Origin of the sequence: Prevotella pallens (assembly GCF_900454935.1) — a bacterium.
GTDB classification, from domain to species: Bacteria; Bacteroidota; Bacteroidia; order Bacteroidales; family Bacteroidaceae; genus Prevotella; species Prevotella pallens.
Window position 1 is genome coordinate 634388 of the sequence record NZ_UGTP01000001.1, and the last position, 57671, is coordinate 692058.

Genomic DNA, 57671 nt, shown 5'->3' on the forward strand with positions numbered 1-57671 from the left:
ATAGAGGTAAAGGCATCCCTGGTATTTATAATCGCTTAAAAACTGGGTATATAAGCAATTTAGTATTAATCTCCAATGACTCGATGGGTAAACCCAACGAGGATAAATATGAAATACTTGACAATAAATTAAATGGAACTTTCGTTTATATAGAAATAGATGCACAATGTAAGAATCTACCCTTAGCAGTATAAATTATGAAATATTCTATAGCAACACAATTTTCTAGAGTACCATCTGCTCGCAATGAAGGAGAGGGGAAGTACTCTGGTATCAGTTTAAGAAAGATAATATATCCTTTATTAAAAGAGTGTATTCGTAATCAGGAAAAGTTTATAATAGATTTAGATGGTACAGCTGGTTATGGGACATCTTTCCTTGAAGAAGTTTTTGGGGGGTTAATTAGAGAAGAAAAATTAGACTATGGTGCGGTGTGTAACACTTTAGTGATAATCTCAGATGAAGAACCAGAATTGAAAGAAGAATGTTGGGAATATATAAAAGATGCATATGAAAAAAGTTAATATACTTATTATTTTTTCATTAGGTTGGATAGTCGGACTAATACTTTCAGACTTAAATTTCTTCTTCTACGATAACAAATTTAATATATTCGAGCTACTGTATTTTATCTGCAATGCATTGCTAACAATATACATAGCTTACATTATCAGCCAAAGTATCGAATCAAAAAAAGGTGAAAAAGGTATTATTATAGAAAAGGCTAATGAAATTGACGAATTATTAAAAGACTTACAGAACAAGTTTGTAGAGCGTAATGGTAAATATACCATAAACAACCTCACTATTGTTGGTCAATCTAAAGTTATCAACATGATAATAAATCAAACAAGAAAAAGTGTAAAAAAATATTATAAAGATATAGAAGATTCAGACGATTTTAAACAAATAAATATACGTAAACTGGTGAGAATATGTACTAATAGCCAACCCGGAAAAGAAGATGTTATAAAATGCGAAAATGACATATGGACATATTCTCCAGATAAATACGTTGAAATAATCAATGAATTACAAAGACTTAGAGAGCTTTGTTACCTTAACAAATTAGTATTAAACAAAGCTTAAATGTGCTTAGTTTTATGCTTTGACGATAACATACAAGATGTTTTCTAATCAATACTACTCAAATTAAGGAAACATTTTTGTACCACGCAAATGTAAGTCATTGATTATCAGTATAGGATAAGTTTGAGGAAGTGAAGTAAATTTTTAAAACGAAAATAATTGCAGCAGTCCGGTAATGGGTTGCTGCAATTTGTTTTATATAATACTATGGAATTAGGTGGGGTAAAGGGTTAAAGTGTTCATAAAAAGAAGTATCTTTGTGCTATGATAGAATCACTCAGAGTAGACTTGTAGAGATTTTTGTTACATATAAACTCAATTTTAGCAATGTTAGGTAATCAAGAAAAGGACATCGTACAATGTGCTGCCGTATTAGCTTGCGAGCTACACAAAGGGCAAGTGGACAAGGCTGGGATTGATTATTTCACTGACCATCTTACGACTGTTGCCAAAATGGGAAGTACTTGGAAAGAGCAGGTTGTGGGTTATCTACACGATGCAAGTGAAGATACTCCACATTCTGTTGAAGAAGTACTTAACTTGTTAGATGCGAAATTAGGAACTCCCTTATCAGATACTGATAGACTTGAACTTGCCGATGCTTTACATTTGCTTAATCATCACCTTGCGCCTGATAGGGAAACATATATTCAGCGAATTAAAAGCAATGCCCTTGCAACTGCCGTAAAGATGCACGATCTTACTCACAATATGGACCTTACTCGTATTCCTAATCCAGCAAAGAAGGATTATGAACGTATTGAACGATACAAGAAGGAATATGATTATTTGAGTGGACTTTGATAATAGATTATTAGGTCTCTTGAAGAATACAACCAATCTTCCCACGATTACGCACACTGTGCTGGCACTCACCATGAAAGAGCCAGCCAATGTCTGTATTATAACCTACATGAAGCTTGATATAGATATGAAAAATCTTATTTACTCTTTTCAGTAAATTTCTTATCTACTGCACTAAGTTTGAAAACTGGTTGCTGTCATTTTTAACATTTGTGGTATTTAATTGATTTATAAAGTGTTATAAGTCGTAAGAGGGTGATGGGAGTGACAGCAAAATAAAAATAATTCGTGAAAAACTTGACAAGGGGTATCTCTGTTTTGTATCTTTGCAAGCGAAAATAAGGAAGAGCTATGATATGCTTAGTATGATTTCCTACAAACTAACGGCATCTTCTTTTTTGAATTTGTTTTCTTAAATCTTTTATTCATGTGTACATATTTTTTTAATATGCCCACAAATAGGGCAGTGCGTTATGCGCAATTTCATTTTTATATGAGAAATGACAAACGGATTGGGCAGGAAAAGACATAGCAACAGTTTTGCTTATTTCCTTTCTCACAAATAATTTATCTATTCATCAACTTAAAACAATCATTTATGAAAAGTAAGAACCTTAAAAACATTAAAGCTGAAAATCAGCGGAACAGACAGTCGGAAAGACTTAAAAACGACATTACTCGTCGGTTGCTCAACTATCTTGAGCGGAAGTATGAAATGAGATTTAATACCGCCTTAGGGTGTACAGAAGCTCGCAAGGCTGGAAGTAACGAACCTTTTGTGGCTGTAGATGAACGAATGCGCAATACTATTGCTATTAAGGCGCGTCTTGATGGGATTGATGCGTGGGACAAAGATATCCGACGATATATGGAGTCGGATTTTGTTAAGGCTTTTAATCCTGTGGATATTTTCCTCGAAAGATTGCGAGGACGATGGAACGGAAAGAATCATATTGAAATGCTGGCAGACTGTGTACCTAATGACAACACACGGTGGGCAGAATGGTTTCACACGTGGTTTCTTGCAATGGTGGCACAATGGTTAGGGCTGAATATCTCACATGGTAACAGTGTGGCACCGTTGCTCATCTCCCGACAAGGCTATCGGAAGTCTACTTTCTGTAAACGTCTTCTACCAGAGGCGTTGCAATGGGGATATAACGATAATCTTATCATTAGTGAGAAGCAGAATACATTGCGCGCAATGACACAGTCGTTACTGATTAATATTGATGAATTCAATACGCTGTCAGCAAAGACGCAAGACGGATTTTTAAAGAATGTTATGCAGCTTGCAAACATTAAAATCCGTCAGCCTTATTGCCAGCAACAAGTTACATTGCCACGCATTGCCTCTTTCATTGCCACGGCAAACGTTTCAGATGTTTTTAGCGATCCCAGTGGTTGCCGCCGTTTTATTGCAGTTACACTAACAGGTCCTATTCGTTTGCCCGAACACATAGACTATGAACAGCTCTACGCACAGGCTGTTGCCGAACTTGTGGCTGGTAGACGCTATTGGTTTGATGAGGCTGATACCCAGGATATTATGGAGAATAACGTGCAATATCAACAACGTACCCCTGCCGAAGCTCTCTTTTTAGATAGTTTCTCTATTCCTAAAGACTTGACCAAGGGGGCTTATATGACTGCAGCTTCCATTTTTAGCCTACTTCGTCAGCGGTATGGCAGTCAGCTGAACCTAACAAGTCTTTCTCATTTCGGTCGTGTTCTTGCAAATATCCCGAATCTCCATAGTAAGCATTCTTCGCATGGTACAGAGTATTTGGTTGCAGTACGTAGCAACGCAGTACAGTCTGGTCAGTCCAGCTTGAGATGTTAGTTGCTATCTGAATGAGTTTTCAAAGTTGCTGTCACTACTGTCACTCGCATATACACCATAAGTAGTTTATAATCTGTTGTTTATGCGAAATGTTAAAAGTGACAGCAACTTAAAAACAAAACAAAGTTATATATAAATGCTATTAATCCAATAAAGTATAATAAAAAAAATCTTGGTTTATATATAAAATTTTTTTATTTATTCCTTAATTTCGCAGTATTTTTTCTTGTGAGAAAATTTTATATGTTGAGATGTCTTTTGGGGGGCTCTATATGTTGATATGAGGTGCTTCAGTGTTTCTTGGGTCTTTTCTAAGCATGAAATCCCCCACCCAAACCAATGGGGAAGTATGAAAAGCCACAAAGAAATGATGTAAATTCCACCGAAGGAAGTGATATTCTCGATTTTAATAGCTACCTTTGTCCTGTCAGTTTTTTGCTTACTTGTTATGTTTGCAGTATCAAGATAGGTGAAATTTTTGACATATTCAAGTGTTTTGAGAACTTTGTTTCTCAGACACATGGAGTTCTCACAAAAATTTATGCTGCGGAATTAAGGTAAAACTAAAACAGGTGAATTATGGGAAGAAAGTTAAACTATATCCATCTACTATTCTTTAGCACTATTATTGTAATCCTGCTGATGTCGGCTGGTTGCGAAAGAAAAGCAACTATGGTTTCAAGAGCGAACGGAAGAGGTCGTTCCATCATTGATGGAAAATCGGATTCTTTTGTGGATGCCAAGTCTAAAATGACCATCGAACTTGATACCATAGTGAGGGATTGGCATATGCTATTACAAACTGCAGACAATGGCATTAAGATAAAAAATGAGAACTTCTACGATAAAACGCTTTTTGTGACAATTGTCAAAAATGGCAAAACACTTTTCCATCAAAAGGCTGTAACTACGCCATGGCTATTAGGGAGTCCAGATAATGAACGACAACTATATGCCGGACCCCTCATTGCTGTTTCTAATACGACAGTCTATCTATTTGTAGGTTCATACCTACCTGAAACAGACGATGGATACACTTACATTTTAGCATTCTCTAAAGACGGTAACGTCAACAAATACCAGATGCCACAGAGTTTAGACGAATCAGATTTGGTGACCGAATTTTATTTGTTATATTCCCATGAATGTCTTTACAAACCTTTTGATGCAGAATCTTTACAGCAAATCATCAAGGAATATTGCACCGATGAATTGTTATGGAAAATCAAACAACAAGGCAAATTTGCTATCTTTCCCCCAAAAATAAGCGACAGACATTTTCTCAAGTATGATGTTGCAAGTGAAATGATAGACATAGATACAACTAAAATGCTATTATATAGTAGAATTTATTTCTACAAACGTCACTGTTATCAACCTCTCGACTCCATGAAAGTTGTGCTGAAAGGGCGTAGGAACGAATATAATGGTGTGAGCTATGATAAGATATTGTCCATTAATCATTGATTTGGAAACGATTAATTGTTATTCTCTTCAACAAGTTCCTTTCTGAAAAAGTTGCGAATATAAAAATGAGGGTGTGTCAAAATGTACACATCCTCTTTTTTATGCACAAAGCCCCGACTTTCTCAAGCCAGGGCTTTGCTATTTCCTAAAGTTTTTGTACCTTTAGGCATTAAAAAAATCTCATTATGGCAAAGATACACTTTCGTTCTTACATACACAAGAAAATGATTCTTTTTCCTCAAAGAATCGATAAGGATATCGCAGAAGACGACCCTGTTCGTCTTGTCCATCTTTAGTAAGTTACAGAAATAGCTATTTGCACATACACTTATGGTTTTTGGGTGGGCGTGGAAGAGAACGAGTGCTTTTGTAGAAATGTTTCGTATTGGTTACGGTATCCATTGAAAACATTTATATCTACATCGCCGTGAATACCTCTTACTTTTCCATCGGGCGAGAGTTGCCAGTAGGTAAGCTTTAATTCTGGTTTATATTCTCCATAGCGAGCAATCCAAACAGAGTATTCGCCTTGTATGTCGATAGCCATTGGCAGATAGCGTTTGGTAAACATTTGACTGATGTAAAGAATAGGACGTATCTTAGTTGCGCTATAAACCGTTTTGAGCCAATTGCGAATATGTTGAAACATTACTGCAGGTCTGCCCATTTTTGCAATTTGTTCGTCGGAAGGTTCTACATCGAGCACTGCAGGCAAGTCTCCTTTTGTAAAAAGGCTATGTTGCAAAAAATATTGAGCTTGTTCTGTGCCTGACGATGTTGTAGAAAAGAAATGATAGGTTCCAACACGTATGCCGTGTTTGTGTGCCTGCAGATAGTCGTTTCTGTAGTAAGGGTTTAGTACTGTGCGTCCTTCAGTAGACTTAATGTATACGAAAGCAATAGGATAGTTTACTTGTCCTGTTATTTGTTTTGTACTTATTTTCCCTAAATCCGTAATTCTGAGTTTTGCCCATTCTATGTTATAGTGTTTTGTTCCTTTTTCGTGTTGATGTTTAGACAGGTCTATGCCGTAAATACGTTCGCTATTATGGTTCATACGTTCGCCTTTAAACATTCCATCTTTCCATTCTCCCACTTGTAAATATTCGTGCGGAGCAATGTAGAAACCAAATCCATCGGGTTTACCATTAAGCCAATGTCCATCGTAGAAGCTACCATTATTACCGTGGTGTTGCCCATATCCATTAGGAACAGAGTTTTTAGTTTCGCCCACATAATAGCCTTGTTTGTAGGGCATACCTTTTTGCAGTGGTTGGTTGATAGAAGTGTTGGACCAATGCAACAATTTTGTTTTAGCCGTTTCAACCGATAGCACAGCCGATTCGTTATGTGGTGTAGATTTTGTTTGCGTTTGCAGCAATAAACTGGAGTCGGCGGCATAAATAGCAATTCTATTACACATTATACGTTTGCTATTGTGTTTACCATAGAGCGCTATATATCTATTGATTTGTTTTACACGTAGATGAGCTTTGCGTGGAATGTTTTCTAAAGCATTGATTACTGTTTGTAACGAATCGCGTTGTCGCTGAATGTGCCAATGGTAAGCAGCCACTGTATTGTAGCCATAATCTTGAACGTTGTGCACACGCATATAGTAGGAAAGTTCGTTATATTGTGTTTGTAAATCGGCTAATTCATCGTCGGTTCTTTTTAGTTCGTTCGCTATTAACTGGTGTAAAGCAAAACTACTGAAACTTAATATTGTAGAAGGGCGATTACTCCATTTTGTAACCACACGTCCAAAGCAAGTAAAGGGGAGCGATAAACTATTTACCCAATAAGCGTGTGTGCGTGTTTTTCGTGGTCGTACAGAGTCGGCTTGCATTGCCCCACCTATCAATTTCGTGGGAGTGTAGTTGGTGAAAAAGAATGTAGGTTTGCCATTTATTTCCAGTTGGTAATAAGCTTGTTGTTCTACCACTAATGCCGATTGGTTTATAGCTTTTGTTGTAGGAGGCAACAAAAGATAGATTATAAAAGCTGAGAGCACAAGCAACAGTGCAAATATAATAATGCGTTTTTTAGTTTGTAGAATATGAAGATATAACATAGTGTGTTTCTGTTTATATAGCTTACAATGAGAAAAGGTGAAAAGAGGTATCAGAATAAAATATGATATAGAATACAAGCTCCGCTATATAGTTTTGCTGTGCAACGAGAAGTAGTAGCGAAGGTTTCGATATACATAATAAATAAAAATACTAATGCTACAATGGTTGTTAGAAATATGGTTATGGTGTGCATATTGCGTTGTTGTTAAAATAGGAACAATACAGTTTGTTCATATTGTCTTTAGAAAAATATATATATTGATTGCATCAAAGTTTTATAAGGACAACAGTTTTTTTATTTTGAAATAATAAAACGAAAGCGATAGAACAGAAAAGCGGAAACCCACTAATGGGAATCCGCCTATATCTTTAACTATCTAAGAATATTAGTCAAGGTTAGCCAACTTGTTGTCGGAACCAAGTACATCTTTAATCTTTTCAGTGTAAAGTTCAATCATGTACTCACGAGCCTTACCACAGTACTGACGTGGGTCGAAGTATTCTGGGTGCAAAGCAAATGTTTCGCGAACACCAGCAGTGAATGCAAGACGAGAGTCAGAGTCGATATTAATTTTACATACAGCACTCTTTGTAGCTTTACGGAGTTGTTCTTCAGGAATACCAACAGCGTTAGGCAGAGCACCACCATACTTGTTAATAATATCAACATACTTCTGAGGAACTGAAGAAGAACCGTGAAGTACGATTGGGAAACCAGGAAGTTGCTTCTCTACTGCCTGTAATACATCGAATGCCAATGGAGGAGGAAGTAAACGACCAGTCTTCGGATCGCGTGTACATTGTTCTGGTTTAAACTTATAAGCACCGTGAGAAGTACCAATAGAAATAGCCAACGAGTCGCAACCAGTACGTGTTGCAAAATCAACCACTTCTTCTGGACGTGTGTAATGAGACTCTTCAGCCACAACATCGTCTTCTACACCAGCTAATACGCCAAGCTCACCTTCTACAGTTACATCGAACTGATGTGCATACTCTACAACCTTTTTAGTTAATGCAATGTTCTCTTCGTAAGGAAGTGAAGAACCATCAATCATTACAGAAGAGAAACCTGTATCTACACAGCTCTTACACAATTCAAAGCTATCACCGTGGTCAAGATGAAGTACAATTTCTGGGTGGTGGCAACCTAACTCTTTTGCATACTCAACAGCACCTTCTGCCAAGTAACGAAGCAAAGTTTGGTTAGCATACTTGCGTGCTCCCTTTGATACCTGAATAATAACAGGAGACTTTGTTTCTGAGCAAGCTGTAATAATAGCCTGAAGTTGCTCCAAGTTGTTAAAGTTAAATGCGGGCACAGCCCAACCACCATTAATGGCTCTCTTGAACATCTCGCGTGTGTTCACGAGACCTAAGTCTTTATAATTTACTGCCATAATATTGTTGTGTATTAAAATATGAATACTGAATACTAATAACTGATTGCAAATATAAACCTTTATTTTGTGAAAACCAAACCTTATACAAAGATAATTGGTAAAACAGCTAATTTCTACTTATTTCTTGACTATAAACAACAGTTGTTCTGTGAAAGCAACAATAAATGTGGCATTGGTTTGATATATATTGCGAGCTTTCTTCTTGTTTTGTTGCCCTAATAGAACAAGTATATTAAGTACAGATAGTTCGTTATAGTGTACACCATTATATATACAACTTGATATAATCATATATACAACTTGATATAGTTTGCTATACCAATGTTTTGAATTTTATTAATCTGTTAAACAATAAAGTAAAATATACCGAGCCGCTAATAGCTAATTTATACTCAATTGGGTTTATAAACTAAATACGCATTAATATAAGGTGTAATTATCTTGTTAGAATAAAATAAATATTTAACTTTGCAGGTGTAACTATTAACAATTAGAGAGACGAAACTCTCTTAAAATGAAACAATTAATCATTAGCGTATGTAGTGATGAACTTAGTAAGAAAAAAGCTACAACATAGCCTCCATAACAAACAATGTTTTATAGCTACATTGTTTTGTTTCTACGACTACAATGCAGCTACTACTGCTGACGTTCGTATTGTGTACATTACTAATTTACTTAATTCTTACGTTGCTGAAATGTTTGGCTTATACATTATATGTTATTAATAAGAAAATAAAAGTAGAAATGGAAATGAAGAGAATTTATGTAAAACCACATGTGGAGCAACACAGTGTTTTAATAGAGAAACTTTTAACTGAGACCAGCGACCAGGGCGACCACGGAGAATCTAAACCGCATGACAATACATTGTGGGAACAAGATGAAGAATGGACAAATAAATTTGAAATAAGTCTAAGCGAGGAAAGAATATTAAATAGCTAATTACTTTTACCTTACGGTATTGCTACACCGTTTAAACTACATTTATATAATGTTGAAATGGTGTTTCGTAAGTGTAAATTCCGTGTACGTATATATCTACGAACGATGAAAGCGAGTAGTGAGAAAATTATAGTGCACTTGTATTTCTATGTTTTGTTTGGCTCTTTATAGATTACAATTTACGAAGAGCTACGATGCCTACAAAGCATTAGCATTAGGGGCTGATGCTGTATCGGTGGGCAGAGGAATTTTGACACCTTTGTTACAGCAAGGTGCAACAGGAGTTAAGGAGAAAATAACGAAAATGAACGAACAACTATCTGAACTGATGCTATATACTGGTGCGAAAGACACTAAATCTTTCGATGCGTCTGTACTATATTTGTAATTCTAAGTATAGCAAAATATAAACCAGTTGTTAGAGTGTAGCATTATTACATATAGGTTGTATAATTGCTTCTTATTAGCTTTCGTTTTATTGTTGGCAGTTTAATAGCTTTTCTAACTTGTTGTGGCTTGCAATGCCTACATTATAGAGGAAAATAATCTGCTAACAATAAAACAAAAGTTATCAATTCGCTAATAAATCAATTTTGGTATAGGAGTCTCCATAGAAAAGAGTATAATTGTAATGTGTTTCATTACAATATACTTAAATCTGAAATGGCATATTGTTCCTAAGACACTTATACTAATGCCTAAATTGGAATATTATAGTGTGAAACGAATAATATTCCTCATCTGAATAAATATTATTCGACTATTATAACACAGCATCATAAAGGAGCCAATTTGCTATGATATCTAAAACGCAACTGACAGATATCTGAAACGATCGCGACAGATATCTGAAACGATTGCGACAGATATCTAAGACAAAAGCATTTAAAAGCTGATGGGTTTCTCTATGCTTTTCGATATTCTATTTTTACAAGTGCGTACCAGTAAATACTGCTAATAATAGCCTTATCTATTTTTTACTGAACCAATATACGCACTTGTAAAACTGCATCATATTTTGTTTGATGTATTCTAACTACAGTGCTTCGTTATTGTTTTATCACTTTCTTACCATTAACAATATATATGCCTTTCGATAGCTTTTCGTATTCGTTCGTAAGCTTAATACCATTTATAGCGTATACGTTTTGTGCTGCAACAGTGTGAATAGAAGACGTTGCAATAGCAGTTGGGTCTTTCGTAATAATAACCTTGCTGTTTACCATCTCTCCGTTGAGTGCTACACAATGTAGCGACGAATCGAATGTTGCTCCCACAGGTTGAGTAATGTTACAGCCTATTAATACAAGTTCGGCAAGGTCTCTAATAGAACCTCCTTCGTTACCTTCAGCTGTTACAGACGAGTTTTTTATAATTAATTTTTCAGACGTTCCATCGCCTCCCGCAATACCGTATGCTTTACTTTTGGCGTTTATGGTACAATTGTCTATAGTGAGTTCGGTATTAAAAACAAATATGGCACAATCCTTTTCGCTCTCTGCGTTAAGTGTTCCTCCGCCTGTAATGGTTGTAGGAGTCATAAGTGTAATAGCCGCTTTTTGTGCTTTCAGGTTGTTAGTACCAATTATTTTTATAGTAATACCATCAATTTTAGAGTATATAGCGTTAATGTTTCCACCAGTGTTTATAGTGGCATCTTGCAGCGTAAGCACTTTGTTAGTAGGGTCGTAGCAAACTTTTCCACTTACACCATCGAGTATTGAAAGGTCGTTGCAGTTAGCAGAAGTAACTTTATTGCCAGCAATAGCAAGACCGTATGCCACAATTTCTGCATATCCTTTTAAAGGTAAAAACATAGCAATAAACGCTGTTAGAACTGCAATAGTGTTTTTTTTCTTCCATAAAATAGTCTTCATTGTGTTTAGACCTCCCCTTTAAACCCATATTGTTGGTAATGCCGTGTCGGAGGTGTGGGCATTTGGTTTTATAAACGTACTATGATTCTTATGTCATAGTAGATGTTGGATATATGCTTTCGCAAAAATAACATCTTTGAATTATAAATACAAATGTACCGTAATGTTTTTCATAATCTTAAGATATATTCTTTAAACATTACAGAGATATTACAATACATTATGATTGTATTTATCGGTTAATAGTAGAGATTAAAAAAAATCACGTTGCAGAAAAATGAAGCAACGTGATTTTAGCGGAGTATATTTAAAATGTAATTTCAGCCGAACCGAAGCAACGGTTGTGATCTTTATCGTAGATAACACAGAACTGTCCAGGTGCAACACCATGTATTTTGTCTTCAGAGTGTACAATAGCTTCTGTTGGTTCGCCCTCGTTGTTAGTAGAAAGCAATTCCAAATATCCCTTGTGGAACTCAGGCGTATGCCTAATTTTGAAACAAATGGATATCTGTTCGGTAGCATCAACATTATTGTTACCAACTTCTGAGCAAGGTGTTTCTGTGAGCCAATGCAAGCCGTGCACCCTAAAGTCTTTTTTGTATGCCGTTTCGGGGTCGTAGCCATGACTAACAAACAACACATTGGTGGTTACATCTTTCTTCACAACAAACCATGGTCCACCACCAAAGCCCAACCCTTTGCGTTGTCCAATGGTATGAAACCACAACCCTTTGTGCTGTCCTATTATCTTTCCAGTTTCTAATTCAACAACATCGCCCACCTGTTCACCAAGATAGCGACGCACATATTCGTTATAGTCTATATTTCCTAAGAAACAAATGCCTTGCGAATCTTTCCGTTTAGCGTTAATAAGATGTTCGCGTTCGGCAATCTCGCGCACCTCATTCTTTTCGTAATGTCCTATAGGAAATAAAGCTTTACGTAATTGCCAATCGTATATTTGTGCTAAGAAGTCAGTCTGATCTTTTACTGGGTCAGGACTTGTACAGAGCCATTTCTTTCCGTTAATCCATTTGGTTTGTGCGTAATGTCCAGTGGCAATAAGGTCGTAGTTGTGTCCACACTTCTCATCGAATGCACCAAACTTTATAAGCCGATTGCACATAACATCAGGATTAGGCGTAAAACCAGCACGCACTTTCTCCATAGTATATTTAGTTACTTGTCCCCAATACTCCTTATGACAGTCTATAACATTGAACTTACAACCAAAACGTTGTGCCACAGCTGTAGCCATTTCTACGTCTTCCTCTGAATTGCAATCCCATTCTTCCTTCTCTTCAGGACCAATGCGAATGTAGAAGCAGTCGGGAGTTAGTCCTAACCGTGCAAATTCGTAAACAACAACCGAACTATCGACACCACCCGAAAGCAGTACTGCAATGTGTTTATTCTTTATTTCATCATAATTCATAATACTGCAAAGTTATTGCTTTTCATTATCATTAACAGCATAGCTGGCAATCTTTTTACGACTACCTACTTTCATTTTATCAAATCCAACGCCATAAACACCGTTTACAGCACTCTGCGATACAAATGCTTCAGGATCTATCTCGTCGATAACACTGAATATATCGTGTGTTTCAGAGCGTCGTGCAAGAACGAAAAGCATACCCAACTCTCTACCAGTGTAGAAACCACGAGCATCAATAAGTGTACAGCCACGTTCCACTTTACTATTTATGGCATTACCAATCTCTTCCCATTTGTCGGAAACAACAAAAAATTGAACAGAACCACGCATACCATTAACAACATAATCTACAACAGCAGACATAATGAAAAGTGTGATATAGCCATATATAATATTCTCCCAATTGTGCAGTACTAAGTAGCCAGATGTTATTATAATAAGGTCGCAAGCTAATATTATCTTACCCAATGATACATCGTGATGTTTGTTTATCATTGCCGCAACAACATCAGAACCACCAGTACTAGCATTATATTGTAAAGCTATTCCTGTGCCTAAACCCAACAAAGCGCCACCAATTACACTAGCAAGGAATGGATCGTTAGGGAAAAGAACACTGTTATCAGTCATTAAATGTTGGAAAATGCTACTACTAATAGTGAAAACTATGACAGAGAAAATTGTCCGAATACAAAATCGCCAACCAAGTACTTTTAATGCAACCAACAACAACGAAATGTTCAAAATGAAGTAAGTAACCTGTATAGGAATACCAGTACCCCAATAAAGCACAGACGAAAGACCAGCAATTCCACCAATAGGGACTTTATGGGTTAATACAAATGCACACCAGCCAAAACTTCCTATAGATACAGCGATGGCTATTATTAAGAAATTCCTAATCTCTTTAAAAATCTGTTTTTGTGTAATCTCGCTCATTTTTATAATCTTTTTTTATTAAATTGCGATTTAAAAAACTAATGAATTGTTTCGCTTAACAAACACTATGTGGTTTTATTTTTATCCTGATATAACCCTAACACTATCTGTTGGATTATGCTTCGTATTCTGTAGGGTCGGTTAATCCTGCTTCTTGGAAAGCCTCTTTACGCTCAATGCAAGTGCCACATTTACCACAATGGCATTTGCCTCCTTTGTAGCAGCTCCATGTTTCTGCATAGTTTATACCAAGTTTGTTTCCTATACGAACAATGTCAGCCTTTGTAATATTGGTAAATGCTGCTTCCACACGAGTATTGTTGAATGTTCCAGCTTGAGTTGCAGCTGTCATAGCATTAATAAACTCAGGGCGACAGTCGGGATAGATGGTGTGATCACCTCCATGATTGGCAATGTAAATACGATTGAGATTGTGGCTTTCGGCTATTCCTGCAGCTATTGCAAGCATAATACCGTTACGAAATGGCACAACAGTAGACTTCATATTCTCTTCCTCGTAATGCCCCTCAGGTATATTCTCTGCTCCGTCCAAGAGCGAACTTTTGAAATATTGCTGCATAAACTGCAACGGAATAACAATGTGTTGTATACCTAAACGCTTACAATGCAAAGCAGCAAATGGCAACTCACGACTTGCGTGATTCTGTCCATAGTCGAATGAAACAGCTAAAGCAATAGTTGCAGCTTTGTCGTAGAGAAGTGTAATGGAATCGAGCCCACCACTAACAATAATAATCGAATCTTTCATTTATATTTGTTTATTGGTGCAAAATTACAAAAAAGATTGCTTATAGTTTTCCTGATAAGATATTTTTTCGTATTTTTGCCATAGGAACGTATTCATTATAATAATATAAATATCAATCAAATGAAGATTAATGATTTCAACTTCGCAGGACATAAAGCTATTGTTCGCGTTGATTTTAATGTGCCATTGGACAAGAATGGCAATGTAACAGACGACACACGTATTCGTGGCGCTTTACCGACGCTGAAGAAGGTGCTTGCTGATGGTGGCGCACTCATTATGATGAGTCACATGGGAAAGCCTAAAGGTAAAGTGAAACCAGAACTTTCGTTAAGCCAAATTGTTAAGAATGTAAGCGATGCTTTGGGTGTTCCTGTGAAGTTTGCTAAAGATGCTGCTAATGCAGAGGCAGACGTTGCAGCACTGAAACCTGGCGAAGCTCTGTTGTTAGAAAACCTTCGCTTCTATGCAGAGGAAGAAGGTAAGCCAGTAGGCGTAGAAAAAGGTACACCAGAATATGATGCTGCTAAGAAAGAAATGAAAACACGTCAGGCTGAGTTCGCAAAGAAGTTGGCTTCATACGCTGATGTTTACGTGAACGATGCTTTCGGTACAGCTCACCGTAAGCACGCTTCAACTGCTGTTATTGCCGACTACTTCGATGCCGACCACAAGATGTTAGGTTTCTTAATGGAGAAGGAAGTAACAGCTATTAATAATGTTTTAAAGAACGCTCAACACCCATTTACAGCAATTATTGGTGGTTCGAAAGTTAGTTCAAAACTTGGCGTCATTAAGAACCTGCTTGATAAGGTAGATAACCTTATTATTGGTGGTGGTATGGGCTTCACCTTCATTAAGGCACAAGGTGGGAAGATTGGCGATTCGCTACACGAAGACGACCTAATGCCTGAAGCTTTAAATGTAATAAAGGCGGCAAAGGAAAAAGGTGTAAAACTTTCGCTCTCTACTGCAACCATCTGTGCACAACAGTTCTCTAACGATGCAGAACGTAAAGAGTTCCCTATTGACCAAATTCCTGACGGCTGGGAAGGCATGGACGCTGCTCCTGAAAGTCTTGAAGAATGGAAAAAGATTATTCTTAGCTCAAAAACAATTTTATGGAACGGACCTGTTGGCGTATTCGAATTCGACAACTTTGCTCACGGTACTGGCGAAATTGCGAAATATGTTGCCGAAGCTACACAGAAGAATGGTGCTTTCTCTCTTGTAGGTGGTGGCGACTCGGTAGCTGCTGTAAACAAGTTTGGCTTGGCAGACAAGGTTTCTTATGTTTCAACAGGTGGCGGGGCAATGCTCGAAGCTATCGAAGGTAAAGTGTTACCTGGCGTTGCTGCTATTGAAAAATAAAATTCAGAATTAAGTAAAGCAGAATATTTGCAGAAGCAAAGTAAATAAGAAACATAATATAGTCTCAATGGTAGAAATACTGTTGAGACTTTTTTATTAATTAAATACTATGAAATACAACAAATAATATTTGGTTGTCTGTTTATATTTATAACCTCAAAATATATTAAACACAATTGGCTATATACCATAATATTACCATATATGATTGTTGATACTGATGCATTCTATCATCTGTTGCATTCTTGACTAATATCTTGCTTGTCTTTTTAACTTGTTGTAGCGCCTGATAATTTTATTATAAAACGCACATTTTATTGACCATTTTTAATGTATAATGTTATTTTGCAACGGACGCTCTGTTAAGAGTAGGGGAGCGATTAATTGTGATATCGTCTCTACAACTCATTGAAATGATATTGCATATATTTACTGTAGGTGGCGTAAATAATAAAGGTTGTAGTTTTTTGTGATATCTAAACCGTAACTGATAGATATCTGAGACGAGCGTTACAGATATCTGAAACAAACGTTACAGATATCTGAAACAAAAGACCAATATTTCACGAACTTTTTCTAAACATTTAAGATATTCCATTCAATTGGCAAATAACTTGTGAACGGTGTTTACAAAATCTTCGTCTATATTCTACAAAATCGGAAAAACTACACGCAAATACTATTCGTTAAGGCGGTTAAAAGCCTTTGGCAGATAGTTGATTATATCGCTTGCAACAAGGCTCTCCTTTCCTAAATCGTTTGCAGCAAGGTCGCCAGCTAATCCATGCAGATACATTCCTACAGCACATGCATCTGCATTCTGATAGCCACGAGCCAATAAGGCAGTTATAATTCCAGAAAGCACATCACCACTACCAGCCGTTGCCATTCCACTATTCCCTGTAGAGTTAAAAAGAATATTTCCATTTGGCAGACAAAGCGCACTATAATGCCCTTTTAGTAATATAAAGGCATCAAGATTTTGAGCCAATTGTTGTGCTTGTTCCAATCGTTCATATTCACCAATAGAAGGCGTACCGTTCAGTCTGTCAAACTCTGCCGCATGTGGTGTCATTATTATTTTCTTTGGCAACTGTTGTAACCATGCTCTATGAGAAGCCAACATATTTAGTGCATCGGCATCTACCACAATAGGGCATTGTGTTCTACGTATTTGTGAAATCATAGCAATGGCAGTAATTTCCACTTGTCCTAATCCAGGACCAATGCCCAAGGCGTCGAAATCTTCTACGCTTACAGGTTCAGAGAAGTAGGCATCTTCGTGGTCTATTTGCATTACAGCCTCTGGAACAGCAGTTTGCATAATATCGTAGTTCCGTTTAGGAGTGTGTACCACCACCTTTCCAACGCCAGAACGTAGACAAGCACGAGTGGCAAGCACTGCCGCCCCAGCCATACCATAGCTTCCTGCTATTATCAGTGCTTTACCCATAGTTCCTTTATGGGCAAAATCGCCACGCGAAAGCAACTTTGCACGTATGTCGTCTTCTTCCAGAATGGTATATTGCGCACCTGTCTTAGAAATAAATTCTCTACTTAATCGTATATCGAGCACTTTCACACGACCCAGAAACTGTTGTGATTCGCTAAACAAGAACGACAATTTCTTTTGATGTAGTGTAAGTGTTAAGTCGGCTTTAATAATATTTGCGTTTACGTTTTGCGAGTTGTCTTCCGCTAAAAGTCCTGATGGAATATCTATACTCACAACTTTTGATGGGCTCTGGTTTATATATTTTACTAGCGATGCAAACCCACCAGCGAGAGGTTTATTCTGTCCAATGCCAAACAAACCATCAATAACCAGCGTTTCGGCATTAAGTTCGGGAGGGTCGAACGATACAGTTACTTCAGTAAAATCCTTGAAATGCTTTAAGTCTAATAGCCTATCTTTATTTAGAGTACAATTCTCTGATAGTTTATTAGATATATTAAACAAAATAACTTTCACCTGATAGCCTTCGTTATAAAGCAAACGAGCAACCGCCAATGCATCGCCACCATTGTTTCCTGGTCCAGCAAAAACAACCATAGGAGTATTATTACTCCATTCTTCCATTATAGAATGAGTTATAGCTTTGGCAGCCCTTTCCATCAAATCAATCGATCTTATGGGCTCGTGTTCTATTGTATATTGGTCAAGCTCACGTATCTGAGCACTCGTAAATATCTTCATAATAGTGGCAAATTTACAAAATAAATGCTAATCATATAAGATAGTTCGGTTTAAATTTAGTAATTTTGCGCTTAAATAACAGATTTATTACAATGAGTCGTGTAACAATTAAAGATAAAACATTTGAGATATCAATTCCAGAAACAACCATTCTCGAGAAAGTAAAAAGCGTAGCCGATAGAATAAATAAAGATATGGCTGGCAAGAATCCCCTATTTCTAGCGGTTCTCAATGGTTCGTTTATGTATGCTGCAGATTTGATGAAGTTTATTGATATTCCTTGTGAAATAAGTTTTGTAAAGGTAGCTTCTTATACAGGTACAGAATCGTCGGGGAAGATTACCGAAGTTATTGGTTTGAACGAAGATATTACAGGGCGCGAAGTAGTAATAGTAGAAGATATAGTAGACACTGGTAAAACTATGGAACGTATGTTGAAAGTACTTTGGGAGAAATCACCTGCAAACATTCATATCAGTACATTGCTGTTGAAACCAGGCAAGCTACAAGTGGCATTAAATATAAAGTATGCAGCAATGGAGATACCAAACGACTTTATTGTAGGGTATGGTTTAGACTACGACCAACAAGGGCGAAATTTAAGAGACATATATACTTTAGCACAAGAATAATGAAGAATATTGTAATTTTCGGTGCTCCCGGTGCAGGAAAAGGCACACAGAGCGACAAAATGATAGAGAAATACGGCTTTGAACATATTTCTACGGGCGATGTATTGCGCGCTGAAATTAAGAAAGGAACAGAGCTAGGTAAAATCGCAAAAGGGTATATCGACAATGGTCAGCTTATACCAGACGAACTAATGGTAGACATATTAGCTCATGTTTACGATAGTTTTGGCAAAGAACATAAAGGCGTTATTTTCGATGGCTTCCCTCGTACCATTCCACAAGCAGATGCATTGAAGGCTATGTTGGCTAAACGCGGACACAAAATAGCTGCTATGATAGAACTATTTGTACCAGAAGAAGAACTTATGAAGCGTCTTGTTCTGCGTGGGCAGCAAAGTGGACGTTCTGACGACAACGAAGAAACTATTAAGAAACGTCTAAATGTGTATCACACACAAACATCTCCACTGATTGATTGGTATAAGAAAGAAGACATTCACCACCATGTAGAAGGTCTTGGAACTATAGACGATATATTCGGTCGCATTGCTACTGTAATAGAAGAACTATAATATAAAAACGATGATAGGCTGTAAAGAGTATAGTTGTAAACACACTTTTACTCGCCGCCTATCATCGTTTTCATTTTATGAAATGTGTTATTGATTGGCATTCCAATCAACATTTATTTTAAAGACCACCCATCAAGCTACATTTAAATCCATATAAAAGCTATGGCAGAAACAAACTTTGTTGATTACGTTAAGATATATTGCCGCTCTGGAAAAGGCGGTAAAGGCTCTATGCACTTGCGCCACGTAAAATATAATCCCAATGGTGGCCCTGACGGAGGCGATGGTGGAAAGGGCGGAAGCATTATCCTTAGAGGTAATCACAATTATTGGACGTTACTTCACTTGCGCTATCAACGCCACATTTTTGCTGAACATGGAGGAAATGGAGGAAGAGACAAGTGTCACGGAAGCGATGGTAAGGATATCTACATAGATGTTCCTTGCGGCACAGTGGTGTATAACGCAGAAACAGGAAAATTTGTTTGCGATATATCTTACGATGGGCAAGAAGTTGTGTTATTAAAAGGTGGACGTGGCGGATTAGGTAATTTCCAATTTCGTACAGCTACTAATCAGGCACCGCGCTATGCTCAACCTGGCGAACCGCTACAAGAAATGACAATCATTCTTGAACTTAAGCTTTTAGCAGACGTGGGGTTGGTTGGCTTTCCTAATGCAGGTAAGTCTACATTATTGTCGGCTTTATCGAGCGCAAAGCCTAAGATAGCTAACTATCCCTTCACAACAATGGAACCTTCGCTGGGAATTGTGAGTTATCGCAACCACCAAAGCTTCGTTATGGCAGACATTCCTGGTATTATTGAAGGTGCAAGCGAAGGTAAAGGATTGGGCTTACGTTTCCTCAGACACATAGAGCGTAACTCGCTTTTGCTGTTTATGGTGCCAGGAGATACAGATGATATAAAAAAGGAATATGAGATATTATTGAACGAACTCCGCCAGTTTAATCCCGAGATGCTTAGTAAGCATAGAGTGTTAGCTGTTACAAAGAGCGATCTTTTAGACGACGAGTTAATAGAAATGCTCCGAGATACATTACCAACCGATTTGCCTGTGGTGTTTATTTCTGCTGTTACTGGTAGCGGAATAGAGGAATTAAAAGATTTGTTGTGGAAAGAGCTTAATGCAGAGAGCAACAAACTAAGCAACATTGTAACCGAAGACACGCTTGTACATCGCGATAAAGATATAGTGCGCCTTGAGGAGGAAATGCATGAAGAGGGGGCTGATGTAGTTGATATAGAGTCGTACAGCGAAGACGAAATAGACGATATAGATGAACTTAACGACTTTGAATACATTGATGAATAAGCCTGAATTACACTTTTATGAACTTGCCAATAATGTTGTTGCCTTCTCATCTACACGCCACGGTGGTGTGAGCAAAGGCAATTATGCTGCTTTTAACATTAATAGATATTGTGGTGATTCACCAGACGCCATAGAGCAAAACCGCAAAAGCTTAGCCAACTGTTTAGAGATAGATGTAAACAAGCTTATAGTTCCACACCAAATACACAGTGATAGTTCGCGAATAATTGCCAACGAATATTTTAAGCTGCCTGCAAATATTCGTGAACAGATTATAGAAGGTGTTGATGCTGTGATGACAAATGAACTAAATGTTTGTATCGGAGTATCTACTGCTGATTGTATTCCTATTCTTTTATACGATACCAAGCACCACGCTGCAGCTGCAATACATGCTGGTTGGCGTGGAACGGTGAAGCATATAGTGCAGAAAACTATTAAAGAAATGGGCATTGTTTACCAAACCAAACCACAAGAATTGCAAGCAGTGATAGGTCCAGGCATATCTTTGCAGAACTTCGAAGTAGGCGATGAAGTGTACGAACAGTTTGTTAATGCTTGTTTCGATATGGAACGAATAGCCAAACGCTATCGTGTTATACAACCTAAAGAGGGGGAACTTCCTTTGAAATGGCACTTAGACTTGAAGCTTTCTAATCGTATAGATATGGAAACAATGGGTGTTCTGCCACAAAATATAATAGATGAAGAAATCTGTACCTACGATAATACAAACGATTATTTCTCTGCTCGTAAACTTGGAGTAGACTCTGGACGTATCTATAACGGAATTATATTGAAGTAAGACGATATCTCTTTTCTCATTTATACTATTGGTCTATTAAGACAGTAAAACTCTTCTTAGTTTGTAGACCACAACTTAATAACCTGAACTCGGGATAAGAATAATACTCAAAAAAGTTGGTAATCTCGTTATATTTTTGTAACTTTATAGTTGAAAATCAATAACTTACAATTAATATAGCGATGATTACCAAAGACAAAATTACCGAAATCTTTTGTATTGCAGATGACTTTTGCAAAGAATTTGAGTCAGAAATTGATAAAATAGGGCTTCCTAATGATACCAAGTGTAAGCATCGCCTTCGTAAATGGCGTATGAGCAAGTCAGAAATCATAACCATAATGATCTGTTTTCATTTTAATTCTTATCGTAACTTTCAACATTATTATATGTTCTTTATCAAGGAGCATCTTGCAGATATGTTTCCTCATCTGTTATCCTATAATCGTTTTTTGGAGCTTGAAGCTAGAGTTTCGGTAGAAATGATGATGTTCTTGCAAATATGTTGTTTTGGCAGATGTACTGGTATTAGCTTTATTGACTCTACCTGTATCCCAGTCTGCCATAATAAACGTATTTACCGCAATAAGGTTTTTAAGGATTATGCTACCAGAGGCAAAAGCACAATGGGTTGGTATTTTGGATTTAAACTGCACCTTATATGCAATGAACGAGGGGAAATTCTCAACTTTATGCTTACCAAAGCCAATGTAGATGATAGAGATGAGAATGTCTTTAATAGGCTGACTGATAATGTTTTTGGAAAATTATTTGCCGATAAAGGATACATCTCTAAGGGACTATTTGAAAAATTATTCAATGATGGCATTAACTTGGTAACAGGTATAAGAAGTAATATGAAAAACAAGTTAATCCCAATATATGATAGACTGCTTTTAAGAAAAAGATCTGTAATTGAAACTATCAATGACGAACTGAAAAATGTAGCACAATTGGTCCACTCTAGACATAGAAGTGTACTTAATTTTGCTATGAATGTATTATCAGCAATGGCTGCATATAGCTTCTTTGAAAAGAAACCTGAAGTCAATTTAGATTTCTGCATAGAACAACACAACGGTCAACTTTCTTTGTTCTAAAAAAACAGTTTGTTTTTGATAAAAAGGAGTAGCCTCAATCTAAGACGATTGAGGCTAAATGGGTTTTAGGATAAATAAATTAGAGTAATAAAAAGAAACTTATCCCGAGTTCAGGTTAATAGAAAAAAGATAGAGAGTGTTATAATTAGAGTCTATTATTTACTCACAAATCAAATAGAAATATCTCAGATATCTGTCGTTCACGTCTTAGACGTCTGTCATACTTGTTTCAGACGTCTGAAACGCGCGTGATAGACGTCTGTTAGTTGCAGATTAGATATCATAGCAAATTGGCTCCTTTATAATGCAGTGTTATAATAGGCGTAAAGTATTTATTCAGGTGATGATTGTGCTGTTCTTTATTCTGCAATGTTTCGATTCAGATTCTATTATAAGCACCTGAACAGCAATATATTATTCTTCGTTTAGTTATATTTGAGAGAGATTAATTATGCTTGTCCTCTTTTCTATCAAGCTTACACTGTTTCTATTATATGTCAAAAGTTTCGTTAGTATATATATAATATATATAAGGTGTAAGCAATAACTACACTAAGCTACTGAGTTGAGCTTTCAGTTCTTTTAATTGGTCGCGCACCGATATCAAACTCTCAAGCACTTTCTGACTTTTATCAGCTCCACTACGATTTTCTTGCAACATTTTACGTGCCGCAGCAATCTTAAAGCCACGTACCTTCACTAAATTGTAGATAATCTTTATCTGTTCAATATCCTTATCAGTATATTGACGAACACGATTTCCAGTGGTTTTCGGACGTAGATGTGGAAACTCAGTTTCCCAATAGCGAAGTAAACTTTCTGACACACCAATCATCTGTGCCACTTCTTTTATAGAGTAATATAGTTTACGCAAATTATCTGTCATAGTTCAATCATTCATCAATTCGTTTGCAAAAATAGTGAAAAGTCAGTATCTTTGCAATACTTTTATATGAATTTTAGAAAATAAGTAGATGAAAATGATGACAGCGAATGAGATCCGCGACTCTTACAAGAAGTTCTTTGAGTCAAAAGGACACGTCATTGTACCGTCCGCACCAATGGTTATTAAGGACGATCCAACACTAATGTTTACTAACGCTGGTATGAACCAGTGGAAAGATATAATACTTGGGACGAAAGATCCAGAACCACGCCGCCGTACAGACTCACAAAAATGCTTACGCGTAAGTGGCAAACACAACGATTTAGAAGAAGTTGGACACGACACTTACCATCACACTATGTTTGAAATGCTCGGCAATTGGAGCTTTGGCGATTACTTTAAAGAAAAAGCAATCGACTATGCGTGGGAATATTTGGTAGATGTTTTGAAGTTAAATCCAGCCGATTTGTATGTTACTGTGTTCGAAGGTAGTCCTGAAGACGGTATTCCTCGCGATGAAGAAGCTGCCAAATATTGGGCTAAACACCTACCAACAGACCACATTATTGATGGAAACAAGCACGACAACTTCTGGGAAATGGGAGAGACAGGTCCGTGTGGTCCGTGTTCGGAGATACACGTAGATTCTCGCAGCAACGAAGAGAAAGCACAAATACCTGGACGTGAGCTTGTAAACAAAGATAATCCACAGGTAATTGAGATTTGGAACATTGTTTTTATGCAGTTCCAACGCAAGTCTGATGGTTCGCTCTCACCCCTTTCAATGCACGTTATTGATACAGGAATGGGCTTCGAACGCCTTGTACGTATGTTGCAAGGAAAGAACTCTAACTACGATACCGATATATTCCAACCAACCATTAAGGAGATAGAACGCTTGAGTGGAAAGAAGTATGGCTTTACTACACCATCGGGCGAAAACGGAGAAGCGACGACTGAACAAGAGAAGATAGACATTGCAATGCGTGTTATTGCCGACCACATGCGTGCGGTTGCTTTCTCTATTGCCGACAGTCAGTTGCCTGGCAATGCAAAAGCAGGCTACGTTATTCGTCGTATCTTACGTCGTGCAGTGCGCTACGCCTATACATTCTTAGATCAAAAAGAGGCATTCATATATAAGTTGCTCAACACATTTATTCACGAGATGGGTGGCGCTTATCCAGAACTGACGGCTCAACGCGAACTTATAGCTCGTGTTATGAAGGAAGAAGAAGACTCTTTCTTGCGTACGTTAGAAAAAGGAATAAACCTTCTGACTACCGAAATGGACGAACTGAAAGCACAAGGCAAGACCGAACTAAGTGGAAAGGAGGCTTTCAGACTATTCGATACTTACGGTTTTCCGCTTGATTTAACAGAATTGATTTGTCGGGAACACGGTTTCAGTGTAGACGAGAAACAGTTTGAGGAAGAAATGGCACAACAAAAGGCACGTGCTCGCAATGCTGCAGCTGTAGAAAACAGCGACTGGGTAGTATTGCGCGAGGGCGAACAAGAGTTTGTTGGCTACGACTACACTGAATACGAATGCCACATTTTGCGTTACAGAAAGGTTACTCAGAAGAAAAATACTTTCTTTGAACTGGTGTTAGACCACACGCCTTTCTATGGCGAAATGGGTGGACAGGTTGGCGATCAAGGTGTATTGGTAACCGAAGACGAAACCATTGATATTGTGGACACGAAGCGAGAGAACAATCAAAGCATTCATATAGTAAAGCAATTGCCCAAGAACGTAGAGGCAGACTTTATGGCGTGTGTTGATACCGACAAGCGTGATGCTTCGGCTGCTAACCATACAGCAACCCACTTGTTAGACTATGCGTTGAAACAAGTATTGGGAGAGCATTGCGAACAGAAAGGTTCGTATGTTAGCCCAGACACTTTGCGCTTCGATTTCTCACACTTCCAGAAGGTAACCGATGACGAATTGCGTCAGGTTGAACGTCTTGTTAACGATATGATACGTCAAGACTTCCCATGTGGTGAGTATCGCGACACACCATTGGAGGAGGCGAAAGAAATGGGAGCAGTGGCATTGTTTGGCGAAAAATATGGCGACAAGGTACGTGTCATTAAATTTGGTCCATCGTGCGAGTTCTGTGGTGGTATTCACGCAACGTCTACAGGTCGTATAGGTTTCTTCAAGATAATTAGCGAAAGCAGCGTGGCTGCAGGCGTCCGCCGTATCGAGGCGCTTACAGGTAAACGATGCGAGGAGACAATATACCTGCTCGAAGATACTGTACGCGATTTGAAGGCGATGTTTAACAATGCGAAAGATTTGCGAGGTGTTGTTGAGAAATATATTCAGGAGCACGATGTTATGAAGAAACAGATGGAGAACTTCCGCCAGCAAACCGTATCTCGTCTTGCAAACAGTTTGATAGAGAGTGCTCAAACTGTGAATGGAGTGAAAGTGGTGAAAGCTGTGCTCCCAGTAGAACCAGCTTCGGCAAAAGACATTGTTTTTAAAGTGCGTGCTGCAATCCCTGAAAAGCTCCTCTGTGTATTGGGATCAACTTACGAGAACAAACCCTTACTCTCTATTATGTTGAGCGACGATATGGTGAAAGATTACGAATTGAATGCAGGTAAGATTATTCGCGAAGCTGCAAAACTTATTAAAGGTGGTGGCGGTGGACAACCTCACTATGCACAAGCTGGTGGAAAAGACGTTGAAGGCGTAACAGCAGCTGTAGACAAAGCCATAGAATTAGCTAATCTACATTAATTTTCCATATATAATTATTTCAGAGTCTCGTTGTTTATGAATGAACAGCGAGACTTTTTTGTATCTATGCCTAAACCAGTTTTCATACCACTTTAGCCTACCACAATTCTACAAAATGATGTTCACTGCAAAGTGTTTTAATGGTTTAATGGGAGAGAGATAGCGAAATTATAAGCAACACCTATTGGTTGTTTATCTGTTGAATAGAATACTTTATATATGTAGAAAAGGTAGTAAAATATAGTTCTTTTGTTTCAGACATCTGTAACGTTCGTCTCAGACGTCTGTAACGTTCGTCTCAGACATCTGTAACGCTCGTTTTAGATATCTATCAGGTGTGGTTTAGATATCATAAAAAACTGCAACCTTTATGATGTTATATTATAATGCCTAAAAGATGTTTATTCAGATGGCGAATATAATTTTTCTTATTCTGTAATATCCTGATTTATATGTTGCTATGAGCTTCTAAATAATAATATGTTCTTCAGAATTTTGTTATATAAGTATGGAAGTTGTTACAAGCTTTCTTTTTTACAAAGACCCCCTCACTTCTTTTCTATTGAGCCGTTCTAATATAAATTGGACATTAGCGACTCAGCTCTAATGCCCAATTGAAATTTATATAGTTCTTATCTACTATTAAATGAATATTCTGGTGTGTACTCCACACATTATAGGTATGTTTGTTTCTCTCTACGACTTGTTTTGTGGAGCAAGATTACTTTATTAATACAATGCGAAAGCCTGCATCGTCTAATCTACTATTGTGTTCGCTTCCTCCACGATAGGCACTGCGACACTGCATTGCGCGACTTGTCCAACTTCCTCCACGCAGTATGCGGTAGGTTCCGTTGTCAGGACCTTTGGGGTCAGTCTGTTCGCCTTGTGGATAGTCATCGTACCAGTCGGCACACCATTCTTGTACATTTCCGTGCATATCGTAGAGACCCCAGCTGTTCGGTTCGCCTACAGTTCCAACAGCAACGGTTTTCTTTCTATACTCTCCTTGATCGTTGTTGTTGTATGGATAGTTGCCATCGTAGTTAGCATCGTTTGTGGTTATATTGTTTCCAGTATAAAATGGTGTGGTTGTTCCAGCCTTACAAGCATATTCCCATTCTGCTTCTGTAGGCAGACGGCAGCCTATCCATTGACAGAAAGCTGTAGCATCGTCCCAACTTACATCGATAACGGGCCTATTTTCGCGTCCCCATGTATAGTCGCTTGGCTTCTGACGTCCTGTTGCTTCGCAAAACTTGTCGTATTGTTCGAAAGTAATGGGGTATTTACTCATATAGAAATCTTTGGTTATTGTAACCTTGTGCTGTATTTCTCCTGATTCGCGTTGAGGTTCATCGTTCGGACTTCCCATTAAGAATGACCCCGCAGGAATCTTTACGAACTCAATGCCTAAATCTTTTGGTGTAACTGGTTGTGTGCTTGTTTTAAAGAAGGTTACGTCTTTTACCTTTTCTACAGCAATTGTGTCGAATGTTCCGTCGCTGTGTGCCACAACCATTTTCCAATTTTGAGCACAAACATTTGCGGCAAGCATAAAAGCTGCCATAGTGCAAAATAGAAGTTTCTTTTTCATAGTTCAAATGCTTTTAATTTTTATCTAGCGATAAAATAAGTGCATATCTTACCATCTACGATAAAATGTTGTTAATGTAATATTGTGATATAGCTGAATGGTGGTTGTACTAATTCTACCTTTGTTAAAGCAGAAAAGACCATTGTTTTTGTTTGTTTTGCCTTTATAGCAATTGTCTGTTAGTTGTTGTTATAGCTTTTAGTATTTTGTGTTTTGGCATTATTGCAGAAGAACCGTTTTGGGCGATATGTAGAAACAGAAGAATCCGATTCTTTGGAGTCTGTATTGACTTACCAAAGAATCGTTGTTCGTATTTATTTCTTCAACCATTTAAACGATTGTTTCCCCGTATTTACAATGTAAACCCCAGCAGGTTTGTTGCGCATATCTAGCTGAGCAGTTCCATCTTTGCCTATTTCTACAACGGCAACTCGGCGACCTTCGAGGGTAAACACTGTAATGCGACTTCCCACAGGATACTGTGTGAAATTAGCAATACCTTGTGTAAAGTCTGTTTGACCTTGCTTTGTGCTACTATTCTCTGTCTGTTTAATTCCTGCAGGATTGCGTTCTTCAAAGTGGTAATCCTTAATATCTTTCAACGCAAAGTTTAGTTGTTGATTTTTGTAAATCACAGCTAAGCTATCAGCGAAGTTCATTAGTTTCGGACTTTCTCCTAAGAAGAATATATTCTCGCCTCCATCTTGCAGTTTAACAACAATGCAAGTGGCTTGGTTCGCATCGTTTTGCAATGCCTGTTGTTTTTTTGTTGCGTAAGCAGAAGTAAATATGCTTCCCAACAACACGACAACTAAAGTAAGTAAAAGTTTTGTTTTGAGTTTCATATTGTTATATGTTTGTTATGATATGATGAATAGATGATAATAATAATCAAATTCTCTGTTCTTTGCAAAAATAAAGATTATAATCTGAATAGGCAAACTAATAGTTCTATTTTATTGTTTTTAACTAATATATTTAGTGTACACATACACTATACATAATGTATAAAGGGTTCTACCGCTATAGAAAATAAGTGTAGCGATTTTGAGAAAGAGGGCTACTGTTATGATTCTTAATTTTATATAATAGTGGCTTAAGCAACCCATTTCTGTTCAGTAACTTATTATATTTATAAGCGAAACATTGTAGCATAAAAGAACACCTAATCTTCATCTGAAAGAATATCTTTCAAGCATTATAATATGACCTTATAAAGGCTGTAGTTTTCTATTATATCTAAATAGAAAATAATAGATATCTAAGACGCAACTGACAGATATCTGAAACAAACGTTACAGATATCTGAGACAAACGTAATAGATATCTGAAACAAAAGTAGCTAATATTTGGTATGTTTTATAAACATTTTAGCAGTTCTATTCACTTGGTTTGTAAACAATGGTTGCTACTAATAATTTCTATACTTATATCCTACTGAATCAGTTTCTTTATTATACTCATTAGCCACAACTCTTCTCATATCTTCAGACTTTGTAATGCAACATTTTAATCGCAACATAATGTAACATAGCACGTCGTTTTGTACAGCAAAAAAGACATAATAGTAGAGAATACAATTACCTATTATTAAATTATATTTACGTTATGGCATAATCATATTTTTATACGCAACAAACGCTATTACCAGAACTTAGATAATACGTACAAAATAATGATTTTATACGCATCTAAATATCATTATAACAGCATTCTATACAATGTGCTGTTTGCTACCTATACATAGAAATCAATGTCTTTACAACTTTTGGAGCATATATACCAACGATATTCCTTGAATGTACCTTTAATATTTTGTATATCATGTGTTTATACCTACAAATGCGCAATAAATAATAGGCAATTCTCTCATCTTATTCTTTTGTAACAATAACTCGCAATGCTTTTAGAAAGCAAGTTAGAAACCTTAATAAGTATTATACGACATTCTCTATCGATTTTACGTAGAGAATGTAATAGTAATAAACAAAAAAATGCTGAAATAGTTTTGGCATTTACGTCTTTTAATGTAACTTTGTGGCAATGAATACACAAAATTCACAGAATATTAAAATGAGTGAAAACATCATCATTGTCGATGCCGATTATATCGACAAGGTGGCGTTCAACCTTATTGTAAACTTTGAGCGAATGCTCAATAGAAAGATTCCAGCAGCCGACTTTAGCCAATGGATTGTAGATGTTGCTCTTGACGGGCGGTTGAAGCCAGGCAATCACGAAACACAAGTAGTGCTCTTGCACGATAAGAATAAAGCTACGTTAGAAAACTTTGTACCTTCCGACTTTCAAAGAGAACTGGATAAACAGGCTTTCGCTGATGAAAAGCTGGGCGAATTTATAATTAACACTATCGCAACAGGTAGTGCTTTAGCAGAAAAAGACGATGTTTTGCTCGATGTGTTGCGCATTGCACTTAGCCACGATGAAGTACATCGCATTATGCTTGTGCCAAATGCAGAAGAAGGTAACATCTGTAGCGTTATCCGTAATACAGTGAAAGACGTGGACGATGAGCATAAACACATCACTCTATTTGCAATGATGCCTATGGAGGGAGGTAACTTTAAACAACAAATATTAGGCTATTCGTTAATGAATGCAATGGGGATAACATCGCAAGAAATAGATAAAAGTATAAGATAAAATAAATTATAAAATGGGAAGAGTACTTATGATTGGTGCAGGTGGAGTAGCCACCGTAGCCGCATTTAAGATAGTTCAGAACCAAGATGTATTCACCGACTTTATGATAGCAAGCCGGCGTAAGGAGAAATGCGATGAATTGGTGAAGTCTATTCACAACAAAGGTTATAAAGCCGATATTAAAACAGCACAGGTTGATGCCGATGATGTGGAACAATTAAAGGCACTTTTCAATTCGTTTAAACCAGAATTGGTGATAAATCTTGCGTTGCCATATCAAGACCTTACTATTATGGAAGCTTGTTTGGCATGTGGTTGCAACTATTTAGACACAGCTAACTACGAGCCAAAAGACGAAGCTCATTTTGAATACAGCTGGCAATGGGCATACAAAGAAAAGTTTGAACAGGCAGGACTTACAGCTATTCTGGGTTGTGGCTTCGACCCCGGAGTATCGCAGGTATTTACAGCCTATGCAGCAAAACACTATTTCGACGAAATTCACTATCTCGACATTGTAGATTGCAATGCAGGCAATCATCATAAAGCCTTTGCAACAAACTTTAATCCAGAGATAAATATTCGCGAAATCACACAAAAAGGTTTATATTATGAGAATGGCGAATGGATAGAAACAGAACCATTAGCCGTGCATCAAGACTTAACCTATCCTAATATAGGTGCACGCGATTCGTATTTAATGCACCACGAAGAATTAGAATCGCTAGTTAAGAATTACCCAACCATTAAACGTGCTCGCTTTTGGATGACCTTTGGTCAGCAATACCTTACTTATTTGGATTGCATACAGAATTTAGGAATGAGCCGTATTGATGAGATAGAATACGAAGCTCCACTTGCTGACGGATCAGGGAAGAATGCAAAAGTGAAGATTGTACCGCTTCAGTTCCTCAAAGCCGTACTACCCAACCCACAAGACTTAGGCGAAAATTACGATGGAGAGACATCAATAGGTTGCCGTATTCGTGGTATTAAGGACGGAAAGGAACAGACTTATTACGTCTACAACAACTGTAAGCATCAAGCTGCATACGAAGAAACAGGTATGCAAGGCGTTAGTTACACAACAGGAGTGCCTGCAATGATTGGCGCAATGATGTTCTTTAAAGGTATTTGGCGTAAACCAGGTGTGTGGAATTTGGAAGACTTCGACCCAGACCCATTTATGGAACAGCTAAACAAGCAAGGTCTGCCGTGGCACGAAGTGTTCGGTGGCGATCTGGAATTGTAGGATTTGAATATTAAAGAAACGGAACAGTAAAACGATATGTCGTGTTCGTTAGACTTTATTGAGTTTGTTTGCCAACAGATAGAAGCTGTTGGAGCAATCAGATACCGCAAGATGTTCGGCGAGTATATGATATATGCCAACGAAAAACCTGTTATTATAGTTTGCGACAATATTGCTTTCGTGAAGCAACACAAGGCAATTGAGACTTTAATGGCAGAAGCAGAAAAAGGCTATCCATACGAAGGTGCAAAAGAACACTACATTCTCGATGTATCAAGAGCAGACCACGCAGCAAAGGTTGTAGCCATCTTGGCTGAGGTGTTGCCCTATCCTAAGAAGCGAAAGAAGAAAGAATGAACAGCGGAAGTGGTGTATAATAAGCATGAATATCTATAAACTTCTGAATGTCTATCAGCGAATTAATAGCCCGAAAGTGAAGCTTTTGGGCATTTTAGCACTTCATTTGGGTAAACAGAGATATCTCAGTATCAATATAGATCCAGTAATGTCGTGCAACTTTCGCTGCAAGATGTGTTACTTCAGCGATGCCGAAGCTGCAAAGAATATGCACGGAAAGTTTACCACAGACGATTTAGAAGTTATAGCAAAAGCTTTGTTCCCACGTGCACTTCGTTTGCAAATTGGTTGTGGCGCCGAACCCACTATGTCGCAAAACTTGCTACAGTTGGTGAAATTGGGTAAGCAATATGGCGTGAAACACATCACAATCACTACCAATGGAAATCTGCTTACTTATGAGAAATTGCAAAAACTGGTGGAAAATGGTCTGACAGAGATAACTATTTCGGCACATGGGTTTACTAAGAACACTTACGAGAGTTTAATGACAAATGGTAAATTCACTTTGTTTACAACACTTATTGCTAATCTCTCACGAATAAGAGTAGACTTTCCCGACTTTCGTATTCGTTTGAATTATACCGTTAACACTGATAATGCAGCAGAACTGATACATATAAAAGATGTGTTCAAAGACACTAAGCCTAACGTGGTGCAAATTCGTCCGATACAGCGTATAGGAAAATCAACATATAACAACTTCTCATTACAGTCCATAAGAGGAAACTATAATCAATGGATTACACCTGTTGTAGACTACTGTAAACAGGAAGGTATAACATGTTTATATCCTACGCTAGCATCATTAGATACCATAGAAAGCATAAACTATACAGAAGAAAAAACTAACTCGTTAGCAGACTCGCTTCCTTATTTCTACATTGCTCCCTATGAAGGTTGGAAAAGAAAAATAGATCCTTATAGTGAAAGCTTTGAAGACTATGCACACCGCACACATCGAACTCGTACCATTCTGGAAGCATTGGTAGGAATAGGTAACACAAAAGGAGAACGCTCTAAAACAAAGAGTTTAACTTATCAAGTAAAATAATATAAAGAAATATATGGCAAAAGACGAAGTACAGAATGCTGCAGAAGGTAAACTAAAGGCCTTACAAGCAGCAATGTCGAAAATAGAGAAAGACTTTGGTAAAGGTTCTATTATGCGAATGGGCGACGAACTTATAGAAGATGTTGATGTAATTCCTACTGGTAGCATAGGACTTAATATGGCATTGGGCGTAGGAGGATATCCACGCGGCCGCATTATAGAGATTTATGGACCAGAAAGTTCAGGTAAAACCACTCTTGCTATACATGCCATTGCCGAAGCGCAAAAGGCAGGAGGCATTGCGGCTTTTATAGATGCCGAACACGCTTTCGACCGCTTCTATGCGCAGAAGTTAGGTGTAGACGTTGATAATCTATGGATTTCGCAACCCGATAATGGTGAACAAGCCTTAGAAATAGCCGATCAGCTTATACGTTCATCGGCTATAGATATTCTTGTTGTAGATTCAGTGGCTGCACTTACGCCTAAAAAAGAGATAGAAGGCGATATGGGTGATTCGAATGTTGGATTACAAGCACGCCTTATGAGCCAAGCTTTGCGTAAACTAACTTCTACTATAAGCAAAACAAACACTTGCTGCATCTTTATTAATCAGCTACGCGAAAAGATAGGCGTAATGTTTGGACCATCGGAGACTACTACAGGTGGAAATGCGCTGAAGTTTTATAGTTCGGTGCGTTTAGACATTCGTCGTGCCTCGTCTATTAAAGATGGCGATGATATTATAGGTAACCACGTGCGAGTAAAAATTGCAAAGAATAAGGTAGCACCACCATTCCGTAAAGCTGAATTCGATATACTCTTTGGTGAAGGAATATCGAAAGTGGGCGAAATACTCGACTTAGGCGTAGAATTTGATATTATTCAGAAGAGTGGTAGCTGGTTTAGCTACGGAGGCACTAAATTGGCGCAAGGAAGAGATGCTACTAAAACAATGCTAAAAGATAATCCAGAACTTACAGAAGAAATTACAGGCTTAATACATCAGGCTATATTAGCACAGCAGCATTCATAATTTATAAAGAACATATTGTAGAGCGAAGAAAGCAACAACACAATTAGCTTTCTTCGCTCTTTTTATATCTAAACCACAGTCAGTTCAGTATACTGCAACATCATTACACATTATAAATACCATAACTCTCTGTCAGCTTTCATTTTCTTGTGCTATCTTTATGGTATTTTACTTAATGTAGCCTCTGGAACGGCTGGTTCTATAAGAGTAAAGTTGTTCCCAACAAGAGTAAAATCGCTCTATAAGTACACCAATGTTACGGCACTTGTACGTGCAAACAAGGGCTTGTTCTTGCCTGTTACGGGTAGACGTATGTCCTTATCTCCTATGATAGGATTAAGAGATATGAACTATGGAGCAGGTGCATACGCACAGTATATGACCTCAACCTCCAATACAGCGAGTTCGTCGAGAGACTTCTTCTTCGGTCCAACCGAATGGAACTTGTCGCCAAATGGTAAGGCTCAGGCTAAGGCTATTCGCCCTGTTTGGATATCAGGTGAGGAAGATTCAAACCACAAGCCAATACTCGACCGGGATTATCTGAACCTTCAGAACACGTTAAAAATATGGTAAGACTATAAGGTAACACCACTTTGATATAGAAAATGGTATGCAGTTCGGCTGTATACCATTTTCTCTTTATATCCCCAAACCAAAGGCAAACCATTTGCCGAAGTTAATAGAAAATTGCTTATTACATCGTAACGTTCTGTTTAAATGCACATTCATTCGAAGTTATATACCGCTATAACGATATTTCCACAACAGTGTAATGGCATTTGTAGACTTATTAAACGATAGTTTACGACTTATTGTATTGTATTATTTACGTGTAAGTAAAACTTTACTTACGTGTAAATAAAGTTCTACTTACGTGTAAATAAAGTTTTACTTACACGTAAATAAAACTCCCACACCTATATGTAATTGCTCTTGCAGATATAAGCGATATACAAATATGTTGAGAGAGAAAATTATAGCATTAGTGTGTTTGTATACTATTTTAAGCAAAATGGATAGTTAGAAACCGAATAAGCTTTGCCCCATAGCCTATTAGTTTGGTATAGATGAGCGAAAGCCACAGTTTTTTTAGTATTATAACAAAGCCATTTACAAGCAATATGTTTGTCCGCATAGAAAAGTGTCATAGCAACTGCCAACGTATAAAAGCTATCGCCATGCACTTTGCAGCCAACAACAGTTTTACAAGCGGCATTAGCCATACCACACCAATGCACTTGTTTTTAATGTCTGCATCTGCTATTGCTCGCGTAAGAAAATAAAGAAATTCTATGCTGTTATAAATGTGTGGTATATAAACAAAAAGAGAATAATCGTTGCGATTATCCTCTTTTTGTTTGGTGATCCGCATGGGGCTCGAACCCATGACCCCAACATTAAAAGTGTTGTGCTCTACCAGCTGAGCTAGCGGATCTCCTCTTTACTTCGTTAAAGCGAGTGCAAAGGTAATAAGATTTTCTTATTGTACCAAATAATTTATGGATTTTATTGAATGAATAGATAAATATTGGCTATATATGGGGTATATTGGAAGAATTAATAAGGTTTAAAGCAGCCCATCTGTTGCATCTAAAGTATAAAACTATATTGCGTTTTATTTTTGATATAAAAAAAATAGGTAGAATTGTAACACAATCAAATCAAATTACTATCTTTGCATTACATTTTGATAAGGTCAAATTTACGACCTCTAATAGAGATAACACTACATTATATATAAATGAAGAGAGTTTTTGGTATTACACTGCTCATAGCACTAATGCTATGTAGCTGCCATTCTAAGAAAGAGAATCAGGAAACGGCTGCCGTCTACAGTTCAACTACACCGTTGGTTACCGACATAAATCTTCCTGAAACCTATGTGGCAAACATTCAATCACTAAAGAACATAGAAGTACGTTCTCAACAAGAAGGTATTCTTCAGCAAGTTTACGTCAATGAAGGGCAATACGTTAAAGCAGGGCAACCATTGTTCCGACTTGCCATTGTGGGTGCTGACGAAGAGATAGCCAAGTCGAAATCAGCCCAAGAACAGGCTCAAATAGAGCTACAAAACACAAGTAAGCTCACAGAAAATAATGTTATATCGCCCAATGCACGCCGTATGGCAAAGGCAAAATTACAGTCGGCAGTGGCAGACTATCGACTTGCTGTTCAGCGCAAACGCCTTTCAGTTATCCGTGCCCCCTTCTCAGGCGTCTTAGGTCGTATTCCTGAAAAGCTGGGAAGCTATATTCAGCAAGATGATTTGCTTACAACACTATCGGACAACACACAGATGCAAGTATATTTCAATATCTCTGAGACGGATTATCTTGACTTCCAAGAACACCCCGAACGTTATATGCAGCTACCATTGAAGCTGATTTTGGCGAATGGAAGCACATTTCCAGCACGTGGAAAGATTGCTGATATATCTGGACAGTTCGACAGTGCGTCGGGTACAATATCTGTTCGTTCGCTCTTTACGAATGCACATAATCTGCTGCGCAATGGCCAGACAGGCACTATTCAGTTACTCTTACAGAAGAAAAATGCCATTGTTATTCCACAAGAGGCTGTTTATGAGCTACAAGATAGGAAGTATGTTTTCGTTGTAGACAAGAATAATGTTGTTCATCAAAGACAGATACAAATAGCTGCAGAGCTAACAGGAATATACATTGTTAGCTCAGGTTTAACAGTCAGCGACCACTATCTAACGGACGGGATACAGAAGGTAAACGATGGCGACCACGTTCGTACACGCTTCGTATCACCTCGCGAATCAATTAAGTTGAACAAAATAGGCATTTAAAAGATGTTTAAGATTTTCATTCGACGTCCGGTTCTATCTATTGTGATAGCACTGGTTATTGCCTTTATTGGTATTCTCTCACTGTTTAATCTCCCCATTACACAGTTTCCTTCTATCTCTCCACCGAAGGTAAATGTTATTGCCAACTATCCGGGAGCAAACAATGAATTGCTTATTAAATCGGTTATCATTCCATTGGAGCAGGCGCTAAACGGTGTGCCGGGAATGAAATACATTGAAAGTGATGCAGGAAATGATGGTGAAGCCGAGATAAACGTTGTATTCAAATTGGGTACAGACCCTAATGTTGATGCCGTAAATGTGCAAAACCGTGTGTCGGCAGCAACAAACAAGTTGCCACCAGAGGTAATTCGTGAGGGTGTTAAAATATCGCGCGAAGAGCCTAATATTCTAATGTATATCAATCTTTATAGTGATGATCCTAACGTTAATCAGGACTTTCTGTTTAACTATTTCGATATAAATATATCTCCTGAACTGTTACGCGTTGATGGTGTAGGCGACCTTGATATATTGGGTACACGTAGTTATGCTATGCGTGTGTGGCTACATCCAGACAAGATGATATCTTACGGGCTGTCGACTGACGATGTGAGTGATGCTTTGGAAGATCAGAACATAGAGGTTTCACCAGGCAAATTAGGCGAGAGTGGTGGTACACGGCCGCAGGTTAAGGAGTATGTTTTGAAGTATCCAGGACGTTATACTACGACAGAAGAGTATGGAAACATCATCATTAAAAGTAATGCCAACGGGCAGACGGTTCGTTTGAAGGATATTGCCGATATTCATTTGGGTAGTGAAGTGTATGATATTTATTCTACTCTTAACGGTCGTCCATCAGCAGCTGTAACCCTGAAACAAGCTTACGGAAGTAATGCAAGCAACGTTATTAAACAAGTAAAGCAGGCAATGACACACCTCCAGAAGGATATGCCGAAAGGTATGCACTACGAGATTAGCTATGATATTAGCCGCTTTCTTGATGCAAGTATAGAGAAAGTAATACACACGCTGTTTGAAGCTTTCATACTTGTAGCCATCGTTGTGTTCATATTCTTGGGCGATTGGAGGTCGGCGGTTATACCTATTATGGCAGTACCTGTGTCCCTTTTAGGTAGTTTCATTGCTATGTTGGCATTCAACATTACACTCAATATGATTTCACTCTTTGCCCTTGTTATGGCTATTGGTATTGTTGTTGATGATGCCATAGTGGTAATAGAGGCAGTAAATGTAGAAATATCGCGCAATAAACTGTTGCCAGTTGAGGCTACAGAGAAAGCCATGAAAGAAATCAGTGGTGCCATTATTGCTATATCTTTGGTTATGGCTTCAGTGTTTATACCCGTTGCTTTTATGGGAGGACCAGAGGGAATGTTCTACAGACAGTTCTCTATAACAATGGCATCTAGTATTCTTTTCTCAGGATTCGTAGCCCTTACACTTACTCCTGCGCTGTGCGCTTTAATCTTAACTAAGGAACAAGAGAACCATGTTAAGCTGGGTTGGCTGGGCAGAATGCTGCAAAGTTTTAATAAGCAGTTCAATGTTGGCAGTAAGAAATATGCCCATGTATTACAACACACGGTGAAGCATAAGCTACTAACGATGGGCGTTGTACTCGTATTTTGCGCCTTAGCTTATTGGGTAAATATGGGCTTACCGTCAGGATTTATCCCACAAGAAGACCAGGGAATGATATATGCTGTTATTGAAACACCACCGGGTTCGACGATAGAACGTACCAATGAAGTGGCGCATCAGTTGCTGAAAATTGCAGAAAAAGAAGATGGTGTAGAGAGTGTTTCTTCATTAGCAGGCTTTGAAATACTATCCGAAGGCACCAGTGCAAACTCTGGAAGTTGTCTTATAAACCTAAAAGATTGGAAACACAGGAAGCGCACTGCAAAGGAAATTATTCGTGATTTGGAAGATAAATGTAAAGCTATTACAACTGCAAATATCGACTTTTTCGAACCACCATCAATTCCTGGATATGGTGCAGCGAGTGGTTTTGAGATGCGATTGCTTGATAAAACAGGTAACAACGACTACCATCAGATGGAGAAAGTGAGCAAAGATTTCGTGCGAGAGGTTAACAAACGACCCGAAATTGGCAATGCTTTCACATTCTATTCAGCCAGTTTTCCACAGTATATGCTCAATGTTAATGATGCATTGGCACTCCAAAAGGGTGTAGAGCCAGGCAAAGCACTCAACAGTTTGTCTGTACTTGTGGGCTCAGACTATCAAACTGGTTTTATAAAGTTTGGCAAACCATATAAGGTAATTGTACAGGCAGCACCACAATATCGTGCCTTTCCTGAAGATCTTCTACATCTTTACACGAAGAACGATGCAGGGCAAATGGTGCCGTATGCCGACTTTATGACCCTCAGTAAGACCTATGGAATGAGCGAGATTACACGCCATAACCTCTATAACTCGTCAGAAGTAACGGGTGCACCAGCCCCTGGATATTCCAGTGGACAAGCTTTGAAAGCAATACAAGAGGTTGCAGAGAAGTCTCTTCCTAAGGGTTACGACTACGATTGGGCTGGCATATCTAAAGATGAGGTAGACCAGGGTAATACAGCCATCATCATTTTTATTGTTTGTTTGGTGTTTGTTTATCTCATCTTGGCTGCTCAATATGAAAACTTCCTCCTTCCTTTGCCTGTTATTATCTTCCTACCTGTGGGTATTTTCGGTGCTTTCCTTTTACTGAAACTATGCGGATTGGAGAACAATATCTATGCGCAGATAGCTTTAGTGATGCTCATTGGTTTACTGGGAAAGAACGCTGTGTTGATGGTAGAGTACTCTGTACAACGCAAAAACTTGGGCCAGACTATAGCACAGGCAGCCATTGAAGGTGCAGTAGCACGTTTCCGGCCTATTCTTATGACGAGTATTGCTTTCATAGCGGGCCTTATTCCACTTGTGTTTGCATCGGGTGCTGGTGCAATTGGTAACCGAACGATTGGTACAGCTGCCGTAGGAGGTATGTTAATTGGTACGATGGGAGGATTAATCGTCATTCCCGGACTTTATTATATATTTGCCTCTATGGCTGACAAGATTGTGAATTATCAGAAAGAAAAGCCTTTGAGCGAAGAGAAAGACAAACGATATCACAAAGAATCTATTGAAAATAAAGCAGATGACAACGCATAAACTAAGCATATTCACTGTTCTTACAGCTATCTCGTTGCTGACGCTGATGGCATGTAAAACGCCTCAAGCAACACTGCCTAAGGACAACATAAAAGCAACATTGCCAACAGCAACTGCCGATACGGTAACCACTGTATATGTGTGGCGCGACTTTTTCAAAGATCCGGCACTGTGTGCTCTCATAGATACAGCACTCAATAACAATCAAGACCTGAAGATAACACTACAGGAAATGGCAATTGCTAAGAGTGCTATCACCGCCAAACGTGGACAAATGTTGCCCACTGTAACAGCTAATGCAGCTATTGGGGTGTCGAAAGTGGGACGCTATACAAGCGAAGGAGCTGGTAATGTAGGAACAGAACTCACACCAGGACATAACATTCCGACCGTAGTTCCTGATATAGCACCGAACCTTCAGCTCGATTGGAGTATTGATCTTTGGAAGCAACTAAACAGCAGTAAGCGTGCTGCAGTTGAACGTTACCTTGCTACGGCAGAAGGACAACGCATTTTAAAAAGTCAGTTGGTAGCCGATATTGCAGAGAATTACTATGCCTTAGTGGCATTAGATAATAAGCTCAACATCACGTTAAAGTATATAGAACTACAGAAAAAGGCTGTCCAGATAGCCCGCATTCAGAAGGAAGCAGATGCAGATACACAGTTGGCTGTAGAGAAATTTGAAGCTGAACTAGCCAAAGCATCGGCTAATGAGTATCAGTTAAGACAGTCAATAACAGAAACTGAGAATAGTCTGAATCTTCTTCTTGGGCGATTTCCTACACCGATTGAACGCAATAAAGATGCCATCAACCATCAGTCGTTGCCCACATTACAAGCTATTCCAGCCCGTCTTCTATTGCAACGTCCCGACATTCTTCGTGCCGAACATGAGCTGCAAGCTGCCAAATGGGACGTGGAAGCTGCTCGAAGAGCTTTCCTTCCCTCGCTCAATCTGTCGGCTACATTAGGCTTAGATGCCTTCAGTCCAAAGTATCTTCTGCGTCTTCCGGAGTCTGTAGCATTCGGCGTTTTGGGTGGATTGACAGCTCCATTAATTAATAAGAAAGCCATACAGACCAACTTCGATCAAGCCAATGCTATGCAGTTGGAGGCTCTTTATAACTACGACAAGGCATTGCTCACGGCATATAGTGATATGAGTACGCTACAGTCGCGTGCACATAACCTGTCGCAATATCAGGCATTGAAGAACAAACAAGTGCAATCTTTGACTCGTGCAGTAACGACTGCTCAACAACTTTATGCTTACAATCGTGCCACATACCTGGAGGTGTTAGACAGTGAGCGTGAGCAGTTGGACTGTCAGACGGAACTTATCGACACACAACTCCAGCAGATTTCCACACTGATTGATGCCTATCGAGGCTTTTTCTATTAAAGTATAATATGGTTGTGGTATACATCTAAATATGCCCACAAAGTTATAGATATCTAACACGTTCGTTTCAGATATCTGTCGTGTTCGTTTCAGATATCTGTCGTGTTTGTTTCAGATATCTGTCACGTTCGTTTCAGATATCTGTCGCATTCGTTTCAGATATCTGTTTTGGGTACAACAGTAAATAGCTACACTCTATTTCTAAAACAGAGCGTAACTAATCTATTAATCTCAATTAAGCTATTAGAATATTGGTATATTTTGTTTTATCGTTATGCAGATTGATTATCCTTATAATGAGGGTGTAGCAAACCACACAAACTTATAAAGAACATTAATACCATTGGCATTGCAATGAACAATAAATAGGAAGCAATTATATTAACACGGTATAATGATATTATAATATAATTGCAGGTTTGGGTAAAAAATAACGAACCAACACTTATCGCAAGTATTGGTTCGTTTCCTATAAATTTTGTGAACTACTTATTTAAATCTATCTTTAACTTATATTTGTGTTAAAGCACTTTTCCGCGCCAAGTTACACCTACATTAACTTGCGACATCTTGTCTTGTACCACGCCTTCTGGGTTAGTGTTTTTACCAAATGCGTAGCTGTAATAGCCGTGTATTCTTATATTCTTCTCTTTTAGCGGATAGTATTCTACACCTGCACCAATGCGAGTGAGTTCTGTTCCATCGTGTAACGCTACATCAGCATCTGTTCCTGCATGATTCACTTCGTAACTTGCTTTTGCAAAAACGTTTACTTTCTCAGTAGGCTGATACGATAACTGGCCAATAATAGAACAATCTTTACCAATGAAACCCTGTCCTGATGCAGCACGGTTCCAATAATCAAACTCTAATTGAAGGTTGTTTGTGAAATGAAATTTGTTGCCTAACGAAATATAATTTATGAATTTATGTGGAGCATATTCCGACATATTTGCCGACCAAAATGTTTCCCATATACCATGTCGTCCGTTCCATAAAATGTTATAGGCATACATTTCAGCAGCTTTACCAGTTTTGTTCTCGTATATTTTTTGATACGGACTTTGGCAAATCTGTGTTAAGAAAGTATCGTTTCCACTATTTGTTGTATATTCGCCAATTAATCCCCATTGGTAACAAGGGAAGTTATAACAAAACTCAGATAAGAAATAACAATCAATAGGTGCTGGTAATAACTCGTAGCCTGCCACCAGTACAATATATTTTCCCGCCATAAATGCTACGTTCTTGTTAGGTTTATATTTTAAGTAAAGCCAATCGGTGGAATTAAAAAAGTTGTAGTCCTTATTAATCCCATTCAATCGATTACGAAATGCATAGGAAAACTTAGGTGAAATATCACCTTTTAAAATAACATTCACTACATATCCTTTAAAACCACTCTGGTCCTTAATATGCTTTCCATCTATGTTTGTACGCATATAATCAGCTCTTGCTTCAAATTGCAGGCTAACTGGTTTTGTTTCTTGCGCCATAGTAATAGTGGAAATCCACAATAACATAAGTGAAATTATATTTCTAATATTCATAATATGTTTGTTATAGGTCGTGTTTATATCTTTTCTTTTGTAAAGAGACAGCATATTGTTACACTGTCTCTTTACTCTGATATAAAACTATAGTATTAATTACTTTTAATGTGTATTTAATGTTTAGTCTTCTTATGTTTATTCCATAATCCACGCACTTCGCTCACAGTATCGGTAGTGCAGAATGAGTCTATTTTCTCTTTTCCAAGGAATGCCATAAGGTTTGATAACTCTTCGTTGTTTAGTATAATCTCTAACTGTACACTCTTCTGATGGCTGAAACCACCAATAACTTCGTGCATCGTAATACCACGATGAAGTGTATTGAGGACATAATCTTGAATGCGCTCGTGATCTTTTGAAATAACAAAAACACGATTCTTCTTATTCATTCCCATCATAAAATGGTTCAAAATAAGTCCGTTCATCCATGTACCAATAAGACCTATTATTACCAGGTCTGGAGTATTAATGGCAAAAGCTGTACAGCAGATAGCTCCACCAGCAACAGTTACCGATGTTCCTAGATTGATGCCAGTGTATTTATTGATAATCTTTGCCAGAATATCAAGCCCACCAGTAGAAGCGTTAATACTGAAAAGAATACTTTGCGAGGCACTCAATACCAAAACAAAACATAACAAATCAAACCACGGATTAGTTACTATCCCATGACTTGCAAGATGTTGCGTAAACATAGATTCGCTCATAGGAAAGATAGTACCAATGAAATCTACCATCGGACCAAGTATGAATGCAGTGTAAACCGTTTTAGCTCCGAATTCATTCCCTATTAAAACGAACGACAGAACCAATAGGACAGCATTAATGATGAAGATAACATTACCAACAGAAATGAATGGTAAGAGTTTTGAAATTACGATAGAAAGACCTGTGATAGAACCTACAATAAGTTTACTTGGGATAAGGAAGAAGTAGACACCAAGGGCTGCAACAAACATACCAAGTGTCATAATAATCAGTTCCACCCAAAACTTCTTAGTTTTTAACAGCTCTCCAACCTTCGAAAGACCATTACTAATAGCTGCTGCTGAGAATGGGTTTACCTTCTTAGAAATTTGATTCATAATTAAAATCGATTTAAGTTAGATTGTTCTTATATTTTTTTGTTTTCTCTAATTAATGCATGTGCCTTTCAATTTCTTAGAGTTAGCAAGATAAGGCAACTGTAAATGCGGTACAAAATTACATTATTTAAATGAGATAACAAATATTTAGTAGTAAAAATAAAGTTCTACTTGTAATTTTTCACTGTTTTCATGTTTATAAGCCAGTAATAGCCTATATAAAGAGCAATCATTCGGTTTATTTCTATTATTCATCTTAGCTTTCTTCTTTTGATTTTAGAGATACAAGGGCTGTATATTCTCTTTATTGAATATTGACATTTAGACAGTAGTAATAAGGTTATTTGGGGCTAATTACACCTTATTATATAGAAGAACTTCATATCACAATATAACAACTGTCTTATTGTTTTGTTCAGCTTAATGTTACTTTGTTTTGTAACAAACAATAGTGAGTGTGTTTTTTGAGATAATTTATAATCTATAATGCGAATAAATATATTGCTATTAAATTGTAACCTATGTGTTGTTAGTTATGCTATAAAACTGAAATAAAAGACACAAAGCGTATTTATAAAGCTTGTTATTATGACACTTATAAATAAATGGTTTCAATTTGTAAGTAAACTCTTTCATTACTTTTGAATAAATAGCGCAATAACGTGAGTTAGTGCTGTAGAGTGTATATAAAAAATAAAGGGACAATGATCTTCGCATCGTCCCTTGTTATCTGTGTGTTTTTTATATGTCAAAATATTTATCCGTAGATAATCTTTCCGTTCTCATCTTTATATTCGTCTCCAATACCTTTTTCATAGGTTGTCATTGCACGAAGACTCATACCAATGTTAGAGAAACCGCCATCGTGATAGAGATTTTGCATTGTAACTTTCTTTGTTAAGTCTGAGAACATAACAATACAGTAGTCTGCACATTCGGCAGCAGAAGCATTACCAAGTGGCGCCATACGGTTAGCAAAGTCGTACAATTTATCCATTCCCTTTACGCCCTGACCAGCAGTAGTCATTGTAGGAGATTGTGATATTGTGTTGATACGTACATTCTTCTCGCGACCGTATATGTAACCGAAGCTACGTGTAATACTTTCTAGTAATGCTTTTGCGTCTGCCATATCGTTGTAACCAAAGAATGTACGTTGCGCAGCGATGTACGATAGAGCTAGAATAGAACCATAGTCGCTTATGGCATCAAGTTTCTTAGCACTCTGAATCATTTTATGAAATGATACAGCCGATATGTCAAGCGTTGTATTCAACATATTATAATCCAGATCGTCGTATGTGCGATGTTTGCGAACGTTTGGAGACATACCAATAGAGTGGAGTACAAAGTCAATTTTTCCACCTAGAATTTCCATTGAACGCTTAAATACATTCTCTAAATCTTCTACATTTGTAGCATCAGCTGCAATTACTTCGCAATTCAGTTTCTCTGCTAATGAATTAACAGTACCCATTCTAACGGCTATAGGAGTGTTGGAAAGTGTTATTGATGCTCCTTCTTCTACAGCTCGTTCTGCAACTTTCCATGCAATTGACTGCTCGTTGAGTGCACCGAAAATAATGCCTCTTTTACCTTTTAATAAGTTATAACTCATATTATTATCCTTCTAAATTGGGTTCAAAGGTAATAATTATTGTTGAAAAACTAACCTATTATATTGTTAAATAGACTTTCTTTGTGTAATCTGCTACGTCTGCCACCTTTTATTTAGAAGCTGTCAAGTGGAATTTTATTGTTGAGCTACTTTACTGTTTTGTGTATGAAACTAAAAGATAGTTGATGGTTGTTGTTAATGATACACTAACATATTTTGTACATCTCAAAGTGTTTACTATAAAAAATAGCCGAAACTTCTGCATATATAAAGAATTGCGTAAAGTTTGATTTTTTGTCGATACTAATCTGTTTCAGTGCATCGATATATTTCTTGATAATCCTCGTCAGACCACTAACTTTTATCTCTACAATATTGTTTTACTTCTTCTGATAATATAACTCGAATAGTTTTTTTATTCAATCGGTTCATTAAATCGTAATATGGTTATATCTTGTTAATACCATTTATTTTCTATTGATATCTTTGATTTACCTTATAACCTGGAATAGTTTGCTACACATTTGTTATAAAATAAGTCTATCTATTTAACAACGGACAAAGTTTGCCTATACTCTACAGACTAGTTTGGAACTAATTCTCTTTCAATAGATTGAGCATCTCTTCTTGTGTGATGACGTGAGCCATATCGGCTCCTTCAAGAAGCGAATCTGCAAGGTTGCGCTTTGTTTTGTGTAGACGAAGTATCTTCTCTTCAATGGTATGCTGACTGATGAGATGGTAAACCGTAACATCTTGTTGTTGTCCTATTCGGTAGGCACGGTCGGTTGCTTGCTGTTCTATAGCAGGGTTCCACCACGGATCAAGATGTATAACATAGTTTGCCCCTGTTAGATTAAGTCCCAATCCGCCTGCTTTCAGGCTGATGAGGAAGAATGGACACTTACCTGTTTGGAAGTCTTTTACAAGTTGTTCGCGCTTTGTCATTGGTGTACTTCCATCTAAATAGAGGAAAGGTAGTTTTGCCTTTTCCATTGCTTTGCGCACTTCATCAAGATAGCTTGTGAACTGACTGAAAACCAATGCTCGGTTGCCACTGTCGTTAAGTCCTTCTGCTAAATCAAGGAAGGTTAGTAATTTGCTACCAGGTATTTTCCAATTGCTATCTACCAGCGAACAGCTACATGCCATCTGGCGTAATCGAGTAATCTCAGAAAGCGTACTAACGTTGAGCGATTTATCGGCAAGTACAGCAGCCTCAACTTGCCTACGACGTACTTCGTACATAGTCATTTCGTCTGACGACAGTTCTACAGGTATATATATGTCGTTCTTTGTGGGCAATTCTTCTATTACTTCGCTCTTAGTACGACGTAGTAAGAATGGTGAGATAAGGCGGCGAAGCTGACTTTGTCGTTCTTTATCGTTGTTTCCCGCAATAGGTTGTATAAACTTTCGTTTAAACTGTTCAGCACTACCCAATAGACCTGGATTAATGAATTGAAAGAGATTCCACAGTTCGGCAAGATGGTTTTGAATGGGTGTACCTGTCAATATAACCTTTCGGCGAGCCTGTAACAACATAGCAGCTTTCGACATTTTAGTGTTGGCATTCTTTATGGTATGCGCCTCGTCGAGACAAACCACATTCCATTCGCGTTTTGTAAGTTCTTCTTGTTGTGTGTTTAATAGTGCGTAGGTGGCAATAACAACATCGCCAGACTGTGCTTCTTTTATAGCCTTTGAACGGTCGTCGCTCTGGTTAAGCACTATAACATTCAGTGTAGGCGAGAAACGTTTCAGTTCGTTGCGCCAATTAGGTACTACCGATGCAGGTGCAATAACAAGCGAGGCTCCTTCTTTGCTTTGTTCTAAAAGCAATGTTATGGTTTGCAACGTTTTGCCCAGTCCCATATCGTCTGCCAAGCAAACGCCAGCTCCCCATGCTGTTACTTTAGACATCCATTCAAAACCTTCCTCCTGATAGTCGCGCAGTTGTGCTTGAAGTGTTTTTGGAATGCATGGCGTTGTCTTACTACTTTCTTCTATGCGTTGGCGTAGTTTGTTTATAGCCGAATTGCTTTTAAGGTTTAACGACTTGTCGTTGAGCACTTCGCCCAATATAGATACTGCCGATGGAGCCATTTGCAAGTGCGAACGGTTCTCAGAACTTACGGTGTCGAGGCGTTTTAAGATGCGTGTTAGCTGACTGCTTAACGTTATATATTCGTTGTCGCCAATGCGAATATATTTTTGCTTGTTACTCTGTCGCATTAGTTCGAGCAACTTCTGGAGCGACACAACCTGTCCATCGCTAATTTGCACATTACCTTCTATCTCGAACCAGCCACCTTTCTTTGTGAACGATATATTTGCCGAACTGCTGTTTATACTTGGATAATAGTTTAGCTTATATCCTTCGGGCCATTCCATTGTGCAAATGTTTGGATTGTTTTTACACCACTGCATAAATGGTAACATCTGCTCTATAGAAAGTGTTATAGAATCGTTAATGGTGGTGGGCAACCATTCGTCGTCTTCATCGCAGACTTCTGCTTCTATTAGACCTTCGGATATTTGTTTTAGGTTATTCTTCTCTTTCTTCAAACTTCGCACTAGTTGCACTTTCTTTCCATCTTTTTCGGCTATGGTTGTAATATTACCATGCCCTGGCGAAAAGATAAGTGTATCGGTGGCGCGTACTATGGCACTTATATTGAATGCATTTATATTGTTGGGCGTAATGCAGAGTGTTATGACTGGAGGAATATCTATGTGGTCTATGTTGTTTAACTCTTCTACCATATTAGAGTGTATCTCTGTTTTTCCACCTAACATTGTAATTAGTTTTACGAGTAGTGGTTCGGCTTCAACAGGGTATTCCTTTTGTAGGAGTATTTCCTTATAGGTTTTTAGTTCGAATGCCGAAGGAATGATTATTGAGTAATCGGTTTCGGAGTTCTTCTTAGTGTATTGTATTATTCCATTTCTCTCGAGTATTGGCTCTATGTTGCTAGACACGTTAAAGGTACCATTTTTTGTCTTGTCTATTATAAGGCACGGTTTCTCTTCGTGTATAGATACTGGTTGCATAGTGTTGTTTAGCATTATATAGACGTGGTCGCAACCTGTTAGTAAATGCAGATAATCGTTTATACCTAAAGAGTAGTCCCATGCACAAATCTCAGTTATTAGCTTGTGGTCTGTTTTGTCTAATTCGGCAATATCTAATGCTTTTAGTTTACTGATGGATAGTTCTTTGCCCACTGACCAATTACCATTTTTGAGCTTTCTTTTAAGAATAGGCACTATGGTGGAGTAGCGCAAAAGATAGATTAACATATTCTCGCTCATATCTTTGTCGGCGGTAGTAGCCGATATGTTTGATTGTATGAGACTTTCTAACCGCATTTTCCAAGGCTCTGTAAACTTTAAGCTATGAAACAACGATTTGCCTCCGAATTTTCTTTCTAATTCTGCTGCTTCCTCACTATTTTTTGCAACTTGCATTTCGTTCCTCAGGTAAGCCCATCTTGGCTCTTCGCTCACATTCTTTTTATTTTCAGTGAGTGTTCCCAACCGTTGATATATCATTTTGCTAAGCTTAAATATAGCACTATTACGGTTATAGCACTCCAAAAGGTATTGTTCTCTCATTATTATATCAACCTTATCGCAGAAGAATTGTTTAAATGGTGCAACTAAAAAATAGCATGAGTTTAAGCACGAAATATAGTTTTTGCTCGCTGACTTACATTTACTTAGAGAGGCTATCTTTTTTAATGCTTCTGGGGTATTCGTCAGGAGCATAGTCAATACATAATAGTAGTTACTTATTGGATAATAAAATACACCTTTTTCAAGCGAACTCTTATTGTTTATAGTCATTATTTTGACATATAGTTTATAAGCCTTTTCATAGTTCCCTCTGTAAAGTTCCTGAATGGCTATAATTTGTAGAGTAAGCAGATTGGTTGTAGTTGTGTTTAGGTCGGTGTATACATTTCCAGTTGCAAGGAAATAGAAAAATGCAAATACATCTAATACCGATGTATAGATGTTGGTATATGTTTTATTACTATTACGACTAAGTATCAACTCTTTCAGGTATTCCCAATTTATATCTTTGTCTTCATAAAAAGCAAATTGTAGCTTATTTCTTACTGAAGTATTAAAAATATCTTGCGGCATCTTGTCGAATACCTTCTTGTATTTTGTTTGGTCTATCAGTTCAAAAATATCTTTGAATAGAGGGTGATTTATATCTAAGTGTGTGTGTACAGCCTCTGGAAACTCTATATGGTCAATTATCCCAATTAGTTCGCACACAACACGTTTTGGCTTGTTTACAACGTGTTCTTGCTTAAAGAGACTTCTAATATTTCTCAGCAACGTATGGTTTTGTGGTTCGAATAGTTCGAAAATGGCTGGGAATAGTAGCTTATGATGTAAGCTATATTCAATTGCCCCTTTGTGTTTATATGATTTTTTTTCGTTTAATAGCCCTTTCAACGAAAGTTCTTTAAATGCATTCGCTGCAAGTTCTGCAGGCATTAGCTTTGCACCTAATTTTAATATATTTGCTTTATTTTCACTATATCCTTCGAAATATGCCAACAACATTGCTAAGGCTTGTTCGTGCGACAATAACGAGTTGAAGTCTATCATAATGGATTACATATAGTATTATAAAATTTATTGCCGTGTTTTATTAGGCATACACAAAGTTACGATTTATTGCTTAATGCACAAAACTATTCATACTATTTTGTAGTTTGCGGTATATTATTATGGTTGTTTGCGAATGCCAATTGTTATTTCGTTGCAAATGCAATGCATCAACTTTTGCAATATAACATTATATTATAGTTGCTACGATAGCCACAAATGGAGGCAATGTGTAGATGCTCTAATTCCATACTAAAGTGAGACGATAGTTTCAGATATCTGAAACACAACTGACAGATATCTGAGACGAGAGCGACAGATATCTAAAAACCTGAACTCGGGATAAGTTTCTTTTTATTACTCTAATTTATTTATCCTAAAACCCATTTAGCCTCAATCGTCTTAGATTGAGGCTACTCCTTTTTATCAAAAACAAACTGTTTTTTTAGAACAAAGAAAGTTGACCGTTGTGTTGTTCTATGCAGAAATCTAAATTGACTTCAGGTTTCTTTTCAAAGAAGCTATATGCAGCCATTGCTGATAATACATTCATAGCAAAATTAAGTACACTTCTATGTCTAGAGTGGACCAATTGTGCTACATTTTTCAGTTCGTCATTGATAGTTTCAATTACAGATCTTTTTCTTAAAAGCAGTCTATCATATATTGGGATTAACTTGTTTTTCATATTACTTCTTATACCTGTTACCAAGTTAATGCCATCATTGAATAATTTTTCAAATAGTCCCTTAGAGATGTATCCTTTATCGGCAAATAATTTTCCAAAAACATTATCAGTCAGCCTATTAAAGACATTCTCATCTCTATCATCTACATTGGCTTTGGTAAGCATAAAGTTGAGAATTTCCCCTCGTTCATTGCATATAAGGTGCAGTTTAAATCCAAAATACCAACCCATTGTGCTTTTGCCTCTGGTAGCATAATCCTTAAAAACCTTATTGCGGTAAATACGTTTATTATGGCAGACTGGGATACAGGTAGAGTCAATAAAGCTAATACCAGTACATCTGCCAAAACAACATATTTGCAAGAACATCATCATTTCTACCGAAACTCTAGCTTCAAGCTCCAAAAAACGATTATAGGATAACAGATGAGGAAACATATCTGCAAGATGCTCCTTGATAAAGAACATATAATAATGTTGAAAGTTACGATAAGAATTAAAATGAAAACAGATCATTATGGTTATGATTTCTGACTTGCTCATACGCCATTTACGAAGGCGATGCTTACACTTGGTATCATTAGGAAGCCCTATTTTATCAATTTCTGACTCAAATTCTTTGCAAAAGTCATCTGCAATACAAAAGATTTCGGTAATTTTGTCTTTGGTAATCATCGCTATATTAATTGTAAGTTATTGATTTTCAACTATAAAGTTACAAAAATATAACGAGATTACCAACTTTTTTGAGTATTATTCTTATCCCGAGTTCAGGTTAAAACGAACGCCCCTTATATATGAGGCGATGAAGACTCTATTTTTTTTAAAACCTATGAGATAATTTTAATTGTGCTGCGAACAAACTGTAAACGTAGACGGCAACTTATTGTACTAAACCGACATAATAGCCATAACGAATTGGTAGTGTGTAAATGTGGGTGCAATAAATATTAGCCTACATAATGCTACGTTTGCTATCGTGTTAAACTAAGCTTTAAACTGATTCCAAAGTCGTGTGTTGTTGTAGGGAAACTGCTTGACGATAACAATGGTGTATTTATTTGAATGTCGTAGTAGACACTTGCCGTAATAAATCGGCTAAGTGTATAATCGCCCAAGAAAGATGCTTTAAAGGCGGTGTTTCCACTTGATGCAGCAGACGTGAGCGAGGCTATATCGCGCGTAATAGCGGCTTGTTTGCGATAGCTTAGATCGAGGCGGAGATTCAAATCGCGGTTTATGCCACCATTGTTTTTATTGTTTACGCTCTGTGTATTTCCACTTTGCTGATTTTGTTGGCTGCTATTTTTCTTAATGTTTCTTACCAATCTGGTGTTTCTACCACCAAATAGGTTTATGTTGTTAATGCGATAGCCCAAACCAATAACCCAGTCTTTCGATGTTGCTTCGTTTACTTGCACACTTGTCATAGAGAGCGACAAGACACGTGTCTGACGATATTCCAAACGGGCAGTCAGATTATTCTCTAATGTAACATCTATACCAAGCAGTGGAGCGAACGCTTCGTTAATGCTTACTTGCGCTATATTATACATAGAGCTTGGCATTGGTGCTCCCGACGTTGCATCTTTAATAAATCCTAAACCGTTCATATATTCTTGCCACGTACTAAAGCTTTGGTACGATCCGATAGCAAAAATACTCTTATAAGCGTGGTTTATGTTTACGCTTTTAAAAATGTTTTGGAAGAAAGGCAAACGCGAAAGACCACTGTAACGAATGGTCCAGTTGGGTAGCATACTTTTTAGTTTAGGGAATATGTTTAGTCCGTTGCCACCCATACTTGTATATGCGTTTAAGAAGGCAGGTATCATAACATCGGCACTATATTTATTAACAGCACCCACACTGGGGTTAAATCGTCCTCCGCCCATCGACATTGGATAGGCTGCACCTATATATTGTGCTTCTACACGGTTGCGATAGGTGTCGAGCGATTTAACAAATTTGTCGAAACTGGCACTGTAGTATCCGTTGTTAGCATTGCCCATACTTTCGAAAGCAGTTCCTATAGATATTGTTGTCATTGTTAAGGTTCCGCTTTGTGTGGTAGGAATGCCAGCGTACATATATTGAATGCTCTTTGAAACCGTTTCGGTGCGGCTGGCATTTAAGTCTATTTTCAGGTCGCGAATAGGTTCGAGCGTTGCACGGAGTTGTAAATCCTCCGTTTTGTTTGTAGTAGCAGGCGTAGCAATACTGTCTGACACAAGAAGCCATCTGTTGTCTCTAGCCTTTCCAATATAGTCGTCGTCAATAACGCCAAATGCAAAGTCGAGTCCAGGAGCCATAATGCCGCCCTGTCGGGTTTGTCCGAAAGCATCGCCTATAGTAGGCATAAAGCCAGGTAGCGACATAGAGTATTGGTTGCGATACGACAAGCTAACTGTTCGTACCATCATTAAGGCACGTGCCACACATTGTGCTGTTTTGTACCAACCTTTATTGTCGAGAGGTTCTTTAGGAGTAACCGTGAGTTTTAACCGCAGAACAGAGTCGGTTTTGTTGTATAACTTAACTTTGTTCTCGTCCATCTTCTTCCATTTTAGTTTCACAGCATGTCCGTTAATATCTTTCAGCGATACAACAATACGTTTCGTCTTCTTTGCGTGTGCCACAACAATAGCGGTATCGGCAGGTATTGTAACTTCTTTTTCAAAGCTTTTTGCATTCTTTGGCAGCGCTTTCTTTTTGTTGTCTTCGTTTTCTTTCTTATTCTTCGTATTTCTTCCTAACTCTTTATTCAACTCTTCGCTAAAGGCGCTTGCGTCTACACGTCCACGACTATCGAGAGAGCTATTTCTACTAAGACTTGGACGCGACTTATTGAACCTTTCGTTTGTCTTCCTTAAGAAAGGAATATGGTTGTAGAGACGTTCTAAGTTGAACGAACCATTTATATTCAGTGTCCTATTGTTCGTAATAATATTACCCAACGACTCTCCACTCTCTAAGCGTGTTCCACGAACCCATGTATATGTGGAATTGTAGGTAGCATCAGAGTTAATCCAATCGAATATTGGAATCATATTTAGAGGTAACTGATAAGAAAGCGTGAAGTTTTGTTGATAGTCTAACGGTGTACCAAAGTGTTTTAAACTAGTCCACACAGAATCTTTCCACGCTTGATATTGGTCGGCGTAGAGGTCTTTATTTATAGGTGTGTATGGCTCTTCAATTTCAGCGTGTGTAGCACTCTGGAAGTTTATGTGTAGATTGCGTGTTAAGTCCCACCGTACAGAGAAATCTCTGTTCCATAAGAATTGCTCACTAAATGTTAATGGCAATCTGTTCATAGTGGTTGATTCCATATCACGTTCTTGCAACTCGTAATAGTTTCGCGTTATTTCGGAATTAAAAGCAATGTTTTGTGGTAGCCAATTTACTTCGAAACGTTTAAGAATATCGAACCATTTCGATTTACTCTTTATGATGCGTTTGAGTGGAGATAGCGACTTGTATACCGGTGTCCAATTGTAGTTTATAGCACCACGCCAATTGTCTTCATTCTCATACACTGTGGTTTCGCCCGTAGTGTGCGAATGAGAATGGCTGTAAGAAAACGAGAAGTTGGCAGGGTCGTAAGGCATTGGGTGACGTTTGTTTTGTATTCCAACCCGCATATTCGATAGCGAAAAGTTCGTAGTGGTGCGCTTTGTAACTGCTATCGACTCAATAGAGTCGCGTTCGTGTTCGTTTGCAGCACCATCAAGAGCAGCATCTAACAGCATATCTGTATCAAGTGGATTGTACTTCGGACGGCTTTCACTCTTCGTTACACTATAGTATAAAGGTGCAGAAACTTTCGCCTTATCTGGGAAGAACTTACCTAATTCAAGACTCGTTGTAACAGTAACGTCAGTATTTGTTTCCTTTTTACGTGCGTTTACACCTTGCTCCAAACCACCAAACCCATCGGTACTGTGGCTGGCATTAATATCTACTGTTCCAAAGTCAGATAGTTGAATGTTGAGTTGTCCACGTGCTGCCCAACCTCCTTCGTTGTTAAATTCGAGCAAACGCATTTCGTTCACCCATACTTCACCACTTTTCTCACTGCTCGAAAGGTTACGTACACCTATAATCATTGTCTTTATTTCGCCCAATGTAGGATTACCCATTATGCTGACACGATTTGAAGGACGCTTTTCATCGTACATAGAGAACTCTCGGTTGTAGCTTGCTGTTCCGTTTCCACGTCCAATGTTGCGTTTCTTCTTTACATCTGTAAATATCGAAATAGGAACATCAAGCATATTGTCTACTGGCCAAACCGCTTCACAATCTTGTCGCGAATACTTATCGTATTGCTTTTCAGGAGTAAGTTTTAATGGTATCTCGTATTCGTAGTAGTTGTTCTTATAGTCGGACCCCAATCGAACGAACACTGCCAATTGGTTATCAGAAAGGTTGGTAACATTTGGTTTGAGTGCATTGGCGTGTACAAACATTTGTAAGTGCTTGTATTGACGAATATCAAGCGTAGTATTTTTATAGACAGCCTTTGACTCTTTATAGCCTAAGTTCTGTACGGTCATAGCCAATGCTTGCTCGTTGCTTTGTACTAATTGTGGTTGTGATGGGTCTTGCTCGCGCGAAATACCCGGAGGAAGTACATAGTTTACTGGTGTTTTGTCGTTATTTTCCTCTATGCTTACTGCGCCAACAGACATTGTGCCCGATGTTGATGCTGAATTGGTAAGGTTTTGTTGGTATTGGCGCCATTCTCCACGTACAAGATCAAACGTACCAAAACGTAGCACGATAGGTTTTTCGAAGTTTGTAAGGAACATACGCATAAAGCGAATACTTGTAAAATCGCTAATACCACCCATGCGTTTCTGATATTCTCGCACTGGAATACGGAATTGATACCACGTTTCTGGTGCTCCTCCTCCTTTACGTAATGGTGCAACAGTTTCTCGTTTATCAACAATGTAGTTTTGTCCAACTACTAAATCTTGTGGTCTGATGCTTATTTTGTATTGGTAATATTTCTCATATTCGTTGAGCGTATAATCTTGATTGATGTCTTCTATATCTGGTCCCGACTTATACGACGTGTCATAACGTTCGTTGCGGTTATCGCTATCTGGCGAGTTCCCTTGTGGGTTGTTTATATATTTGTAGCGTTGAAGTATAGGCGCTTGTATTCTGTCCCAATCTGAACCACGAAAATAGTGGTAGTTGTCGTTAGCAGGGTCTGCCCAAATAGAATCGAATACTGCCTGATTGGTGTGGCTACGAGCGTATGTTAAGAATGCTTGATAAGAAGGGAAATTACGCTCTTCTTCATCGTTCAGACCGTTCAAACCAACGTCTTGCAATGCACGACTTCCCTTTGTGGTTGCAAAGGCGTATGTTATGGTGGTTTGTGTTGGTATTTTGCCCCATTGCGTAGTTGTCCATGCCTGGCTACCATCTACAGGCATACCACTTTCATAAAACTTCTTACCATCGTGCAATATATCTTCAGACACTTCACCAAGGTTTATGTAGAAATCGCCACCATATAAGTTGGCATCTGTTTGTTTATTTGAATAGATGAATGGGTCGAGTAACCAGAACTCAATATATTCGATGTTCGCCATTTCGAAGTCATTTGTATCGAGCTTACGCATCATACCTCCCCACTTTTGACGTGGATTGGGTAAGCGCCCATTGATGTCGAGCGTTGGACTAAAGTTGTATGGTCCACGTTCGGTAGGGTAGTAAGCAAGATTGAGCACTGACAATGTGGGTGTTGAGCCGTTGTAGTTGCTTTGTTCACGGTTAGGGAAGAGTTCGCGTGTATAAACCTCTCTCACGTAGAAGTTAGATAATTGTTCTAGATCGCTCTTGATGTGGGCTGGTGTAAGTGAACTACTTTGTCGTGTAAATAGTGGGTCTATGTTGTACCACGCTAGCAAACTGCGATTATATCCACTGCTAAGTGTTGTTTTATCTGTTGATTCGGAGAAATCAGAGGGTACACTTGATATTACCCAACTGGTTGGTTGGCTTATATCTATTGTGTTCTTTGTATTTTCGAAGTCGTCTAAATACGATGCGTGGTCTTGTGTGCCGTGACTCTGACCAGCAATTAATTGTGCAAACTCTGCAGAGAACGAAATATGCGAAGGTTGTGTTAGATGCAGGAATGGTATTTTATCGAGCATATTCGTGAGCCACTGACTTTCTTTCTTCCAGCTCATGTTCAATCCCCAAATGGTGTTATTGAGTGGCTCGGCGCCCATATTTACCTTTGTTGTGAGAGCTTGTTCGGATAGGTGCATAAACGTACCACCTATCATAAAGTTTTTAGAGAAGTCGTATTCCCAATTTAATCCGAACATTGTTTTACGTTGTTGTCCGTAGTCGCTTTGACTTTCTAACGAGACGT

General features: G+C 38.0%; 41 protein-coding genes and 1 tRNA gene (2 of these 42 running past the window's edge). 25 read left to right on the forward strand and 17 right to left on the reverse strand.

The annotated features are described in order from the left end of the window. The 6 genes from DX009_RS02810 to DX009_RS02835 form a co-directional block, all read left to right on the forward strand. A protein-coding gene (locus DX009_RS02810) for a hypothetical protein (RefSeq protein WP_115082938.1) crosses the window boundary here: on the forward strand, positions 1 to 194 show its end. Its footprint begins 892 nt before the window's first position; only the last 194 of its 1086 coding nucleotides appear in the window; its start codon lies beyond the left edge, outside the window; it ends in the stop codon at positions 192 to 194. A gap of 3 nt (positions 195 to 197) precedes the next feature. Further along, the gene (locus tag DX009_RS02815; RefSeq protein ID WP_115082939.1) at positions 198 to 524 is read left to right on the forward strand and encodes an STAS-like domain-containing protein; all 327 of its coding nucleotides are present in this window, start codon (positions 198 to 200) and stop codon (positions 522 to 524) included. Continuing rightward, entirely contained in the window at positions 511 to 1089 is a 579-nt protein-coding gene (locus DX009_RS02820; RefSeq protein WP_115082940.1) for a hypothetical protein, read from the forward strand. Before DX009_RS02815 ends, DX009_RS02820 begins: the two co-directional genes overlap by 14 nt. Positions 1090 to 1416: 327 nt before the next feature. Further along, complete coding sequence (locus DX009_RS02825; RefSeq protein ID WP_115082941.1) at positions 1417 to 1893, forward strand: phosphohydrolase; 477 nt, start codon at positions 1417 to 1419, stop codon at positions 1891 to 1893. Between the two features lie 598 nt (positions 1894 to 2491). After that, positions 2492 to 3736: a VapE domain-containing protein gene (locus DX009_RS02830; RefSeq protein WP_115082942.1), complete on the forward strand. Its 1245-nt coding sequence runs from the start codon at positions 2492 to 2494 to the stop codon at positions 3734 to 3736. A gap of 579 nt (positions 3737 to 4315) precedes the next feature. Then, positions 4316 to 5203 carry a hypothetical protein gene (locus DX009_RS02835; RefSeq protein WP_147278662.1) on the forward strand — a complete coding sequence of 296 codons (888 nt, stop codon included), beginning with the start codon at positions 4316 to 4318 and terminating at the stop codon, positions 5201 to 5203. Between the two features lie 328 nt (positions 5204 to 5531). Here DX009_RS02835 and DX009_RS02840 read toward each other — a convergent pair whose 3' ends face one another. Both DX009_RS02840 and DX009_RS02845 read right to left on the reverse strand, forming a co-directional pair. Beyond that, entirely contained in the window at positions 5532 to 7277 is a 1746-nt protein-coding gene (locus DX009_RS02840; protein WP_115082944.1) for a GH25 family lysozyme, read from the reverse strand. A gap of 387 nt (positions 7278 to 7664) precedes the next feature. Beyond that, positions 7665 to 8678 (reverse strand): class II fructose-bisphosphate aldolase, encoded by a 1014-nt coding sequence (locus DX009_RS02845; protein WP_006045488.1) that lies wholly within the window; start codon positions 8676 to 8678, stop codon positions 7665 to 7667. Positions 8679 to 9434: 756 nt separating this feature from the next. Here DX009_RS02845 and DX009_RS13145 point away from each other — a divergent pair. Together DX009_RS13145 and DX009_RS02855 are read left to right on the forward strand one after the other, a co-directional pair. Further along, positions 9435 to 9626, forward strand: a complete 192-nt coding sequence (locus DX009_RS13145) for a hypothetical protein (RefSeq protein WP_147278663.1) — start codon at positions 9435 to 9437, stop codon at positions 9624 to 9626. Between the two features lie 148 nt (positions 9627 to 9774). Further along, positions 9775 to 10014 (forward strand): alpha-hydroxy-acid oxidizing protein, encoded by a 240-nt coding sequence (locus DX009_RS02855; RefSeq protein ID WP_245944570.1) that lies wholly within the window; start codon positions 9775 to 9777, stop codon positions 10012 to 10014. 661 nt (positions 10015 to 10675) lie between these two features. Here the strand turns inward: DX009_RS02855 and DX009_RS02860 are convergent. The 4 genes from DX009_RS02860 to queC all read right to left on the reverse strand — a co-directional run bounded on the left by DX009_RS02860 (position 10676) and on the right by queC (position 14652). Further along, positions 10676 to 11503, reverse strand: coding sequence for a peptidase (locus DX009_RS02860; RefSeq protein WP_115082946.1), 828 nt, complete (start codon positions 11501 to 11503; stop codon positions 10676 to 10678). Between the two features lie 307 nt (positions 11504 to 11810). Further along, complete coding sequence (gene mnmA / locus DX009_RS02865; protein ID WP_115082947.1) at positions 11811 to 12941, reverse strand: tRNA 2-thiouridine(34) synthase MnmA; 1131 nt, start codon at positions 12939 to 12941, stop codon at positions 11811 to 11813. 12 nt (positions 12942 to 12953) lie between these two features. Continuing rightward, on the reverse strand, positions 12954 to 13883 hold the full coding sequence (locus DX009_RS02870; protein ID WP_115082948.1) for a YitT family protein: 930 nt from the start codon (positions 13881 to 13883) through the stop codon (positions 12954 to 12956). A gap of 115 nt (positions 13884 to 13998) precedes the next feature. Then, positions 13999 to 14652 carry a 7-cyano-7-deazaguanine synthase QueC gene (gene queC, locus DX009_RS02875; protein ID WP_006045479.1) on the reverse strand — a complete coding sequence of 218 codons (654 nt, stop codon included), beginning with the start codon at positions 14650 to 14652 and terminating at the stop codon, positions 13999 to 14001. Between the two features lie 120 nt (positions 14653 to 14772). On the opposite strand from queC, the gene DX009_RS02880 reads away from it, so the two are divergent. Then, positions 14773 to 16023: a phosphoglycerate kinase gene (locus DX009_RS02880; RefSeq protein WP_115082949.1), complete on the forward strand. Its 1251-nt coding sequence runs from the start codon at positions 14773 to 14775 to the stop codon at positions 16021 to 16023. A 679-nt stretch (positions 16024 to 16702) separates the two neighbouring features. Here DX009_RS02880 and DX009_RS02885 read toward each other — a convergent pair. Further along, on the reverse strand, positions 16703 to 18220 hold the full coding sequence (locus DX009_RS02885; RefSeq protein ID WP_115082950.1) for an NAD(P)H-hydrate dehydratase: 1518 nt from the start codon (positions 18218 to 18220) through the stop codon (positions 16703 to 16705). A 92-nt stretch (positions 18221 to 18312) separates the two neighbouring features. Between DX009_RS02885 and hpt the strand changes: the two genes are divergently transcribed. The 5 genes from hpt to DX009_RS02910 all read left to right on the forward strand — a co-directional run bounded on the left by hpt (position 18313) and on the right by DX009_RS02910 (position 22664). Then, positions 18313 to 18852 (forward strand): hypoxanthine phosphoribosyltransferase, encoded by a 540-nt coding sequence (gene hpt / locus DX009_RS02890; protein WP_115082951.1) that lies wholly within the window; start codon positions 18313 to 18315, stop codon positions 18850 to 18852. Beyond that, entirely contained in the window at positions 18852 to 19424 is a 573-nt protein-coding gene (locus DX009_RS02895; RefSeq protein ID WP_006045475.1) for an adenylate kinase, read from the forward strand. The genes hpt and DX009_RS02895 overlap by 1 nt, the downstream gene beginning before the upstream one ends. A 162-nt stretch (positions 19425 to 19586) precedes the next feature. Continuing rightward, positions 19587 to 20759, forward strand: a complete 1173-nt coding sequence (gene obgE / locus DX009_RS02900) for a GTPase ObgE (protein ID WP_115082952.1) — start codon at positions 19587 to 19589, stop codon at positions 20757 to 20759. Further along, positions 20752 to 21564: a peptidoglycan editing factor PgeF gene (gene pgeF / locus DX009_RS02905; RefSeq protein WP_115082953.1), complete on the forward strand. Its 813-nt coding sequence runs from the start codon at positions 20752 to 20754 to the stop codon at positions 21562 to 21564. The genes obgE and pgeF overlap by 8 nt, the downstream gene beginning before the upstream one ends. 182 nt (positions 21565 to 21746) lie before the next feature. Next, entirely contained in the window at positions 21747 to 22664 is a 918-nt protein-coding gene (locus DX009_RS02910; protein WP_115082805.1) for an IS982 family transposase, read from the forward strand. 547 nt (positions 22665 to 23211) lie between these two features. On the opposite strand, the gene DX009_RS02915 is transcribed toward DX009_RS02910, so the two are convergent. Then, positions 23212 to 23550: a MerR family transcriptional regulator gene (locus tag DX009_RS02915; RefSeq protein ID WP_006045472.1), complete on the reverse strand. Its 339-nt coding sequence runs from the start codon at positions 23548 to 23550 to the stop codon at positions 23212 to 23214. 94 nt (positions 23551 to 23644) lie between these two features. Between DX009_RS02915 and alaS the strand changes: the two genes are divergently transcribed. Next, positions 23645 to 26308, forward strand: a complete 2664-nt coding sequence (gene alaS, locus DX009_RS02920; RefSeq protein ID WP_181792308.1) for an alanine--tRNA ligase — start codon at positions 23645 to 23647, stop codon at positions 26306 to 26308. Between the two features lie 721 nt (positions 26309 to 27029). Here alaS and DX009_RS02925 read toward each other — a convergent pair. Next, the gene (locus DX009_RS02925) at positions 27030 to 27905 is read right to left on the reverse strand and encodes a formylglycine-generating enzyme family protein (RefSeq protein WP_006045470.1); all 876 of its coding nucleotides are present in this window, start codon (positions 27903 to 27905) and stop codon (positions 27030 to 27032) included. A 314-nt stretch (positions 27906 to 28219) separates the two neighbouring features. Then, a complete protein-coding gene (locus tag DX009_RS02930) occupies positions 28220 to 28750 on the reverse strand; it encodes a T9SS type A sorting domain-containing protein (RefSeq protein WP_006045469.1) in 531 nt (176 codons plus the stop codon). 1198 nt (positions 28751 to 29948) lie between these two features. Here DX009_RS02930 and DX009_RS02935 point away from each other — a divergent pair. The 7 genes from DX009_RS02935 (at position 29949) to DX009_RS13150 (ending at position 35554) form a co-directional block, all read left to right on the forward strand. Continuing rightward, on the forward strand, positions 29949 to 30569 hold the full coding sequence (locus tag DX009_RS02935; protein ID WP_006045465.1) for a DUF6621 family protein: 621 nt from the start codon (positions 29949 to 29951) through the stop codon (positions 30567 to 30569). 13 nt (positions 30570 to 30582) lie between these two features. Further along, the gene (locus tag DX009_RS02940; RefSeq protein WP_115082955.1) at positions 30583 to 31821 is read left to right on the forward strand and encodes a saccharopine dehydrogenase family protein; all 1239 of its coding nucleotides are present in this window, start codon (positions 30583 to 30585) and stop codon (positions 31819 to 31821) included. Positions 31822 to 31857: 36 nt separating this feature from the next. Further along, positions 31858 to 32178, forward strand: coding sequence for a TfoX/Sxy family protein (locus DX009_RS02945; protein ID WP_115082956.1), 321 nt, complete (start codon positions 31858 to 31860; stop codon positions 32176 to 32178). 25 nt (positions 32179 to 32203) lie between these two features. Beyond that, positions 32204 to 33232: a radical SAM protein gene (locus DX009_RS02950; protein WP_115082957.1), complete on the forward strand. Its 1029-nt coding sequence runs from the start codon at positions 32204 to 32206 to the stop codon at positions 33230 to 33232. 13 nt (positions 33233 to 33245) lie between these two features. Then, the gene (gene recA / locus DX009_RS02955; RefSeq protein WP_006045461.1) at positions 33246 to 34268 is read left to right on the forward strand and encodes a recombinase RecA; all 1023 of its coding nucleotides are present in this window, start codon (positions 33246 to 33248) and stop codon (positions 34266 to 34268) included. Between the two features lie 213 nt (positions 34269 to 34481). Then, complete coding sequence (locus tag DX009_RS02960) at positions 34482 to 34844, forward strand: hypothetical protein (RefSeq protein ID WP_245944571.1); 363 nt, start codon at positions 34482 to 34484, stop codon at positions 34842 to 34844. Positions 34845 to 35392: 548 nt separating this feature from the next. Then, on the forward strand, positions 35393 to 35554 hold the full coding sequence (locus DX009_RS13150) for a hypothetical protein (protein ID WP_181792309.1): 162 nt from the start codon (positions 35393 to 35395) through the stop codon (positions 35552 to 35554). Positions 35555 to 35630: 76 nt separating this feature from the next. Here the strand turns inward: DX009_RS13150 and DX009_RS02970 are convergent. Beyond that, positions 35631 to 35706 (reverse strand) — tRNA-Lys (locus DX009_RS02970). 306 nt (positions 35707 to 36012) lie between these two features. On the opposite strand from DX009_RS02970, the gene DX009_RS02975 reads away from it, so the two are divergent. From DX009_RS02975 to DX009_RS02985, 3 genes are read left to right on the forward strand one after another with little or no spacing between them, the layout of a single operon-like run. Then, positions 36013 to 37089, forward strand: a complete 1077-nt coding sequence (locus tag DX009_RS02975; RefSeq protein ID WP_006045458.1) for an efflux RND transporter periplasmic adaptor subunit — start codon at positions 36013 to 36015, stop codon at positions 37087 to 37089. A gap of 3 nt (positions 37090 to 37092) precedes the next feature. Beyond that, positions 37093 to 40290 (forward strand): efflux RND transporter permease subunit, encoded by a 3198-nt coding sequence (locus DX009_RS02980; RefSeq protein WP_115082959.1) that lies wholly within the window; start codon positions 37093 to 37095, stop codon positions 40288 to 40290. Then, positions 40277 to 41695 (forward strand): TolC family protein, encoded by a 1419-nt coding sequence (locus tag DX009_RS02985; RefSeq protein ID WP_115082960.1) that lies wholly within the window; start codon positions 40277 to 40279, stop codon positions 41693 to 41695. The genes DX009_RS02980 and DX009_RS02985 overlap by 14 nt, the downstream gene beginning before the upstream one ends. Positions 41696 to 42216: 521 nt before the next feature. Here the strand turns inward: DX009_RS02985 and DX009_RS02990 are convergent. The 6 genes from DX009_RS02990 to sov all read right to left on the reverse strand — a co-directional run. Beyond that, the gene (locus tag DX009_RS02990; protein ID WP_115083799.1) at positions 42217 to 43245 is read right to left on the reverse strand and encodes a porin; all 1029 of its coding nucleotides are present in this window, start codon (positions 43243 to 43245) and stop codon (positions 42217 to 42219) included. 116 nt (positions 43246 to 43361) lie between these two features. Continuing rightward, positions 43362 to 44333 (reverse strand): YitT family protein, encoded by a 972-nt coding sequence (locus tag DX009_RS02995; protein ID WP_115082961.1) that lies wholly within the window; start codon positions 44331 to 44333, stop codon positions 43362 to 43364. A 757-nt stretch (positions 44334 to 45090) separates the two neighbouring features. Next, positions 45091 to 45951 (reverse strand): enoyl-ACP reductase FabI, encoded by an 861-nt coding sequence (locus tag DX009_RS03000; RefSeq protein WP_115082962.1) that lies wholly within the window; start codon positions 45949 to 45951, stop codon positions 45091 to 45093. 594 nt (positions 45952 to 46545) lie between these two features. Then, positions 46546 to 50580 (reverse strand): DEAD/DEAH box helicase, encoded by a 4035-nt coding sequence (locus DX009_RS03005; protein WP_115082963.1) that lies wholly within the window; start codon positions 50578 to 50580, stop codon positions 46546 to 46548. Positions 50581 to 51025: 445 nt separating this feature from the next. Beyond that, positions 51026 to 51943: an IS982 family transposase gene (locus DX009_RS03010; protein ID WP_115082805.1), complete on the reverse strand. Its 918-nt coding sequence runs from the start codon at positions 51941 to 51943 to the stop codon at positions 51026 to 51028. A 299-nt stretch (positions 51944 to 52242) separates the two neighbouring features. Continuing rightward, a protein-coding gene (sov, locus tag DX009_RS03015; RefSeq protein ID WP_115082964.1) for a T9SS outer membrane translocon Sov/SprA crosses the window boundary here: on the reverse strand, positions 52243 to 57671 show its 3' portion. 2182 nt of this gene lie beyond the right edge of the window; 5429 of the gene's 7611 nt are visible here — the last part of the coding sequence; its start codon lies beyond the right edge, outside the window; the stop codon is at positions 52243 to 52245.

What these genes read in the sequence shown, in the direction of transcription:
- DX009_RS02815 (WP_115082939.1), top strand. Translation starts at nt 198, where the DNA reads ATGAAATATTCTATAGCAACACAATTTTCTAGAGTACCATCTGCTCGC.
- DX009_RS02820 (WP_115082940.1), top strand. Translation starts at nt 511, where the DNA reads ATGAAAAAAGTTAATATACTTATTATTTTTTCATTAGGTTGGATAGTC.
- DX009_RS02825 (WP_115082941.1), top strand. Translation starts at nt 1,417, where the DNA reads ATGTTAGGTAATCAAGAAAAGGACATCGTACAATGTGCTGCCGTATTA.
- DX009_RS02830 (WP_115082942.1), top strand. Translation starts at nt 2,492, where the DNA reads ATGAAAAGTAAGAACCTTAAAAACATTAAAGCTGAAAATCAGCGGAAC.
- DX009_RS02835 (WP_147278662.1), top strand. Translation starts at nt 4,316, where the DNA reads ATGGGAAGAAAGTTAAACTATATCCATCTACTATTCTTTAGCACTATT.
- DX009_RS02840 (WP_115082944.1), bottom strand. Translation starts at nt 7,277, where the DNA reads ATGTTATATCTTCATATTCTACAAACTAAAAAACGCATTATTATATTT.
- DX009_RS02845 (WP_006045488.1), bottom strand. Translation starts at nt 8,678, where the DNA reads ATGGCAGTAAATTATAAAGACTTAGGTCTCGTGAACACACGCGAGATG.
- DX009_RS13145 (WP_147278663.1), top strand. Translation starts at nt 9,435, where the DNA reads ATGAAGAGAATTTATGTAAAACCACATGTGGAGCAACACAGTGTTTTA.
- DX009_RS02855 (WP_245944570.1), top strand. Translation starts at nt 9,775, where the DNA reads ATGTTTTGTTTGGCTCTTTATAGATTACAATTTACGAAGAGCTACGAT.
- DX009_RS02860 (WP_115082946.1), bottom strand. Translation starts at nt 11,503, where the DNA reads ATGAAGACTATTTTATGGAAGAAAAAAAACACTATTGCAGTTCTAACA.
- mnmA (WP_115082947.1), bottom strand. Translation starts at nt 12,941, where the DNA reads ATGAATTATGATGAAATAAAGAATAAACACATTGCAGTACTGCTTTCG.
- DX009_RS02870 (WP_115082948.1), bottom strand. Translation starts at nt 13,883, where the DNA reads ATGAGCGAGATTACACAAAAACAGATTTTTAAAGAGATTAGGAATTTC.
- queC (WP_006045479.1), bottom strand. Translation starts at nt 14,652, where the DNA reads ATGAAAGATTCGATTATTATTGTTAGTGGTGGGCTCGATTCCATTACA.
- DX009_RS02880 (WP_115082949.1), top strand. Translation starts at nt 14,773, where the DNA reads ATGAAGATTAATGATTTCAACTTCGCAGGACATAAAGCTATTGTTCGC.
- DX009_RS02885 (WP_115082950.1), bottom strand. Translation starts at nt 18,220, where the DNA reads ATGAAGATATTTACGAGTGCTCAGATACGTGAGCTTGACCAATATACA.
- hpt (WP_115082951.1), top strand. Translation starts at nt 18,313, where the DNA reads ATGAGTCGTGTAACAATTAAAGATAAAACATTTGAGATATCAATTCCA.
- DX009_RS02895 (WP_006045475.1), top strand. Translation starts at nt 18,852, where the DNA reads ATGAAGAATATTGTAATTTTCGGTGCTCCCGGTGCAGGAAAAGGCACA.
- obgE (WP_115082952.1), top strand. Translation starts at nt 19,587, where the DNA reads ATGGCAGAAACAAACTTTGTTGATTACGTTAAGATATATTGCCGCTCT.
- pgeF (WP_115082953.1), top strand. Translation starts at nt 20,752, where the DNA reads ATGAATAAGCCTGAATTACACTTTTATGAACTTGCCAATAATGTTGTT.
- DX009_RS02910 (WP_115082805.1), top strand. Translation starts at nt 21,747, where the DNA reads ATGATTACCAAAGACAAAATTACCGAAATCTTTTGTATTGCAGATGAC.
- DX009_RS02915 (WP_006045472.1), bottom strand. Translation starts at nt 23,550, where the DNA reads ATGACAGATAATTTGCGTAAACTATATTACTCTATAAAAGAAGTGGCA.
- alaS (WP_181792308.1), top strand. Translation starts at nt 23,645, where the DNA reads ATGATGACAGCGAATGAGATCCGCGACTCTTACAAGAAGTTCTTTGAG.
- DX009_RS02925 (WP_006045470.1), bottom strand. Translation starts at nt 27,905, where the DNA reads ATGAAAAAGAAACTTCTATTTTGCACTATGGCAGCTTTTATGCTTGCC.
- DX009_RS02930 (WP_006045469.1), bottom strand. Translation starts at nt 28,750, where the DNA reads ATGAAACTCAAAACAAAACTTTTACTTACTTTAGTTGTCGTGTTGTTG.
- DX009_RS02935 (WP_006045465.1), top strand. Translation starts at nt 29,949, where the DNA reads ATGAATACACAAAATTCACAGAATATTAAAATGAGTGAAAACATCATC.
- DX009_RS02940 (WP_115082955.1), top strand. Translation starts at nt 30,583, where the DNA reads ATGGGAAGAGTACTTATGATTGGTGCAGGTGGAGTAGCCACCGTAGCC.
- DX009_RS02945 (WP_115082956.1), top strand. Translation starts at nt 31,858, where the DNA reads ATGTCGTGTTCGTTAGACTTTATTGAGTTTGTTTGCCAACAGATAGAA.
- DX009_RS02950 (WP_115082957.1), top strand. Translation starts at nt 32,204, where the DNA reads ATGAATATCTATAAACTTCTGAATGTCTATCAGCGAATTAATAGCCCG.
- recA (WP_006045461.1), top strand. Translation starts at nt 33,246, where the DNA reads ATGGCAAAAGACGAAGTACAGAATGCTGCAGAAGGTAAACTAAAGGCC.
- DX009_RS13150 (WP_181792309.1), top strand. Translation starts at nt 35,393, where the DNA reads ATGTTTGTCCGCATAGAAAAGTGTCATAGCAACTGCCAACGTATAAAA.
- DX009_RS02975 (WP_006045458.1), top strand. Translation starts at nt 36,013, where the DNA reads ATGAAGAGAGTTTTTGGTATTACACTGCTCATAGCACTAATGCTATGT.
- DX009_RS02980 (WP_115082959.1), top strand. Translation starts at nt 37,093, where the DNA reads ATGTTTAAGATTTTCATTCGACGTCCGGTTCTATCTATTGTGATAGCA.
- DX009_RS02985 (WP_115082960.1), top strand. Translation starts at nt 40,277, where the DNA reads ATGACAACGCATAAACTAAGCATATTCACTGTTCTTACAGCTATCTCG.
- DX009_RS02990 (WP_115083799.1), bottom strand. Translation starts at nt 43,245, where the DNA reads ATGAATATTAGAAATATAATTTCACTTATGTTATTGTGGATTTCCACT.
- DX009_RS02995 (WP_115082961.1), bottom strand. Translation starts at nt 44,333, where the DNA reads ATGAATCAAATTTCTAAGAAGGTAAACCCATTCTCAGCAGCAGCTATT.
- DX009_RS03000 (WP_115082962.1), bottom strand. Translation starts at nt 45,951, where the DNA reads ATGAGTTATAACTTATTAAAAGGTAAAAGAGGCATTATTTTCGGTGCA.
- DX009_RS03005 (WP_115082963.1), bottom strand. Translation starts at nt 50,580, where the DNA reads ATGATAGACTTCAACTCGTTATTGTCGCACGAACAAGCCTTAGCAATG.
- DX009_RS03010 (WP_115082805.1), bottom strand. Translation starts at nt 51,943, where the DNA reads ATGATTACCAAAGACAAAATTACCGAAATCTTTTGTATTGCAGATGAC.